Annotated in this window: 51 protein-coding genes (2 of these 51 running past the window's edge); 38 read left to right on the forward strand and 13 right to left on the reverse strand. The window is 70.8% G+C overall.

Annotation, left to right across the window (positions count from 1 at the left end):
• Nucleotides 1–88, reverse strand: the beginning of a protein-coding gene (locus FHS39_RS19985) for an aldo/keto reductase (protein ID WP_184350739.1). The gene continues 896 nt to the left of window position 1, outside the view; 88 of the gene's 984 nt are visible here — the first part of the coding sequence; it begins with the start codon at nt 86–88; the stop codon falls past the left edge of the window.
• 147 nt (nt 89–235) lie between these two features.
• On the opposite strand from FHS39_RS19985, the gene FHS39_RS19990 reads away from it, so the two are divergent.
• Nucleotides 236–1,285 carry an LLM class F420-dependent oxidoreductase gene (locus FHS39_RS19990; RefSeq protein ID WP_184350740.1) on the forward strand — a complete coding sequence of 350 codons (1,050 nt, stop codon included), beginning with the start codon at nt 236–238 and terminating at the stop codon, nt 1,283–1,285.
• Nucleotides 1,286–1,513: 228 nt separating this feature from the next.
• Here FHS39_RS19990 and corA read toward each other — a convergent pair whose 3' ends face one another.
• Nucleotides 1,514–2,497: a magnesium/cobalt transporter CorA gene (gene corA, locus FHS39_RS19995; RefSeq protein ID WP_343069656.1), complete on the reverse strand. Its 984-nt coding sequence runs from the start codon at nt 2,495–2,497 to the stop codon at nt 1,514–1,516.
• A gap of 72 nt (nt 2,498–2,569) precedes the next feature.
• Between corA and FHS39_RS20000 the strand changes: the two genes are divergently transcribed.
• The 5 genes from FHS39_RS20000 (at nt 2,570) to FHS39_RS20020 (ending at nt 8,504) form a co-directional block, all read left to right on the forward strand.
• The gene (locus FHS39_RS20000; protein WP_184350742.1) at nt 2,570–3,265 is read left to right on the forward strand and encodes a histidine phosphatase family protein; all 696 of its coding nucleotides are present in this window, start codon (nt 2,570–2,572) and stop codon (nt 3,263–3,265) included.
• Between the two features lie 107 nt (nt 3,266–3,372).
• On the forward strand, nt 3,373–3,963 hold the full coding sequence (locus FHS39_RS20005) for a DUF3090 domain-containing protein (protein WP_045932280.1): 591 nt from the start codon (nt 3,373–3,375) through the stop codon (nt 3,961–3,963).
• Nucleotides 3,927–4,757 carry an SCO1664 family protein gene (locus tag FHS39_RS20010; RefSeq protein ID WP_184350743.1) on the forward strand — a complete coding sequence of 277 codons (831 nt, stop codon included), beginning with the start codon at nt 3,927–3,929 and terminating at the stop codon, nt 4,755–4,757. Before FHS39_RS20005 ends, FHS39_RS20010 begins: the two co-directional genes overlap by 37 nt.
• A 106-nt stretch (nt 4,758–4,863) precedes the next feature.
• Nucleotides 4,864–6,093, forward strand: a complete 1,230-nt coding sequence (gene mshC / locus FHS39_RS20015) for a cysteine--1-D-myo-inosityl 2-amino-2-deoxy-alpha-D-glucopyranoside ligase (protein ID WP_184350744.1) — start codon at nt 4,864–4,866, stop codon at nt 6,091–6,093.
• Between the two features lie 155 nt (nt 6,094–6,248).
• Nucleotides 6,249–8,504, forward strand: a complete 2,256-nt coding sequence (locus FHS39_RS20020) for a glycoside hydrolase family 31 protein (protein ID WP_184350745.1) — start codon at nt 6,249–6,251, stop codon at nt 8,502–8,504.
• 253 nt (nt 8,505–8,757) lie between these two features.
• Here FHS39_RS20020 and FHS39_RS20025 read toward each other — a convergent pair whose 3' ends face one another.
• The 3 genes from FHS39_RS20025 to metH form a co-directional block, all read right to left on the reverse strand.
• On the reverse strand, nt 8,758–9,234 hold the full coding sequence (locus FHS39_RS20025) for a hypothetical protein (protein ID WP_184350746.1): 477 nt from the start codon (nt 9,232–9,234) through the stop codon (nt 8,758–8,760).
• Nucleotides 9,235–9,335: 101 nt separating this feature from the next.
• A complete protein-coding gene (locus FHS39_RS20030) occupies nt 9,336–10,586 on the reverse strand; it encodes a helix-turn-helix domain-containing protein (protein WP_184350747.1) in 1,251 nt (416 codons plus the stop codon).
• Between the two features lie 140 nt (nt 10,587–10,726).
• Complete coding sequence (gene metH, locus FHS39_RS20035) at nt 10,727–14,245, reverse strand: methionine synthase (RefSeq protein WP_184350748.1); 3,519 nt, start codon at nt 14,243–14,245, stop codon at nt 10,727–10,729.
• 287 nt (nt 14,246–14,532) lie between these two features.
• Between metH and FHS39_RS20040 the strand changes: the two genes are divergently transcribed.
• The 9 genes from FHS39_RS20040 to FHS39_RS20080 all read left to right on the forward strand — a co-directional run bounded on the left by FHS39_RS20040 (nt 14,533) and on the right by FHS39_RS20080 (nt 26,552).
• Complete coding sequence (locus tag FHS39_RS20040; RefSeq protein WP_184350749.1) at nt 14,533–15,297, forward strand: IclR family transcriptional regulator; 765 nt, start codon at nt 14,533–14,535, stop codon at nt 15,295–15,297.
• 306 nt (nt 15,298–15,603) lie between these two features.
• Nucleotides 15,604–16,386 (forward strand): aquaporin, encoded by a 783-nt coding sequence (locus FHS39_RS20045; protein WP_184350750.1) that lies wholly within the window; start codon nt 15,604–15,606, stop codon nt 16,384–16,386.
• 40 nt (nt 16,387–16,426) lie between these two features.
• Nucleotides 16,427–17,959 (forward strand): glycerol kinase GlpK, encoded by a 1,533-nt coding sequence (gene glpK, locus FHS39_RS20050; RefSeq protein ID WP_184350751.1) that lies wholly within the window; start codon nt 16,427–16,429, stop codon nt 17,957–17,959.
• 2 nt (nt 17,960–17,961) lie between these two features.
• On the forward strand, nt 17,962–19,569 hold the full coding sequence (locus tag FHS39_RS20055; RefSeq protein WP_045932013.1) for a glycerol-3-phosphate dehydrogenase/oxidase: 1,608 nt from the start codon (nt 17,962–17,964) through the stop codon (nt 19,567–19,569).
• A gap of 137 nt (nt 19,570–19,706) precedes the next feature.
• Complete coding sequence (locus FHS39_RS20060) at nt 19,707–20,762, forward strand: glycosyl hydrolase family 18 protein (RefSeq protein WP_184350752.1); 1,056 nt, start codon at nt 19,707–19,709, stop codon at nt 20,760–20,762.
• Between the two features lie 144 nt (nt 20,763–20,906).
• On the forward strand, nt 20,907–21,926 hold the full coding sequence (locus tag FHS39_RS20065; RefSeq protein ID WP_045932015.1) for a PAC2 family protein: 1,020 nt from the start codon (nt 20,907–20,909) through the stop codon (nt 21,924–21,926).
• A gap of 136 nt (nt 21,927–22,062) precedes the next feature.
• Complete coding sequence (locus FHS39_RS20070) at nt 22,063–22,755, forward strand: HAD family hydrolase (protein ID WP_045932016.1); 693 nt, start codon at nt 22,063–22,065, stop codon at nt 22,753–22,755.
• Between the two features lie 474 nt (nt 22,756–23,229).
• The gene (locus FHS39_RS20075) at nt 23,230–24,828 is read left to right on the forward strand and encodes an ABC transporter substrate-binding protein (RefSeq protein ID WP_184350753.1); all 1,599 of its coding nucleotides are present in this window, start codon (nt 23,230–23,232) and stop codon (nt 24,826–24,828) included.
• 131 nt (nt 24,829–24,959) lie between these two features.
• Nucleotides 24,960–26,552 (forward strand): ABC transporter substrate-binding protein, encoded by a 1,593-nt coding sequence (locus tag FHS39_RS20080; RefSeq protein ID WP_184350754.1) that lies wholly within the window; start codon nt 24,960–24,962, stop codon nt 26,550–26,552.
• 46 nt (nt 26,553–26,598) lie between these two features.
• On the opposite strand, the gene FHS39_RS20085 is transcribed toward FHS39_RS20080, so the two are convergent.
• Nucleotides 26,599–27,270 carry a response regulator gene (locus FHS39_RS20085; protein ID WP_184350755.1) on the reverse strand — a complete coding sequence of 224 codons (672 nt, stop codon included), beginning with the start codon at nt 27,268–27,270 and terminating at the stop codon, nt 26,599–26,601.
• 15 nt (nt 27,271–27,285) lie between these two features.
• Entirely contained in the window at nt 27,286–28,260 is a 975-nt protein-coding gene (locus FHS39_RS20090; protein WP_078847634.1) for a RecB family exonuclease, read from the reverse strand.
• Nucleotides 28,261–28,388: 128 nt separating this feature from the next.
• Between FHS39_RS20090 and FHS39_RS20095 the strand changes: the two genes are divergently transcribed.
• The 3 genes from FHS39_RS20095 (at nt 28,389) to FHS39_RS20105 (ending at nt 31,350) form a co-directional block, all read left to right on the forward strand.
• A complete protein-coding gene (locus FHS39_RS20095; RefSeq protein WP_343069657.1) occupies nt 28,389–29,621 on the forward strand; it encodes a site-2 protease family protein in 1,233 nt (410 codons plus the stop codon).
• A 79-nt stretch (nt 29,622–29,700) separates the two neighbouring features.
• Nucleotides 29,701–30,588, forward strand: a complete 888-nt coding sequence (locus FHS39_RS20100) for a tRNA (adenine-N1)-methyltransferase (RefSeq protein WP_045932022.1) — start codon at nt 29,701–29,703, stop codon at nt 30,586–30,588.
• A 198-nt stretch (nt 30,589–30,786) separates the two neighbouring features.
• Nucleotides 30,787–31,350, forward strand: a complete 564-nt coding sequence (locus tag FHS39_RS20105) for a hypothetical protein (protein ID WP_184350756.1) — start codon at nt 30,787–30,789, stop codon at nt 31,348–31,350.
• A 28-nt stretch (nt 31,351–31,378) separates the two neighbouring features.
• Here the strand turns inward: FHS39_RS20105 and FHS39_RS20110 are convergent, their stop codons facing one another.
• Nucleotides 31,379–31,675 (reverse strand): ferredoxin, encoded by a 297-nt coding sequence (locus tag FHS39_RS20110; protein WP_045932024.1) that lies wholly within the window; start codon nt 31,673–31,675, stop codon nt 31,379–31,381.
• 242 nt (nt 31,676–31,917) lie between these two features.
• On the opposite strand from FHS39_RS20110, the gene arc reads away from it, so the two are divergent.
• The 5 genes from arc (at nt 31,918) to prcA (ending at nt 37,608) form a co-directional block, all read left to right on the forward strand.
• Nucleotides 31,918–33,684, forward strand: a complete 1,767-nt coding sequence (arc, locus tag FHS39_RS20115) for a proteasome ATPase (RefSeq protein WP_184350757.1) — start codon at nt 31,918–31,920, stop codon at nt 33,682–33,684.
• Nucleotides 33,685–33,986: 302 nt separating this feature from the next.
• Nucleotides 33,987–35,498, forward strand: a complete 1,512-nt coding sequence (gene dop, locus FHS39_RS20120; RefSeq protein WP_343069658.1) for a depupylase/deamidase Dop — start codon at nt 33,987–33,989, stop codon at nt 35,496–35,498.
• Nucleotides 35,499–35,642: 144 nt separating this feature from the next.
• Entirely contained in the window at nt 35,643–35,861 is a 219-nt protein-coding gene (locus tag FHS39_RS20125; protein ID WP_184350758.1) for a ubiquitin-like protein Pup, read from the forward strand.
• Between the two features lie 108 nt (nt 35,862–35,969).
• On the forward strand, nt 35,970–36,812 hold the full coding sequence (gene prcB / locus FHS39_RS20130) for a proteasome subunit beta (RefSeq protein WP_184350759.1): 843 nt from the start codon (nt 35,970–35,972) through the stop codon (nt 36,810–36,812).
• 34 nt (nt 36,813–36,846) lie between these two features.
• Entirely contained in the window at nt 36,847–37,608 is a 762-nt protein-coding gene (gene prcA, locus FHS39_RS20135) for a proteasome subunit alpha (RefSeq protein WP_184350760.1), read from the forward strand.
• A 45-nt stretch (nt 37,609–37,653) separates the two neighbouring features.
• Here prcA and FHS39_RS20140 read toward each other — a convergent pair whose 3' ends face one another.
• Nucleotides 37,654–38,655: a LacI family DNA-binding transcriptional regulator gene (locus FHS39_RS20140; protein ID WP_184351094.1), complete on the reverse strand. Its 1,002-nt coding sequence runs from the start codon at nt 38,653–38,655 to the stop codon at nt 37,654–37,656.
• Nucleotides 38,656–38,907: 252 nt separating this feature from the next.
• Here FHS39_RS20140 and FHS39_RS20145 point away from each other — a divergent pair, with 252 nt between their 5' ends.
• The 12 genes from FHS39_RS20145 (at nt 38,908) to FHS39_RS20200 (ending at nt 51,290) form a co-directional block, all read left to right on the forward strand.
• Nucleotides 38,908–40,179, forward strand: a complete 1,272-nt coding sequence (locus tag FHS39_RS20145) for an MFS transporter (RefSeq protein WP_246470368.1) — start codon at nt 38,908–38,910, stop codon at nt 40,177–40,179.
• Nucleotides 40,180–40,188: 9 nt separating this feature from the next.
• Nucleotides 40,189–41,550, forward strand: coding sequence for a Pup--protein ligase (pafA, locus tag FHS39_RS20150; protein ID WP_045932030.1), 1,362 nt, complete (start codon nt 40,189–40,191; stop codon nt 41,548–41,550).
• Nucleotides 41,551–41,705: 155 nt separating this feature from the next.
• Nucleotides 41,706–42,686 (forward strand): FKBP-type peptidyl-prolyl cis-trans isomerase, encoded by a 981-nt coding sequence (locus tag FHS39_RS20155; RefSeq protein WP_184350761.1) that lies wholly within the window; start codon nt 41,706–41,708, stop codon nt 42,684–42,686.
• A 73-nt stretch (nt 42,687–42,759) separates the two neighbouring features.
• Entirely contained in the window at nt 42,760–43,131 is a 372-nt protein-coding gene (locus FHS39_RS20160; RefSeq protein ID WP_184350762.1) for an FKBP-type peptidyl-prolyl cis-trans isomerase, read from the forward strand.
• A 117-nt stretch (nt 43,132–43,248) separates the two neighbouring features.
• Nucleotides 43,249–44,310 carry a helix-turn-helix transcriptional regulator gene (locus FHS39_RS20165; RefSeq protein ID WP_045932033.1) on the forward strand — a complete coding sequence of 354 codons (1,062 nt, stop codon included), beginning with the start codon at nt 43,249–43,251 and terminating at the stop codon, nt 44,308–44,310.
• 21 nt (nt 44,311–44,331) lie between these two features.
• A complete protein-coding gene (locus FHS39_RS20170; protein WP_184350763.1) occupies nt 44,332–45,294 on the forward strand; it encodes a helix-turn-helix transcriptional regulator in 963 nt (320 codons plus the stop codon).
• 66 nt (nt 45,295–45,360) lie between these two features.
• On the forward strand, nt 45,361–45,600 hold the full coding sequence (locus FHS39_RS20175) for a hypothetical protein (protein ID WP_045932035.1): 240 nt from the start codon (nt 45,361–45,363) through the stop codon (nt 45,598–45,600).
• A 50-nt stretch (nt 45,601–45,650) separates the two neighbouring features.
• The gene (locus tag FHS39_RS20180) at nt 45,651–45,857 is read left to right on the forward strand and encodes a hypothetical protein (RefSeq protein WP_045932036.1); all 207 of its coding nucleotides are present in this window, start codon (nt 45,651–45,653) and stop codon (nt 45,855–45,857) included.
• A 218-nt stretch (nt 45,858–46,075) separates the two neighbouring features.
• The gene (gene tatA / locus FHS39_RS20185; RefSeq protein WP_184350764.1) at nt 46,076–46,357 is read left to right on the forward strand and encodes a Sec-independent protein translocase subunit TatA; all 282 of its coding nucleotides are present in this window, start codon (nt 46,076–46,078) and stop codon (nt 46,355–46,357) included.
• A gap of 61 nt (nt 46,358–46,418) precedes the next feature.
• Nucleotides 46,419–47,372, forward strand: a complete 954-nt coding sequence (gene tatC / locus FHS39_RS20190; protein ID WP_184350765.1) for a twin-arginine translocase subunit TatC — start codon at nt 46,419–46,421, stop codon at nt 47,370–47,372.
• Nucleotides 47,373–47,480: 108 nt separating this feature from the next.
• Nucleotides 47,481–48,377 (forward strand): diacylglycerol kinase, encoded by an 897-nt coding sequence (locus tag FHS39_RS20195; protein WP_184350766.1) that lies wholly within the window; start codon nt 47,481–47,483, stop codon nt 48,375–48,377.
• 84 nt (nt 48,378–48,461) lie between these two features.
• The gene (locus tag FHS39_RS20200) at nt 48,462–51,290 is read left to right on the forward strand and encodes a DEAD/DEAH box helicase (protein WP_184350767.1); all 2,829 of its coding nucleotides are present in this window, start codon (nt 48,462–48,464) and stop codon (nt 51,288–51,290) included.
• Between the two features lie 44 nt (nt 51,291–51,334).
• On the opposite strand, the gene FHS39_RS20205 is transcribed toward FHS39_RS20200, so the two are convergent.
• Genes FHS39_RS20205 through FHS39_RS20215 form a run of 3 tightly spaced genes read right to left on the reverse strand, consistent with a single transcriptional unit; the run spans nt 51,335 to nt 53,566 of the window.
• Entirely contained in the window at nt 51,335–51,739 is a 405-nt protein-coding gene (locus FHS39_RS20205) for a hypothetical protein (RefSeq protein ID WP_184350768.1), read from the reverse strand.
• A gap of 5 nt (nt 51,740–51,744) precedes the next feature.
• The gene (locus FHS39_RS20210; RefSeq protein ID WP_184350769.1) at nt 51,745–52,596 is read right to left on the reverse strand and encodes a siderophore-interacting protein; all 852 of its coding nucleotides are present in this window, start codon (nt 52,594–52,596) and stop codon (nt 51,745–51,747) included.
• Nucleotides 52,597–52,645: 49 nt separating this feature from the next.
• Nucleotides 52,646–53,566 (reverse strand): 5'-3' exonuclease, encoded by a 921-nt coding sequence (locus tag FHS39_RS20215; protein WP_343069659.1) that lies wholly within the window; start codon nt 53,564–53,566, stop codon nt 52,646–52,648.
• A gap of 133 nt (nt 53,567–53,699) precedes the next feature.
• Here FHS39_RS20215 and FHS39_RS20220 point away from each other — a divergent pair, with 133 nt between their 5' ends.
• The 3 genes from FHS39_RS20220 to FHS39_RS20230 are packed head-to-tail and all read left to right on the forward strand — an operon-like array spanning nt 53,700 to nt 57,362.
• Nucleotides 53,700–54,770, forward strand: a complete 1,071-nt coding sequence (locus FHS39_RS20220; RefSeq protein WP_184350770.1) for a betaine/proline/choline family ABC transporter ATP-binding protein — start codon at nt 53,700–53,702, stop codon at nt 54,768–54,770.
• Nucleotides 54,763–56,574, forward strand: a complete 1,812-nt coding sequence (locus FHS39_RS20225; RefSeq protein WP_184350771.1) for a glycine betaine ABC transporter substrate-binding protein — start codon at nt 54,763–54,765, stop codon at nt 56,572–56,574. Before FHS39_RS20220 ends, FHS39_RS20225 begins: the two co-directional genes overlap by 8 nt.
• Before the next feature lie 35 nt (nt 56,575–56,609).
• Nucleotides 56,610–57,362 (forward strand): helical backbone metal receptor, encoded by a 753-nt coding sequence (locus FHS39_RS20230; RefSeq protein ID WP_184350772.1) that lies wholly within the window; start codon nt 56,610–56,612, stop codon nt 57,360–57,362.
• Here FHS39_RS20230 and FHS39_RS20235 read toward each other — a convergent pair.
• Nucleotides 57,289–57,671, reverse strand: the 3' portion of a protein-coding gene (locus FHS39_RS20235) for a TDT family transporter (protein ID WP_184350773.1). Its footprint extends 733 nt past the window's final position; only the last 383 of its 1,116 coding nucleotides appear in the window; its start codon lies off the right edge, out of view — the gene reads right to left on this strand; it ends in the stop codon at nt 57,289–57,291. The two genes, FHS39_RS20230 and FHS39_RS20235, sit on opposite strands and share 74 nt — an antisense overlap.

Below are 57,671 nucleotides of genomic sequence, written 5' to 3' on the forward strand. Positions count from 1 at the left end.
CCTCCGGCGTGTCCCGGCCCCAGGTGAGGGTGCCGAGCCCGATCCGGGATACCCGCAGGCCCGTGCGGCCGAGATGTCTTGGCTCCATGAGCGCCGAGATTACTGGCCGCGCCCGGATCCGTCGCCGCCCCGCCGCGGCCTGTGGACAACTCGCCGGTGACGTACTCCAGGTCCGCGCGCTAGAGTCCCGGCAACAAGGACGTTACTGATCGGTAAGGGGTGCCAGATGGGCCGGATGAGGCTCGGAATCAACCTCGGCTACTGGGGAGCCGGGATGGACGCGGACAACCTGGCCGTCGCCCGCGAGGCCGACCGGCTCGGGTACGCCGTCTGCTGGGCCGCCGAGGCCTACGGCTCCGACGCGCCCACCGTGCTGTCCTGGGTCGCGGCACAGACCGAGCGGATCGACGTCGGCTCCGCCATCTTCCAGATCCCCGCCCGCACGCCCACGATGACGGCCATGACCGCCGCCACCCTCGACTCGCTCTCCGGCGGCCGCTTCCGCCTCGGCCTCGGCGTCTCCGGCCCGCAGGTCTCCGAGGGCTGGTACGGGGTGAAGTTCGACAAGCCGCTCGCCCGCACCCGCGAGTACGTCGAGATCATCCGCAAGGCCATGTCCCGCGAGCGCGTCGCCCACGACGGCGAGCACTGGACGCTGCCGCTGCCCGGCGGCCCCGGCAAGCCCATCAAGCTCACCGTCCACCCGGTGCGCGAGCACATCCCGCTCTACATCGCCGCCATCGGCCCCAAGAACCTGGAGCAGACCGGCGAGATCGCCGACGGTGCCCTCCTCGTCTTCTTCGCCCCCGAGCACGCCGAGGAGACCACCCTCGGCGCACTGCGGGCCGGCCGCGCCAAGGCGGGCAAGGACCTCGACGGCTTCGACATCGTGCCGACCGTCCCCATGGCCGTCGGCGACGACGTGGACGCCCTCGCCGACCTCTTCCGCCCCTACACCGCCCTCTACGTCGGCGGCATGGGCAGCGCCAAGCAGAACTTCTACAACAAGCTCGCGCAGCGCATGGGCTATGAGAAGGAAGCCGCCGAGATCCAGGAGAAGTACCTCTCCGGCGACAAGCAGGGCGCGGCGGCGGCCGTCCCCCGGCAGCTGATCGACTCCACCGCGCTGCTCGGCTCCGTGGACCGCATCGCCGAGCGCATGCAGGCCTACGCCCAGGCCGGTGTCACCACGCTGTCGCTGGCCCCCGCCGGTTTCACGCTGGACGAGCGCATCGCCGCGCTGCGCACGGGCGTCGAGGCGCTGGAGCGGGCCGGGCTCGCCTGAACCGGCCGCGGGACGGCGGTCCCGCAGTGGAAATCCGCGGCCGTGGTGGGGGCTCGGGGGTAGTCTTCCCCGCCACGGCCGACACCAGCACAACGCCCCGTCGGCGCCCGGGTTACGGCCTCGGGGTCCGTCATTCGGCGGAGCGCACGGCGGCCCCGTCCGGCGCGCCCCGTGTGTGGCGCTTGACTTCCCCGCGCAGGCGCTCACCGCAGTCGGCGGCGGCCGCCCTCACAGCCAGCCGCGCCGCTTGAACATCCGGTGCAGCCAGATGACCAGCCCGGCCATCAGTGTCAGCACCACCGGATAACCCCACGGCTCCCGCAGCTCGGGCATGTGCTGGAAGTTCATCCCGTAGATCCCGGCGATCATCGTCGGCACCGCGGCCATCGCCGCCCAGGCCGAGATCTTGCGCATGTCGTCGTTCTGCTGGACCCCCATCTGTGCCAGATGGGCCGAGAGGATGTCCGAAAGCAATCGGTCCAGGCCCTCCACCGACTCGTTCGCCCGGGTCAGGTGGTCGCTCACATCGCGGAAGAACGGCCGCGACTTGTCGTTGACGAACGGCAGCCCCGCGGACGTCAGCCGGTTCAGCGGCTCGGTCAGCGGCCAGGTGGCCCGCCGGAACTCCACCACCTGGCGCTTGAAGTTGTAGATCCGCGCAGCGGTGGACCTGGTGTCCTCGCCCAACGGCGCGAAGACCTCCGCCTCCAGTTCGTCCAGGTCGATCTGGAGCTCGGCGGCCACCTCGGTGTAGTGGTCCACCACCGCGTCGCTCACCGCGTACAGCACCGCCGTCGGACCGTGGCGCAGCACCTCGGGATCCTGCTCCAGCCGCTGTCTGACCTCCTTCAGCGGGCTGCCCTCGCCGTGCCGCACGGTCACCACGAAGGAGTCGCCGAGGAACAGCATCAGCTCGCCGGTGGTGACGACGTCCCTGTCGTGGTCGTAGAGCACGGGCTTGAGGACCATGAACACCGAGTCGTCGTACACCTCCAGCTTCGGCCGCTGGTGCGCGTTGAGCGCGTCCTCCACGGCCAGCGGGTGCAGCCCGAACTCGCTCGTCACCAGGCCGAACTCCTCCTCCGTGGGCTCGTACAGCCCGATCCAGACGAAGGAGTCACCCTCGGCGCGCACCTCCTCGAGCGCGTCCGAGAAGTCGGCCGGGCCGTCGGTACGGCGTCCGTGCCGGTAGATGCCGCAGTCCACGATCATGCGTGGCATTCTCCCTCTCATCCGTCCGTCGCACACTCGGTGGCCCCACGGCCACGTCGTAGGCTGGCGGCCATGCCCACCCTGATCCTGGTCCGGCACGGCCGGTCCACCGCCAACACCGGGGGAGTGCTCGCCGGCTGGACCCCCGGCGTGGCCCTGGACGAGCGCGGCCGGGCGCAGGCGGCCGCCCTCCCCGCCCGGCTCGCCGAGCTCCCCCTCGCGGCCGCCGTCACCAGCCCCCTCCAGCGCTGCCGCGAGACCCTCGCCCCGCTGCTCGCCGCCCGGCCCGAGCTGCCCCTGCACACCGACGAGCGCATCGGCGAGTGCCGCTACGGCGACTGGTCGGGCCGCAAGCTCGCCGAGCTCGCCGACGAGCCGCTGTGGGAGCTCGTCCAGCGCCACCCCTCCTCCGCCGTCTTCCCCGGCGGCGAGTCCGTACGCGCCATGCAGGCCCGCGCGGTGGACGCCGTGCGGGAGTGGAACGAGCGGATCGCCCACCTCCACGGCGAGGACGCCCTCTACCTGATGTGCACCCACGGCGACCTGATCAAGTCGATCGTCGCCGACGCCCTGGGCCTGCACCTCGACCAGTTCCAGCGCATCACCGCCGACCCCTGCTCCGTCACCGCCGTCCGCTACACCCGGCTGCGCCCGTACCTGCTGCGCCTCGGCGACACCGGCGACCTGGCCGGGCTCGCCCCCCGCGGGGACGCACCGGCCGACGGCGCGCAGGACGCGGCCGTGGGGGGCGGTGCGGGGGCACCGTGATCGCCGTGCGCAGTAGGGTGGGCTCGCGGGACCGCTCGCGCCGCTGCCGGTGATCCCGCATCCGGAAACCGGACTTCCGCCGACCACCGACCCAATGGAGCAGGACGTTGACCCGTCAGGTGTTCCTCTATGACCCGCCGGACCGCTTCATCGCCGGTACGGTCGGGCTGCCTGGCCGCCGCACTTTCTTCCTCCAGGCCACAGCGGCAGGCCGGACCACCAGCGTCGCGCTGGAAAAGGCCCAGGTAGAAGCGCTCGCCGAGCGCATCGACGAACTGCTGGACGAGGTGGTCCGGCGCACCGGAGGCAGCGCCCCGGTGCCCGCCGTCGCCCCCGTCGAATTCGCCGACACCGACCCCTTGGAATCGCCCGTCGACGAGGAGTTCCGGGTCGGCACCATGGCCCTGGCCTGGGACGGCGAGGGCGAGCGCATGGTCGTCGAGGCCCAGGCCCTGGTCGAGCTGGAGGCCGATACCGACGAGGACCTCGCCGAGGCCGAGGAACGGCTCATCCAGGACGAGCTGAACGGCCCGCCGATGCTGCGCGTGCGGCTCACCGGCACCATGGCCCGCGCCTTCGCCAAGCGCGCCCTGGAAGTCGTCAACGCCGGCCGCCCCCCGTGCCCGCTGTGCAGCCTGCCGCTCGACCCGGAAGGACACGTATGTCCGCGTCAGAACGGATACCGCCGCGGAGCGTGACCCCGCACGAGCTGCTCGCCAAGGGCGAGCTGACGGTGCGTGGACGCGTCCGCGAGGCATCCAACGCGGTGCTCTACTGCACGGTCGAGTACGAGGGCGTCAGCGCGGCCTGCGTCTACAAGCCGGTCGCCGGGGAGCGGCCGCTGTGGGACTTCCCCGACGGGACGCTCGCCCAGCGCGAGGTGGCCGCCTACGAGCTGTCCGAGGCCATGGGCTGGGGCCTGATCCCGCCCACCGTGCTGCGCGACGGCCCCTACGGCCGAGGCATGTGCCAGCTGTGGATCGAGGCGACCGCCGACGACTCGCCCGGGACGGCGCTGCTCGCGCTCGTCGAGGGCGAGGAGCCCGGCCCCGGCTGGAAGGCCGTCGGCTTCGCGGACGTCGGCGAGGAGCGCACCGCGCTGCTCGTCCACGCCGACGACGAACGGCTGCGCCGCCTGGCCGTGCTCGACGCGGTGATCAACAACGGCGACCGCAAGGGCGGCCACCTGCTGCCCGCCGAGGACGGGCGGCTCTACGCCATCGACCACGGTGTGACCTTCAACGCCGATGACAAGCTGCGCACCCTGCTGTGGGGCTGGGCGGGCGAGCCGCTGACCGCGGAAGCCCTGACGGCCCTACGGCGACTTTCGGCCGATCTGGCCGACGGGCGCCCGCTCGCCGTCCGGCTGGCCGAGCTCATCACCCCCGCCGAGATAGCGGCGCTGCGGGCCCGGGTGGCCGGACTGCTGCGGACCGGGCGGCACCGCGAGCCCAGCGGGCAGTGGCCCGCGATCCCCTGGCCGCCGGTCTGAGACGGCAGCCGACAGCACACGAGGGCGGGGGTGCGCAAGAGAGCATCTTCGGCCAACACCCGAGTCCGGTTCGTATCCGGAACATGCGTCCGGTTACGCTCAGGGCATGCATGCCTGGCCCGCTTCAGAGGTACCCGCCCTGCCCGGCAGTGGCCGCGACCTCCGGATCCACGACACCGCGACCGGCGAGCGAGTGACCCTCGCCCCCGGTCCCGTCGCCCGTCTCTACGTCTGCGGCATCACGCCGTACGACGCCACCCACATGGGGCACGCGGCGACCTACAACGCGTTCGACCTCGTGCAGCGCGTGTGGCTCGACACCAAGCGGCAGGTCCACTATGTCCAGAACGTCACCGACGTGGACGACCCGCTGCTGGAGCGGGCCGTCGCCAACGGCGACGACTGGACCGCTCTCGCCGAGCGGGAGACCGCCCTCTTCCGCGAGGACATGACCGCACTGCGCATGCTCCCGCCGCAGCACTACGTGGGCGCCGTGGAGTCGATACCCAAGATCGTTCCGCTGGTGGAGCGGCTGCGCGAGGCGGGCGCCGCCTACGAGCTCGAGGGCGACATCTACTTCTCCGTCGCCTCCGACCCGTCCTTCGGCGGCGTCTCCGGCCTCGACGCCGAGGCGATGCGCCTGCTGTCCGCCGAGCGCGGCGGCGACCCCGAGCGCCCCGGCAAGAAGAACCCCCTCGACCCCATGCTGTGGATGGCCGCCCGCCCGGGCGAGCCCAGCTGGGACGGCGCTTCCCTGGGCCCCGGCCGCCCCGGCTGGCACATCGAGTGCGTCGCCATCGCCCTCGAACACCTCGGCATGGGCTTCGACGTCCAGGGCGGCGGCTCCGACCTGATCTTCCCGCACCACGAGATGGGTGCCTCGCACGCCCAGGCGCTCACCGGCGAGCACCCGTTCGCCAAGACCTACGTCCACGCGGGCATGGTCGCCCTCCACGGCGAGAAGATGTCCAAGTCCAAGGGCAACCTCGTCTTCGTCTCCGCTCTGCGCCGCCAGGGCGTCGACCCGGCCGCCATCCGCCTCTCGCTCCTCGCGCACCACTACCGCGCCGACTGGGAGTGGACGGACGCCGTGCTCGCGGAGGCCCTTGAGCGCCTCGACCGCTGGCGCGCCGCCGTCTCCCGCCCGGACGGCCCGTCCGCCGACGCACTGATCGAGGAGATCCGCGAGGCCCTCACCGACGACCTCGACGCCCCGGCCGCCCTGGCGGCCGTCGACCGCTGGGCCGCCGCCCAGGCGGCCGAGGGCGGTACGGAGGAGGGCGCACCGGGCCTTGTCTCGCGCGCCGTGGACGCACTGCTGGGCGTGGCGCTCTAGCCATCTCCCTTTCACGCCTTCGGGGCGTTCCCCTTCCCGGCCTCCGGAAAGGGGAACGCCCCGCTTCTGCGTGTGTGGGCAGCCGCGGATAAGTCCACGCGTGCGGCGCGCGAGTCCATGGTCGTGCCTGCCCGCCCCGCACTAAGCACGCGGGCATGACAACACGCACACGACTGAGAGCGGCGGTCGCAAGTGCCCTCCTCGGGCTCGCGGCCGCCATGGCCGGGCCGGTGGGCGCCGCGCACGCCGGACCGCCGGTCTCCGGCGAGCAGACCGTCGGCGACGTGACCGGCTTCTCGACGGCGGGACCCGTCTTCCGCCTCCGGGCGGGCAAGGCCGAGGCGCGGGTCAGCTTCGTCTCGGCGGACACCTTCCGGCTGGAACTGGCACCCGACGGGGAGTTCACCGACCCGGTCGGCAAGGACGTCGCCCTGCCCCAGGGACCGCCCCCGCGCACCCGCTGGCGGGAGAAGGCCGACCGCTACGAGCTGAGCACCCCCGCCGTCACCCTGCGCGCGTACAAGAGCCCGCTGCGCTTCGCCCTCTACCGCGCCGACGGCCACCTGCTCTGGGCGGAGAGCAAGGGCCTGACCTGGAACGCCGAGCAGACCACCCAGTCCCTCGCCCGCGGCGCCCGCGAGCAGTTCTACGGCGCCGGAATGCAGAACGGCCGGGGCAACACCTCGCACCGCGATAAGACCGTCGAGGTCGGCGTCGACTACCACTGGGACGACGGCGGGCACCCCAATTCGGTGCCGTTCTACCTGTCGTCCGCGGGCTACGGCGTCTACCGCAACACCTATGCGCCGGGCACCTACGCCTTCACCGACCCGGTGACGACGACCGAGAAGGAACGGCGCTTCGACGCCTACTACTTCGCGGGGCGGACGGCCAAGGACGCCATCGGCGGATACACCCGGCTCACTGGCAAACCGTTCATGCCGCCGCTGTACGGGCTGGAAATCGGCGACTCCGACTGCTATTTGCACAACAAGAACCGCGGCGAGCGCCATACGCTCGACGCCCTCAAGGTCGCCGACGGATACACGGCGAACGACATGCCGCTCGGCTGGATGCTCGTCAACGACGGCTACGGCTGCGGCTACGAGAACCTGGCCGACGCCGGCAAGGGTCTCGCGGACCGCAAGATGAAGATGGGCCTGTGGACCGAGGACGGCCTGGCGAAACTGGCCGACCAGGTGAAGTCCGGCCAGCGGGTCGCCAAACTGGACGTCGCCTGGGTCGGCGACGGTTACAAATTCGCCCTGGACGGCTGCAAGGACGCCTACAAGGGCATCGAGGACAACAGCGACGCCCGCGGCTTCACCTGGGCGCCGGAGAGCTGGTCGGGTGCCCAGCGCTGCGGAGTGCAGTGGTCGGGCGACCAGAAGGGCTCCTGGGAGTACATCCGCTGGCAGATTCCCACCTACGCGGGCGCGACCATGTCCGGGCTGGCCTACACCACGGGCGACGTGGACGGAATTTTCGGCGGCAGCCCCAAAACGTACGTCCGCGATCTGCAGTGGAAGGCGTTCCTGCCGGCCGTGATGACGATGGACGGCTGGGCGCCGAGCGACAAACAGCCCTACCGGTACGGGGATCCGTACACGTCCATCAACCGCAAATACCTCAAGCTCAAGGAATCGCTGCTCCCGTACATGTACTCGTACGCGGCGGAAGCCACGCGCACGGGCATCGGCCCGGTGCGGCCGCTGGCGCTGGAATACCCGGACGATCCCAAGGCGGCGTCGGACGCGGCGAAGTACGAATTCCTCTCGGGCGAATACTTTCTGGTGGCCCCGGTGTACGAGGACAAGGAGGTCCGCAACGGCATCTACCTGCCCAAGGGGACGTGGACCGACTACTGGACGGGCCGCACCTACCAGGGCCCGACGACGGTCGACGGCTACCGCGCCCCGCTGGACACGCTGCCGCTGTTCGTGAAGGCGGGCGCGAACGTCCCGATGTGGCCCGGGATCCGCTCGTACCAGGACCGCACGGCGGACTCGCCGCTGGCCTGGGACGTCTACCCGCGGACGCAGGGTTCGTCCGCCTTCACGCTCTACGAGGACGACGGCGTCACCCGCGCCCACCGGACGGGCGCCTACGCCCAGCAGAAGCTGACGACCCGTACCCGGCCGAACGGCGTGACCCTGCGACTGGGCGCCTCCGAGGGCGACTTCAAGGGCAAGCAGACGGCACGCCCGTACCGCTTCACGGTCCACACGGGCGCGGGTCCGCGCACGGCGACACTGGAGGACACGGAGCTGCCGCGCCTGACCTCGCGGGCTGCGTTCGAGAAGGCGGACCGGGGCTGGTGGTACGACGCGTCGGACCGGGGCGGGGTGGTGCAGGTGAAGACGGGGTCGCGGGCGACGGACCGGGCGTTCACGCTTCGGCTGGTCGGCTGAGGGCTCGCGCCTTGCGGTGGCCGGGGTTGGCGGCCCCTCACCACAACCACTGATGAGGGGCCGCCCGGGGAGCCCGCCGCCTAACCCCTGGCGGTGGGCTTCCGCGGATGGCCGCAGTCGCAGTCGCAGCGGAGGCGTTCCACCGGGGCCTCGTAGGCCGGTGCTCCTGCCCGGCGGATGTCCGTGTTGCCGTGGCAGTACGCGTGTCGGCCGAGCCTGCATTCGGCGGTGGTGTACGGGGTGGTGGGTCGGTTTACGGGCATGGGGCCGCCGCCTTTCCGGCGAGCTTTCCGGCGAGCCGGTGGTGGGCGGCGTCGAGGGCGGCGCGCAGGTCGTCCGGGGCGGTGAGGCCGGGGCGGCGGCCCGGCGCGAGTGGTTCGGGGAGGACCCAGACGCGGTCGCCCAGGTATTTGGCGGGCGGCGGCGCGAGGAGCGGCCAGTCGGTGGGGCAGACGTTGACGCCCGCGATCCCGGCGAGCCGGTAGCCCGTACCGAGCGGGAGCAGCCACCACATGGTGTGCTGCGCGCCGCTCATGAGGTAGGGGCCGATGTGGTGGCCGTGCGCTTTGAGGTGGGTGACCACGGCAGTGGCCAATGTGAAGTCGAGCTGCACCAGGTCCCATCGGTGACCGTTCAGGAGCGGTGCGGTTCTGCCCGATTCCCAGCGGGTGGTGGTGGCTTGGGGGTTGGCGGAGGCTTGGGCCAGCCAGTGGGTGGTGAGGGTGTGCACAGTGCTCCTTCAGATCGGCGTGGGCGGGATCCGAAGGTGACCGTAGGTCGGTCGCCGGTGCGGAGGGGGCACGCTTTGTGCCCCCTGCTCCGGGCCTTGCGCTAGGCGGCCAGCAGCCCGACCTTCACGGCGAGTTGCGCGGCTCGTCGGCGGCGTTCCGGGCTCTTCGACTCGGACTCTTCGAGAATGATCGTCCGGGCGTACCCGTTGTAGCGGATCGTCTCCGGGGCGGCCTCGAAGGCTTTGTCCAGCGTGGCGAGTGCAGCGTCGCGCTGACCGTCGAGCCGGTATCCGCGGGCTTCCTCGATACGGTGACGGGCGCGTCGAGGGCGCGAGGGGATGGCCAGCGCGTCCGCTGCCGCCACCTGCCGCACGGACTCGCCGCCCGCGTGCAGCTCGACGGCGACCGTGACGGCGTGCGCGCCCATGACGGCACGGGAGAAGGACGTGACGGGATGGTAGTAGTCGGCGGGGAGCCTGTCGGCCATCGCGCGGGCCGTGTCCCAGTGGTGCCAGGCCGTGCCGCTGTCGCCTCGGCGGGCAGCGGTGTAGCCCGCCTCGAAGCGGAGGGCTCCGGTGATGGCGAGGACGTCATCCGCCCCGTCGGGCAGCAGCGGTTCCAGGAACCGGAGGGTGTCCAGGGTGACGGCGTCGGCGGCATCGAAGTGGGCCGGTCCGCAGTCGCGGTGTGCTTGCGCCGCCAGCCATGCCGCGACGCCGATGGCATGCGGGTCCTCGGACTCCTGGGCGGCGATCATCGCTCGTTCCGCGACTCGCCACAGGAGGGCGGCATCCGGCTGGTAGGCCAGGAAGAACTGGCTGAGGCTGTACACCTGAGAGAGGGCCGACTGCGCCGCCCGGCGGTCGGCCGTGCGGTCGGCTTGCCGGACGGCGAGTTGGGCGTCACGGATCAGGTCGGGCAGCATGGTGCCGACGACGTCGCGGTGGTTGGGCGCGCAGTGGCGAGCCTGCCAGGCACGGGCGAGGCGTGCCCGTAGCTCCGCTGTTGCAGGAGCCTGACCCGTCGTGGTGCACGGGAACGCATTGACGGCGTCCCGCACGGCGGGCAGCCGCGCGTGACCGGGGCCGATGAAGAGGTCCACACGTGCGCTCTGATCACCGGTGAGTTCGGACAGCTCGCGTACGCGCAGCACCTCGGCAATGCGCAGGATGACATCGAGTTTCGGAGTCTTGAGCCGCCCGCATTCGAGGGCTTTCACCCACGAGGGCGACTTGCCGAGCAGACCGGCGAAGACGATGCGGGTCATTCCGCGGCGCGTACGCAGCAGTTGCAGGCGCTGGCCGAAGGCCAGCGGGTCGGTGTACGGCTCGTTGATGGCATCAGATGGCACGATCTCGCCCCTCTCCGAACAGCTCGTCACCGCCAGGGTAGGGGGAACGGAGCGAGGCTGAGGGGGACGGCCGTGCCAGGCCCGTCAGGGATCGGGAAGGGCGGCGCCGAAAAGTTGGCGCCGCCCCCTACCCCCGCGCGCTACCGCGCGTTGAAGTACTTCGCCTCCGGGTGGTGGATCACGATCGCGTCCGTCGACTGTTCGGGGTGGAGCTGGAATTCCTCGGAGAGGTGGACGCCGATGCGTTCGGGTTGGAGGAGGTCGGCGATTTTGGCGCGGTCTTCGAGGTTGGGGCAGGCGCCGTAGCCGAGGGAGAAGCGGGCGCCGCGGTATTTGAGGGCGAACATGTCTTCCACGGCGGTGGGGTCTTCGGCGGCGAAGCCGAGTTCGGCGCGGACGCGTGCGTGCCAGTATTCGGCGAGGGCTTCGGCGAGTTGTACGGACAGGCCGTGGAGTTCGAGGTAGTCGCGGTAGGAGTCGGCGGCGAAGAGTTCGGCGGTGGCTTCGCCGATGCGGGAGCCGACGGTGACGACCTGGAGGCCGACGACGTCGTGTTCGCCGGATTCTTCGGGGCGGAAGTAGTCGGCGAGGCACAGGCGGCGGCCGCGGCGTTGGCGGGGGAAGGTGAAGCGGGTGCGTTCGGTGCCGTCCTCGTGGAGGAGGATGAGGTCGTCGCCTTTGCTGACGCAGGGGAAGTAGCCGTGGACGACGGCGGCTTCCAGCAGGTTTTCGGTGTGGAGTTTGTCCAGCCAGCCGCGCAGGCGGGGCCGGCCTTCGCTCTCGACGAGTTCCTCGTAGGTGGGGCCGCCGCTGCGGGCCTGCTTGAGGCCCCACTGGCCCTTGAAGAGCGCGTCCTCGTCCAGCCAGGACGCGTAGTCCTTGAGCGGAATGCCCTTGACGACCCGGGTGCCCCAGAACGGCGGCTCGGGCACCCGATTGTCCACCGCCACATCCGAGCGCACGGATCCCTCGGGCTCGTCGATCTCCAGCACGGCGACGTCACGCTTGGGCACCCGCCGCTGCTTGAGCTCCGGCAGCGCCGCGCCCGGCACCCCGCGCTTGACGGCGATCAGGGCATCCATGAGACGGAGGCCTTCGAAGGCGTCGCGGGCGTAGCGGACTTCGCCTCCGTAGATCTCGTGGAGGTCCTGCTCGACGTAGGCGCGGGTGAGGGCCGCACCGCCGAGGATGACGGGGTAGGTGGCGGCGAGTTTGCGCTGGTTGAGCTCTTCCAGGTTCTCCTTCATGATCACGGTGGACTTCACCAGCAGCCCGGACATGCCGATGACATCGGCCCTGTGCTCCTCAGCGGCTTCGAGGATTGCGGAGACGGGCTGTTTGATGCCGAGGTTGACGACGTTGTAGCCGTTGTTGGAGAGGATGATGTCGACGAGGTTCTTGCCGATGTCGTGGACATCGCCGCGCACGGTGGCCAGCACGATGGTGCCCTTGCCCGCCCCTCCTTCGCCGTCGGCGGTTTTCTCCATGTGCGGTTCGAGATAGGCGACGGCCGTCTTCATCACCTCGGCCGACTGCAGCACGAACGGCAGCTGCATCTGCCCCGAACCGAACAGCTCACCGACGACCTTCATGCCCTCCAGCAGCGTGTCGTTGACGATGTCCAGGGCGGGGCGGTCGCGCAGCGCCTCGTCCAGATCGGCCTCCAGGCCGTTCTTCTCGCCGTCGATGATCCGGCGCTGCAGCCGCTCGTCCAGCGGGAGCGCGAGGAGCTCCTCGGCCTTGCCCGCCTTCATCGACTTCATGTTGACGCCCTCGAAGAGCTCCATGAGCTTCTGCAGGGGGTCGTAGCCTTCGGCGCGCCGGTCGTATATGAGGTCCAGGGCGGTCTTGACCTGCTCCTCTTCGAGGCGCGCGATGGGCAGGATCTTGCTCGCGTGGACGATGGCGGAGTCCAGGCCGGCCTTGACGCACTCGTCCAGGAAGACGGAGTTCAGGACAACGCGGGCGGCGGGGTTCAGGCCGAAGGAGATGTTCGACAGGCCCAGCGTCGTCTGCACGTCCGGGTGGCGGCGCTTGAGCTCGCGGATCGCCTCGATGGTGGCGATGCCGTCCTTGCGGGATTCCTCCTGGCCGGTGCAGATGGTGAAGGTGAGGCAGTCGATGAGGATGTCCGACTCGTGGATGCCCCAGTTGCCGGTCAGGTCCGCGATCAGCCGCTCGGCGATGGCCACCTTGTGTTCCGGTGTGCGGGCCTGGCCCTCCTCGTCGATGGTCAGCGCAATGAGGGCCGCACCGTGCTCGACCGCCAGCCGGGTGATCTTCGCGAAGCGGGAGTCGGGGCCGTCGCCGTCCTCGTAGTTCACCGAGTTGATCACGGCCCGGCCGCCGAGCTTCTCCAGACCGGCCCGGATGACGTCCACCTCGGTGGAGTCGAGGACGACCGGCAGGGTGGAGGCGGTGGCGAACCGGCCCGCGATCTCCTCCATGTCCGCCACGCCATCCCGGCCGACGTAGTCGACGCACAGGTCGAGGAGGTGGGCGCCTTCGCGGATCTGGTCGCGGGCCATCTCCACACAGTCGTCCCAGCGGCCCTCCAGCATCGCCTCGCGGAACTTCTTCGACCCGTTGGCGTTCGTCCGCTCGCCGATGGCCAGGTAAGAGGTGTCCTGACGGAACGGGACGGTCTGGTAGAGCGAAGCCGCACCCGGCTCCGGCCGCGGATCACGTGCGGTCGGGGTCAGGCCCTTCACCCGCTCGACGACCTGCCGCAGATGCTCCGGCGTCGTGCCACAGCAGCCACCCACCAGCGACAGCCCGTACTCGCGCACGAACGTCTCATGCGCGTCCGCCAGCTCCGCCGGGGAGAGGGGGTAATGCGCGCCGTTCTTCCCCAGGACCGGCAGGCCGGCGTTCGGCATCGCCGATACCCGGGTGCGTGCGTGCCGGGAGAGGTAGCGCAGGTGCTCGCTCATCTCGGCCGGGCCGGTGGCGCAGTTCAGGCCGATCATGTCGATGCCCAGGGGCTCCAGCGCGGTGAGCGCCGCGCCGATCTCGGAGCCCAGGAGCATGGTGCCGGTCGTCTCGACCGTCACCTGGACCAGCAGCGGCAGATCCACACCCGCCGCCTCCATCGCGCGCCGGGCGCCGATCACGGATGCCTTGGTCTGGAGCAGGTCCTGCGTCGTCTCCACCAAAATCGCGTCCGCACCACCCGCGACCAGGCCCTCCACGTTCCGCTGGTAGGCGTCCCGCAGGGTCACGAAGGGGGCATGGCCCAGCGTCGGCAGCTTCGTGCCCGGCCCCACCGACCCCAGCACCCAGCGCACCCGGCCATCACCGGCAGCGAACTCCTCCGCCACCTCCCGCGCAATCCGCGCCCCCGCCTCGGACAGCTCGAAGATGCGGTCGGCGATCTCGTACTCGCCCAGCGCCGAATGATTCGCACCGAACGTATTGGTCTCCACGCAGTCCACACCGACCGCGAAATACGCCTCGTGCACCGAACGCACAATGTCCGGACGCGTCACATTCAGGACCTCATTGCAGCCCTCAAGCTGCTCGAAGTCCTCCAGACTCGGATCCTGCGCCTGGAGCATCGTGCCCATCGCCCCATCCGCCACCACCACTCGGGTGGCAAGGGCCTCACGCAACTGCGCGGCTCGGGCGGTTTCGGCGGTCAATGGCGTATGCGAAGCCATGGGTGTGCTCCCGGGTGTGCGACGGCTGTCGGCTTTACGCCCTCCTGGAGAGGGCGTACGCCGCAAGCGTAGCCGCAGGCTGCGCGGGAAGCAGGGGGCATTCCACGGTGCGGACGCCTTCGTCGGATGATGTGACCGTCGTTCCCTTGCCCGGAACCGGTGCCCCCGTTTGGGTGACCGGAGGTGACTCGGCGATCATGGTCATGCCGCCGTCAGCTACCCCGTGGTCGGCATCGGCCGATAGTGTTCAGCAATGCCGAACGGCATGTGGAGGAGGTTGCTCTCGAATGGCACGGACCATCCAGTCGCTCGAACGGGCCGCGGCGATGCTGCGGCTGCTCGCGGGTGGCGAGCGGCGGCTCGGCCTGTCCGACGTGGCCTCCGCGCTGGGGCTCGCGAAGGGCACGGCGCACGGCATCCTGCGGACGCTGCAGCAGGAAGGCTTCGTCGAGCAGGACCCTGCCTCCGGGCGCTACCAGCTCGGCGCCGAACTGCTCCGCCTGGGCAACAGCTACCTCGACGTGCACGAGCTGCGCGCCCGCGCCCTGGTCTGGGCCGACGACCTGGCCCGCTCCAGCGGGGAGAGCGTCTATCTCGGCGTCCTCCACCAGCAGGGCGTGCTGATCATCCACCACGTCTTCCGGCCGGACGACAGCCGTCAGGTGCTGGAGGTCGGCGCGATGCAGCCGCTGCACAGCACCGCCCTGGGCAAGGTGCTGTGCGCCTACGACCCCGTCGCCCACAGCGAGATGACCGACGGCGCCCGTGAGGCGTTCACTCCCCGGACCGTGACGGCCCTGCCCGACCTCGAAGGCGTCCTCGACCTGACCCGCGCCCGCGGCTGGGCGGCGGACGTGGAGGAGACGTGGGCGGGCGTGGCGTCCGTGGCCGCGCCCATCCACGACCGGCGGCGGATGCCGGTGGGCGCAGTCGGCATCACCGGCGCGGTGGAGCGCGTGTGCGAGGACGGCGAGCTCAGGGCGCGGCTGGTGGCCGCGGTGCGCGACTGCGCGCGCGCCGTCTCTCGTGATCTTGGTGCCGGACGGTTCTAGGAAAATCTGGGCATTCCGGACGTTCACCGGCCGCCCGACCCCCGCTCGATGCCGGTCCGTTACCCGCCGGTATCCATACGGAGATTTCCAGCCAGTTGGCCAAGAGTTTCCGGTCACACAACCCTTGACGCACCCTTAACCGTGCAGAAAACTGCCGTGCATCGGTCGGCATTGTCGAACGCCAAACGACAATATTCGCTATGGTGTGCAGTGCCACGGGACCGATCACCGCCCTCACGGAGGGCGCGGACCGCCGGAGGGACCCGGGGTTCGCCTTCCCCTGGACGAAGGACAAAGGAGTCGCGGGTGTCCAGCTCCGACATCTTCACCGGTGAGACCATCGGTACCGCAGTATTGATCCTGCTCGGCGGCGGCGTGTGCGCCGCCGTCACACTGAAGCGTTCGAAGGCGCAGGGTGCGGGCTGGCTCGCCATTACGTTCGGCTGGGGTTTCGCCGTACTGGCCGGCGCGTACATCGGCACCAAGTCCGGCGCGCACCTCAACCCCGCCGTCACCCTCGGCCTCGCCATCGACGGCGCGGTGAAGTGGAGCGACGTTCCGCTCTACATCGGCTCCCAGCTGCTCGGCGCGATGATCGGCGCGACGCTGGTGTGGCTCGCCTACTACGGTCAGTTCAAGGCGCACCTGACCGACCCGGAGATCGTCGGCAGCCTGAACCCGCACGAGGGCATGGTCGACCAGACCGCCGAGCCGCAGGCCGGCCCGGTGCTGGGCATCTTCTCCACGGGCCCCGAGGTCCGCAACGCGGTGCAGAACCTCGTCACCGAGATCATCGCCACCGCCGCGCTGGTGCTCTTCATCCTCACCATGGGCCTGACCAAGGGCCTGGCCACCAGCGGCACCGGCACCCTGATGGTCGCCTTCGTCGTCGTCGGCATCGGCCTCTCGCTGGGCGGCCCCACCGGCTACGCCATCAACCCCGCCCGCGACCTCGGCCCGCGCATCGTGCACGCGCTGCTCCCGCTCCCGAACAAGGGCGGCTCCGACTGGAGCTACGCCTGGGTCCCCGTGGTCGGCCCGCTCATCGGCGCCGCCCTCGCAGCGGGCATCCACAAGCTCGCGTTCTAGAGCAGCAACCGCCGACCTTCAGACTTCAGGAGCAGACACCATGACCAACACCGGCAGCCACGGCACGGGCCCGTTCATCGCGGCGATCGACCAGGGCACCACCTCCTCCCGCTGCATCGTCTTCGACCGCGACGGCCGCATCGTCTCCGTCGACCAGAAGGAACACGAGCAGATCTTCCCCAAGCCGGGCTGGGTCGAGCACGACGCCAAGGAGATCTGGACCAACGTCCAGGAAGTCGTCGCGGGCGCCGTCGAGAAGGCGGGCATCACCGCCGCCGACGTCAAGGCGATCGGCATCACCAACCAGCGTGAGACCACGCTGATGTGGGACAAGAACACCGGCGAGCCGGTCTACAACGCCATCGTCTGGCAGGACACCCGTACCGACGCCCTGTGCAAGGAGCTCGGCCGCAACGTCGGCCAGGACCGCTTCCGCCGCGAGACGGGCCTGCCGCTGGCCTCCTACTTCTCCGGCCCCAAGGTCCGCTGGCTGCTGGACAACGTCGAGGGCCTGCGCGAGCGCGCCGAGGCCGGCGACATCCTCTTCGGCACCATGGACTCCTGGGTCATCTGGAACCTGACCGGCGGCGTCAACGGCGGCGTGCACGTCACCGACGTCACCAACGCCTCCCGCACCCTGCTGATGAACCTGCGCTCCCTGGAGTGGGACGAGCGCATCCTCTCCTCCATGGAGATCCCGGCCGCCGTGCTGCCGGAGATCCGCTCCTCCGCCGAGGTCTACGGCACCGCCCAGGGCGGCGCCCTGGCCGGCGTGCCCGTCGCCTCCGCGCTCGGCGACCAGCAGGCGGCCCTCTTCGGCCAGACCTGCTACGACAAGGGCGAGGCCAAGTCCACCTACGGCACCGGCACGTTCATGCTGATGAACACCGGCGACGAGCCCGTCCAGTCCTACAACGGCCTGCTGACGACCGTCGGTTACCGCATCGGCGACGAGAAGCCCGTCTACGCCCTCGAGGGCTCCATCGCCGTCACCGGCTCCCTCGTGCAGTGGATGCGCGACCAGATGGGCCTGATCAAGAGCGCGGCCGAGATCGAGACGCTGGCCAGCTCCGTCGAGGACAACGGCGGCGCCTACTTCGTGCCGGCCTTCTCCGGCCTGTTCGCCCCCTACTGGCGCTCCGACGCGCGCGGTGTCATCGCGGGCCTGACCCGCTACGTCACCAAGGCGCACATCGCCCGCGCCGTGCTCGAGGCCACCGCCTGGCAGACCCGCGAGATCACCGACGCCATGACCAAGGACTCCGGCGTCGAGCTCACCGCGCTCAAGGTCGACGGCGGCATGACCTCCAACAACTTGCTGATGCAGACCCTCTCGGACTTCCTGGACGCCCCCGTGGTGCGCCCGATGGTCGCCGAGACCACCTGCCTCGGCGCCGCCTACGCCGCCGGCCTGGCCGTCGGCTTCTGGCCGGACACCGACGCGCTGCGCGCCAACTGGCGCCGGGCCGCCGAGTGGACCCCCCGCATGGACGCGGACACGCGTGACCGCGAGTACAAGAGCTGGCTCAAGGCCGTCGAGCGGACCATGGGCTGGATCGAGGACGAGGAGTAATCATGACAACCCCGCAGAGCGTTCCGACCCTGGGAACGCACCCGGCCGCCGGTGCCAACCCGGGCCGAGCCGAGACCCGGGAGCGACTGTCCAACGCGACGTACGACCTCCTGGTCATCGGCGGCGGCATCCTGGGCACCTCGGTCGCCTGGCACGCCGCGCAGTCGGGACTGCGGGTCGCGATGGTGGACGCCGGCGACTTCGCCGGCGCCACCTCCTCCGCCTCCTCCAAGCTCGTCCACGGCGGTCTGCGCTACCTGCAGACCGGCGCGGTCAAGCTGGTGGCGGAGAACCACCACGAGCGCAGGGTGCTGGCCAAGGACGTGGCCCCGCACCTGGTCAACCCGCTCACCTTCTACCTGCCCGTCTACAAGGGCGGGCCGGTGGGCGCGGCCAAGCTCGGCGCCGGTGTCTTCGCCTACTCGGCGCTGTCCGCCTTCGGCGACGGCGTCGGCAAGGTGATCACCCCGGCCAAGGCCAAGGCCGACAACCCCGGTCTGCGCACCGACAATCTCAAGGCCGTGGCGGTCTACTACGACCACCAGATGAACGACTCCCGCGTGGCCGTCATGACGGTCCGCGCGGCCGTCGAGTCGGGTGCCGTGGTCCTCAACCACGCCGAGGTGACCGGCCTGCGCTTCACGCACGGCAAGGTGACCGGCGCGGAGCTCAAGGACCGCACGGACGGCACCGAGTTCGGCATCGACGCGCGCGTCGTCCTCAACGCCACCGGCCCGTGGGTGGACCACCTGCGGAAGCTGGAAGACAAGGGCGCCGCGCCGTCGATCCGCCTCTCCAAGGGCGCGCACATCGTGATGAAGCGCAAGTCGCCGTGGAAGGCCGCCATGGCCACCCCGATCGACAAGTACCGCATCACCTTCGCCCTGCCCTGGGAGGACCAGCTGCTCCTGGGCACCACCGACACCCAGTACGAGGGCGACCCGGCGGACGTGCGCGCCACCGAGGAGGACATCCAGCAGATCCTCGACGAGGCGGCGTTCTCCATCCAGGACGCGGACCTCGACCGCGACCTGATGACGTACGCCTTCGCCGGCCTGCGGGTACTGCCCGGCGGCCCGGGCGACGTCGCCCAGGCCAAGCGCGAGACGGTCGTCTCCGAGGGCAAGGGCGGCATGCTCTCCGTCGCCGGCGGAAAGTGGACGACCTACCGCCACATCGGCCGTACGGTCATGAAGAAGCTCGCCCAGGTGCCCGGCAGCCCGCTGACCGAGGACATGGAGCCCATCTCCAGCCTGGTCCGCCGCACCCCGCTGCCCGGTGTCGCCAACCCCAACGCGGTGGCCCACCGCCTGCTCGTCGACCGCGAGCCCGGCAGCCGCATGGACCCGCTGACCGCCCGTCATCTGGCCACGCACTACGGCTCGCTGTCCTTCGACATCGCCCGCCTGGTCAACGAGAACCCCGAGCTCGGCGAGCGGATCCACGAGGACGGTCCGGAGATCTGGGCCCAGGTCGTCTACGCCCGCGACCACGAGTGGGCGGAGACGGTGGACGATGTGCTGCGCCGCCGCACCACGCTGACGATCCGCGGTCTGGACAACGAGGACGTCCGCACCCGCGTCAAGGACATGCTCAACGACAAGAGCTGATCCGGCGACAGCCCGGAGGAGGGGAGAGGCGCGCGGCGCCTCTCCCCTCCTCCGCATGTATCCGGCGCATATGTCCGGCCGGGCAACCGGCGCCGCCTTTGTGACGTCCCTGTGAGGGAAACGAGGGGGACGACCGTATGGACGGGCAGAAGACGCGCCGATGGCTGCCGCGCAAGCCGCGCCTGCCGCGCAAGCGGGTGGTGCTCCGCATCGCGCTGGGGCTGGCCCTGGCCCTCCTGCTGCCCGTCGCGGCGGCGGGCAGCGCGCTGCGGGCCTCGTACGCCGGATCGCCCGCCGCGGACGCCGTCACCCGCGGCCGGGACGCCGTCTGGCTGGGCCACGCCTGGCTGGACGGACGACACGGCGCGGCGGACTGGGCGCAGCTCAAGCGGCGGGTCGCGGGCACCGGGATCCACGATCTGTACGTGCACGCCGGGCCGTTGGAGCACGACGGCACCCTGCCCGCGTCGGCGTACTCGGGCGCGCGGCAGTTCATCGACACCGCGCACCGGGAGCTGCCGGGCCTGCGGGTGCAGGCCTGGCTGGGCGACAAGGTGGTCCGCAGCGGCCACCAGGGGCTGCGGCTGGACTCGGCGGCGGCGCGGGACGCAGTGGTGGCCAGTGCGGGGCAGGTGCTGCGGGCCGGGTTCGCGGGCGTGCACCTGGACGTCGAGCCGGTGCGCGACCGCGACCGGAACTTCCTCACCCTGCTGGACTCGCTCCGTCCGGCCGTGCGTTCGGGCGGCGGGGTGCTGTCGGTGGCCGCACAGCAGATCGACCCGCTGCCGTCCATGCACACCGCCTCCGGCCTGCTGGGCAGCCCCAAGTGGTGGTCGCAGGCCTACTTCGGGCAGGTCGCCCGGCGCGTGGACCAGATCGCGGTCATGTCGTACGACACCGCGCTGCCGTGGGAGAACCTCTACGGCGGCTACGTGGCCCAGCAGACCACGCTGGCCCTGCAGGTGACGCCTGCGGAAACGGATCTGCTGATGGGGCTGCCGTTTTTCCACACCGACAACCTGGGCCACAACGGCAAGGCCGAGACCGCGGCGGCCGCGGTGCGCGGCACCCGGCTCGGCCTGACCCGCGAGGACCGGCACCGGCAGCACTTCGGGGTCGCGCTGTACGTCGACTTCGCGGCCACGGAGGCCGACTGGCACGCCTACCGCAGCGGATGGGGTGTGCGTGGCTGAAAGTACGTCCCCCTCAGGGGCTGCGAAGGGGGGTCGCCGAAGTCGTAGGCTTGGGGCACGCAAGACAATGGCAACTGCACGGAACGGTTACCGGTGGTGGTACGGACGAAAGCCGTGCGCGCCCCGGTCGGAAGGAGGCGCTGGGTGATCGAGCTTGAGGGGGTTCCCGAGCTGATCGACCCGGTCATGATCTGTGCCTTCGAGGGCTGGAACGACGCCGGTGACGCCGCCTCCAGCGCGGTTGCGCATCTGGACCGGGAGTGGAAGGGGGAGGTCTTCGCCGCCCTCGACGCCGAGGACTACTACGACTTCCAGGTCAACCGGCCCACCGTCTGGCTGGACGGTGGCGTCCGCAAGATCACCTGGCCGACCACCCGGCTCTCCGTGGTGCGCACGGGCGGTGCCAAGCCGCGCGACCTCGTGCTGGTGCGGGGCATCGAGCCGAGCATGCGCTGGCGCTCGTTCTGCAACGAGATCCTGGGCTTCGCCCACGAGTTGGGCGTGGAGATGGTGGTGATCCTGGGCTCGCTGCTCGGCGACACCCCGCACACCCGCCCGGTTCCGGTCAGCGGCGTCACCTCGGACCCGGACCTGGCCCGCACGCTGGATCTGGAGGAGTCCCGCTACGAGGGGCCGACCGGCATCGTCGGCATCCTGCAGGAGGCGTGCACGCACGCGGGCGTCCCGGCCGTGAGCCTGTGGGCGGCCGTGCCGCACTACGTCTCCCAGCCGCCGAACCCCAAGGCCACGCTGGCCCTGCTCAACCGCCTGGAGGACCTGATCGACCTGCGCGTCCCGCAGGGCGAGCTGCCCGAGGACGCCCGCGCCTGGCAGCTGGGCGTGGACCAGCTGGCGGCCGAGGACAGCGAGGTCGCCGAGTACGTCCAGTCGCTGGAGGAGGCGCGGGACACCGCAGACCTCCCGGAGGCCTCCGGCGAGGCCATCGCCCGCGAGTTCGAGCGCTATCTGCGCCGCCGCGACGGGCAGCCCGGACCGGGCCAGCCGGGCGGCCTGGCGGCCGAACCGGGGGTGGCGGAGGGCGGCCGGGACGCTTCGTACCTGCGGGACACCGCCAGCGGCCGTACGCGCCCGACCAGGCCGCAGCCCAAGGACGAGCCGTCCTCGGGCGAGGAGGAGACGGAGGGCCCGGACGGGGAGGGCTGAGAGCCGCCCGTCCGCGCAATATCGACGCGACGCAACGTGATGGTCGGTCGTACAATTGTCGGCCCGGTGAAGGCCGGTCCGCCACCCGCCGCAGGGTGGCTGGGCCGGCCTTCTCTTCCCCTCTGGAGGTGTGCGGATGACCAGCACCATCCCCGCTGTCGACACCCGTTCGGCGGCCCCGGCCCTGCAGGCCGTCCTGCTCGACATGGACGGCACCCTGGTCGACACGGAGGGCTTCTGGTGGGAGGTGGAGGTCGCTGTCTTCGCCGAGCTGGGACACCAGCTGCTGGAGGAGTACCGCGAGATCGTCGTCGGCGGGCCGATGCACCGCAGCGCCTCCTTCCTGATCAAGGCCACGGGGGCGAAGATCGCCCTGGCCGAGCTGACGGCGCTGCTCAACATGCGCTTCTCCGAGATGATCGGCCGTGGCGTGCCGCTGATGCCGGGCGCGCGGAGACTGCTGGCGGAGCTCGCCGCCCACTCCGTGCCGACGGCGCTGGTGTCCGCCTCGCACCGGGAGATCATCGACCGGGTGCTGCACACCCTGGGGCCGGAGAACTTCACGCTGACGGTCGCGGGCGACGAGATGGCGCGGACCAAGCCGCACCCGGACCCGTATCTGATGGCCGCGGCCCGGCTGGGCGTGGATCCGGCCCGGTGCGCCGTGGTGGAGGACACCATGACGGGGGTGACAGCAGCGGAGGCGGCCGGGTGCCGGGTGGTGGCCGTGCCGTCCGTGGCGCCCATCCCGCCCGCGCTGGGGCGGACCGTCGTCCGCTCGCTCGAAGAAGTCGATCTTTCTTTTCTCCGAGGCCTGATCCGGCTCTGACCGCCGGTGACTAATCGGGCGCCGCTCACGGGAATGCACGTGGCCGGACACTGAGCGTGGACGGTGAATGACCAAGGAACTCTGGGCGCCTGCCCGATTGTTTTCCGTGACGAATGCGGCGGCTGAATTTCCATGGTCGGCAAGGGGCGCCGACGCATCTCGCGAGTGACGTTCGTCACCGACCAACGGGCCCGTGTGTCGCCTTGCGCACCCGAAGAAGGGCTCTCCACGGGGCAGAAGCGCACCCTTGTGTCCCGTTTGATCATCTAGTGCGTGGATCGTTCCGGCGTCCGAATATCGGTCATCCGGCGGCCGTTATCACGGCGTGATATCGCCTCAACTTCGACATGTTCCGGCGGCAGCGGCCACGCGCACTAATCTTTTCGCGAGAACTTCACGGCTGCCCGTATGACCAGCACATCCGGTATCGGTAGGGTCCGGGCACCGATCGCACCACAGGGAGAACCCCAGACAATGAACCGCAAGACGCTGGTGCTGCCGACCGTGGCAGGCCTGTTGGCTCCCCTGCTCGCCGCGTGTGGCGGGAGCGGGGCGACGGCCGGCAAGGGCAATGCCATCGTCATCGGCACCACCGACCGGTTCGAGGAGACCACCGACGCGCCGGCCCCGTTCGACCCGGCCGTGGCGTACGACATCGGCGCCTGGAACGTTCTCCACAGCACCTTCCAGACGCTGCTGCGGCTGCCCCGCTCCGGTACGGCGCCCGTCGCGGACGCCGCCGAGAAGTGCACCTTCGGCGACCGCAGGAACGAGCAGTTCCGCTGCACGCTGCGCAAGGGGCTCAAGTTCTCCAACGGCCACGCGCTGACCGCCGAGGACGTCAAGTTCTCCATCGACCGCGCCCTGGCCATCAACTTCGAGAACGGCCCGGTCTCGCTGCTGAGCAACATCGACAAGGTCGAGACGCCCAGCGAGCTCGAGGTCGTCTTCCACCTCAAGTCGCCCGACGCGACCTTCCCGCAGAAGCTGACCACCCCGGCCGCCGCCATCCTCGACAGCGAGTCCTACGACAAGAACAAGCTGGGCAACGGCTTCAAGGTCGTCGGATCCGGCCCGTACACGCTGAAGACCGAGGAGAAGGACGGCCGGGTAACGAAGGCCACCTTCACCAAGAACTCGGACTACCAGGGCTCGGTGAAGCTGCAGAACGACAAGGTCGAGATGCGCTTCTTCGACGACTCCGCGTCGATGGAGAAGGCGCTCAAGAACGGCGACATCGACATCATGAACCGGGCGCTGCTGCCCGAGCAGATCGCCCGGCTGCGCTCCACCATGGACCAGAGCGTGCGGCTGCTGGAGTCGCCCGGCCAGGAGATCAGCTACCTCGCCTTCAACACCGACGACTCCACGGTGAAGAGCAAGGCGGTCCGGCAGGCCGTCGCCCAGCTGGTCGACCGCCAGGCGCTGACCCGCGACGACTACAACCGCACGAGCGAGCCGCTGTACTCGCTGGTGCCCAGCGGCATCACCGGCCACCAGAACTCCTTCTCCAACAAGTACGGCGACCCCAGCACCGACAAGGCGCGGGCGATTCTGCGGGGCGCGAGCATCACCGCCCCGGTGCCGCTCACCCTCACGTACACCACGGACCACTACGGCGAGACCACCGGCAAGGCGTTCCAGACGCTGCAGAAGCAGCTGAACGCCAGCGGGCTCTTCGACGCCAAGGTCCAGGGCGTCAAGTGGTCGGACTTCCGCCCCGAGGCGGCGAAGGGCAAGTACGCGGTCTACGGCATGGGCTGGTTCCCCGACTTCCCGGACCCGGACAACTTCGTCGCGCCGTTCATCGGCAAGGACAACTTCCTCCGCTCGCCCTACCGGAACGCCAAGATCAGCAACGAGCTGATCCCGGACTCCCGCGAGTCCTCGCAGCGCGACTCGGCCGCCAAGTACTTTCAGCAGGCCGAGGACATCATCGCGGACGAGGTGCCCGTGCTGCCGCTGTGGCAGGGCAAGCAGTACGTGGCGGTCCGCGACAAGGTCACGGGAGCGGAGTGGGCACTCAACTCCGCCTCCGAGCTGCAGCCGTGGGAGCTCGGCCGCGGCGTGTAACACCGTTCAACCCAGCACCACCGGCTCCACCCAACGCACCACCTGCTACACCGGTTTCATCAGCTCGACCGAAGAATCTCTACAGCTACAGACGGTCTCTTCAGCGATCAAGAACTGTGAGGAACGTGCACGTGAGGAAACGTGACCAGTGGCTCGCCGCCCCGCTTGGCGCGGGGCTTGCCGCCGCCCTGCTCAGCGGGTGCGGATCGGAAGACGGCAAGGCGGCCGGCACCGGTGAGTCGGTGGTCATGGGGATGTCGGACGAGGTGCTCTCCACCGACCCGGCATCCGGCTACGACCCGGGCTCCTGGCTGCTGTTCAACAACGTCTTCCAGTCGCTGCTGAGCTTCCCCAAGGGAAGCACCACCCCGCAGCCGGACGCCGCGGACAACTGCAAGTTCAAGGACTCCGGCAGCACCATTTTCCAGTGCAAGCTGCGGTCGGGCCTGAAGTTCAGCAACGGCCACGACCTCACCTCCGAGGACGTCGCCTACTCCTTCCGCCGGACGTTGAAGATCAACGACAAGGACGGTCCCGCGGCCACCCTGCTGTCCTCCATCAAGGACATCCAGACGCCGGACAAGTCCAACGTCGTCTTCAACCTCAAGCAGGCCGACGCGACCTTCCCGCAGAAGATCGCCTCGGGTGCGGGTTCCATCGTGGACCACCAGGAGTACCCGATGGACAAGCTCCGGACCGACGGCAAGGCCGTCGGCTCCGGGGTCTACAAGCTGGACTCCTTCGACAAGGACAAGGCCGTCTTCAAGGTCAACGGCTCCTACAAGGGCCAAGCCGTCGTGCAGAACAGCGGCATGGCCATCAAGTTCTTCCACGGCAACCAGGACGAACTGAAGTCCGCCGTGCAGAAGGGCGACATCGACCTGGCCTACCGAGGCCTGGCCATGAAGGACATCGCCGACCTGGACGCCGGCGATACCGGCGACAAGAACGGCCTCCAGGTCGTCGAGGGCACCAGCGCCGAGGTCCAGCACCTGGTCTTCAACACCAAGGACCCGGTGGCCGGCAAGGTCGGCGTCCGCAAGGCCATCGCCTACCTCGTCGACCGCAGCACGCTCGTCCGCGACGTCTACAAGCGCACGGCCGAACCGCTGTACTCGGTCGTCCCCACCGGCATCACCGGCCACCGGACCCCGTTCTTCGACACCTACGGCGACCGCCCGCAGCCCGACAAGGCCGCGGCCGCCCTGAGCTCGGCCGGCTTCCACGGCAAGGTCAAGCTGACCCTGTGGGCCACGCCGGTCCGCTACGGACCGGGCACCGTGCCCGAGTTCAAGGAGATCGCCAAGCAGCTCAACGACAGCGGCCTCTTCGACGCCGATGTGCAGACCGCGCCGCTGGACGAGTACACGAAGGGCATAGCCGCCGGCAAGTACGCCGTCTACGTCAAGGGCTGGGTGCCCGACTACCCGGACCCGGACAACTTCACCGCGCCGTTCTTCGGCGACGACAGCGTGCTCGGCAACAGCTACGAGTCCAAGGAGATATCCGGGCACCTCCTGCCGACCACCGCCGCCGAGAGCAGCCGCCCCGCGACGGTGAACGACTTCGCCAAGCTGCAGAACACCATCGCGCAGGACGTGCCGGTGCTGCCGCTGTGGCAGGGCAAGCAGTACGCCGTGGCCAGCTCCAAGATCACCGGCCTGCAGTGGACCCTGGACGCCTCGACCGTCTTCCGATTCTGGGAGATCAAGAAGTCCAAGTAACCGGGACGGCCCCTCGGGCCACCCCGGTCACCGACGCCCCGGTGCGCTACTGCGCGCCGGGGCGTACCAGTCCGCTCTCGTAGGCGTAGACGGCGGCCTGCACCCGGTCGCGCAGGCCCAGCTTCGTCAGCACGTGGCCCACGTGCGTCTTGACCGTCGTCTCGCTGACGAACAGATCCGCCGCGATCTCCGCGTTCGACAAACCGCGGGCCACCAGCTTGAGGACCTCGACCTCGCGGTCGGTCAGCGTGTGCAGCGTGCCCGGCAGCGGCTCCTCGCCCGACGGCAGGTGCCCGGCGTACTTGTCCAGCAGCCGCCGGGTGATGCTCGGCGCCAGCATGGCCTCGCCGCCCGCCACCACCCGGATCGCCTGCACCAGCTCATGGGCGGGCGCGTCCTTGAGCAGGAACCCGCTGGCCCCCGCCCGCAGCGCCTCCACCACGTACTCGTCGAGGTCGAAGGTGGTCAGCACCAGCACCTTCGCCGGACCGTTGCGCTCGGGGCCGGTGATCTGCCGGGTCGCCTCGACGCCGTCCATCCGGGGCATCCGGATGTCCATCAGCACCACGTCCGGCTGGAGCGCGCGGACCTGGTCGAGCGCTTGCAGGCCGTCCCCGGCCTCCCCGACGACCGCGAGGTCCTGTTCGGCCTCCAGGATCATCCGGAAGCCGGTGCGCAGCAGCGGCTGGTCGTCGACCAGTAGGACGCGGATCGCCACAGGGGAACTCCTTTGCTAGACCGCGTCCATTCTGCCCTGCACCTCGGTGGCGGGGGCAGCCGGTCCGTCGGCCTCCGCGGCGCGCGGGGCGGGCAGGGGCAGCGGGTAGGGCGGGGGAGTGCCGCCGAACTCCGGGCAGACGGCCTGGTGATCGCACCAGCCGCACAGCTTCGTCGGCCGCGGCCGCCAGTCGCCCGTCTCGGTGGCCAGCGCGATGGCCTCCCACAGCGCGCGCAGCTTGCGCTCGACGGCCAGCAGCTCCGCCTCGGCCGGGTCGTACGTCACCACGTCGCCGCTGCCCAGGTAGACCAACTGCAGCCGGCGCGGCACCCGGCCGCGCAGCCGCCAGACGACCAGGGCGTAGAACTTCATCTGGAACAGGGCGTCCGCCCGGAACTGCGGGGCGGGGGCCTTGCCCGTCTTGTAGTCGACGATCCGCACGTCGCCCGTGGGCGCCACATCCACCCGGTCCACGATGCCGCGCAGCGTCAGGCCGGACTCCCCGGCGCCCTCGATCACCGTCTCCACATAGAGCTCGCGCTCGGCGGGCTCCAGCCGCATGGGGTCCTCCAGCGTGAACCACCGCTCGACCAGGCGCGCCGCCTCCTCCAGCCAGCGCGCCAGCGACTCGGCGTCGTGCGAGCCGTCCTCGCGGAGGAAGAGCTCCGCCAGCTCCGGCCGGGCCGCCAGCAGCTTCTCCCACTCGCCGGGCAGCAGGCCGGTGGCCGCCGCGGGCGTGCGCTCGGCCGCCGGGGCGTCGAAGAGGCGCTCCAGCACCGCGTGCACCACCGTGCCCCGGGTGGCGGCGGCGCTCGGCTTCTCCGGCAGCCGGTCGATCACCCGGAAGCGGTACAGCAGCGGACACCGCATGAAATCGGCCGCCCGCGACGGCGACAACGCGGCGGGCCGGCCGGCCGCCACGGGCGCGGGCGCCGGGCCCCCTTCGCCGTCCATGTCCTGCCCGGCGGAATTCTGGGTAGCGGTATCCATGACAGAGAACCCTACGGCCCGTCACTGACAAAGGGGCGCATACCATCGACGGTAGACCCCCTCGCACTGCATGATCGAGACAGCGCGCGCCGAGCCGGTGCGGGGGCCGGATCCGACGAGGGGACACCGTGGACAACACCGGGCAAGGTCATTCCGGCACCGGGGACGCCGGGCCGGGCGGGCCCGGGGACCGCAGGCCCCGCCCCCGCGAGGCGGGCGGCGGCATCCTCATGGGGCGGCCCTTCGGCGTGCCCGTCTACGTCGCCCCCAGCTGGTTCCTCGTCGCCGCCCTCATCACCTGGGTCTTCGGCGGCCAGCTCGACCGCGTCCTGCCCGACCTCGGCGGCGTCCGCTACCTGGTCTCGCTCTTCTTCGCCATCGCCTTCTACGCCTCCGTCCTCGTCCACGAGCTGGCCCACACCGTCGCCGCCCTGCGCTTCAAGCTGCCGGTGCGCCGCATCCAGCTGCAGTTCTTCGGCGGCGTCTCCGAGATCGAGAAGGAGAGCGAGACCCCGGGCCGGGAATTCGTCCTCGCCTTCGTCGGCCCCCTGCTCTCCCTCGTCCTGGCCGGCCTGTTCTACCTCGGCGTCCTCGCCGTCGAACCCGGCACCGTCCCCGGCGTCCTGCTCGCCGGACTCACCGTCTCCAACCTGCTCGTCGCCGCCTTCAACCTGCTGCCCGGCCTGCCCCTGGACGGCGGCCGGATGCTGCGCGCGGTGGTCTGGAAGCTCAGCGGCAAACCCATGACCGGCACCGTGGCCGCCGCCTGGGTCGGCCGCGCCCTGGCCGTCACCGTGCTGATAGGCCTGCCGCTGCTCACCCACTCCGACGGCTTCGGCGACGGCTCCCGGGACTTCGGCGGCGTCGACTCCCTCACCGACGCCCTGCTCGCCGCCATCCTCGCCGCCATCATCTGGACCGGTGCCGGGAACAGCCTGCGCATGGCCCGGCTGCGCGAACACCTGCCCGGCCTGCGCGCCCGCGCCCTGACCCGGCGCGCCGTGCCGGTCCAGGCCGCCACCCCGCTCTCCGAAGCGCTGCGCCGCGCCAACGAGGCAGGTGCCCGGGCGCTGGTGGTCGTCGACGGGCAGGGCGCCCCCACCGCGCTCGTCCGCGAGGCCGCCATCGGCGGCGTCCCCGAGCACCGCCGCCCCTGGGTCGCCGTCGGCTCCCTCGCCCAGGACCTCAGGGACGGCATGCGCATCCCCGCCGACCTCGCCGGCGAGGACCTCCTCGACACCCTGCGCGCCACCCCCGCCACCGAATACCTGGTCGTCGAGGAGACGGGCGAGGTCTTCGGCGTGCTCTCCACCTCCGACGTCGAGCGGGCTTTCGTGGCTGCCATGGCCCGCCCCTCCTGATCAACGCCCCTCTTGATCAACGCCCCTCTTGATCAACCACGTGGTGCCGGGGCCTCCGTGCGCCCGGTAGGCTGGTCACATGTCCGAACCGACCGGTGCCGCCCGCCGTCGCGGCCCCTTCCAGGTCGGGGACCAGGTCCAGCTCACCGACCCCAAGGGACGCCACTACACCTTCACGCTCGAAGCCGGGAAGCAGTTCCACACCCACAAGGGTGCCTTCCCGCACGACGAGCTGATCGGTGCTCCCGAGGGCAGTGTTGTCCGTACCACGGGAAACGTCGCCTACCTCGCGCTGCGCCCCCTGCTCCCCGACTACGTCCTGTCCATGCCGCGCGGAGCCGCCGTGGTCTACCCCAAGGACGCGGGGCAGATCCTGGCATTCGCCGACATCTTCCCCGGCGCCCGCGTCGTCGAGGCCGGTGTGGGCTCCGGCTCGCTCAGCAGCTTCCTGCTGCGCGCCATCGGCGATCAGGGCATGCTGCACTCCTACGAGCGCCGTGCCGACTTCGCGGAGATCGCCCAGGCCAACGTCGAGCGCTACTTCGGCGGTCCGCACCCCGCCTGGCAGCTGACCGTCGGCGACCTGCAGGACAACCTCTCCGACACCGACGTCGACCGCGTCATCCTCGACATGCTCGCCCCCTGGGAGTGCCTGGAGGCCGTCTCCAAGGCGCTCGTCCCCGGCGGCATCCTCTGCTGCTACGTGGCGACCACCACCCAGCTCGCGCGGACCGTGGAGTCCATCCGCGAGATCGGCTGCTTCGCCGAGCCGCAGCCGTGGGAGTCGATGATCCGCAACTGGCACGTGGAGGGCCTCGCCGTCCGCCCGGACCACCGGATGATCGGCCACACCGGCTTCCTGGTCACCGCCCGCCGCCTCGCGGACGGCGTCGAGCCGCCGATGCGCCGCCGCCGCCCCGCCAAGGGCGCCTACGGCGACGACTACGAGGGTCCGAACAAGGGCTGAGCCACCGCTGAGCCCCGCACATCGCACCGGCGCCGTCGCCGAGTCCCCGCCTTCCGCGGAACTCGGCGGCGGCGCCGCCGCGTTGGGGCCCGTACGCAGGGTGCGGCTCACCCCTGAGCCCGCTGTTCCACGGCGAAGATCCGTGTGGCACGATGCGAGCACCCCCCGCAGCCACAGCTCTCACAGGAGTCAGCGCGCGTGCAGCCACCGGCCGGTCACGAGTCCCTCCCGCACACCCGTCCCCGCCCGGTCCACTGGCTCGCCACCGCGGCCGCGCTGGCCGCACTGATCACGGGAGCGGCCCTCCTGGGCCCGGGCGACACCACCGCCACCGCCACCACGGCCGAGTCGGCCGAGGCCCCGGACGCCCGCACCGCGCGCTATCCCGTCGACTGCGGCGGCACCAGCACCGAGATCGTCAAGCAGGCCCCGGCCGACCTCGACGGCGACGGGCGGCCCGAGACGGCGGCCGTCGTGCGCTGCGCCTCCGGGGCGGGCACCCGGCCCAGCGGGCTCTACGTCCTCGCGCCGCCGACCGCCGGGGGAGGCACACCCCGCGTGCTGGCGACCCTCGTCGACCCGCGGGAGAAGATGAGCATCACCAGCTTCAAGGTCGTCGGCGACACGGTTTCGGCCACTCTGCTCGGCTACTCGGCCGCGAGCGTGCCGCGCTGCTGCCCGGATCTGCGCCGGGCGGTCGAATGGCGCTGGAAGGACGGCAAGTTCGCGCTCACCGCACTGCCCGTCGCGGGGAGTGTCTGACCCGTCACCGAGCGCCGCTTCGTCGCCGTCAGTCGGCGTCCGGCCCGTAGACCTCTACCCGGTCGGAGACGCGGCGCACGTGAATGCAGTCGCCGGGGCAGTCCTTGGCCGAGTCCCGGACGTCGTTGAGCAGCGTCAGTGGCACCGGCGTGGTGGCACCCTTGTCCTGTAGCAGTTCGTCGTCCGCGCTCTTCACGTAGGCCAGCCCGTCGATGTCCAGCTCGAAGACGTCGGGCGCGTACTGCACGCAGATGCCGTCGCCGGTGCACAGGTCCTGGTCGATCCAGACTTCCAGGTCGTCGAGTCCTTCGTCCTGCACGGTCATCTCGCCTGCCGTTTCCTGCGTACGTGAACCAATTGGAGCCAGCCCTGACGGGTGTTGACCGAGTCGACGATACAACCGCCCGCTTTCCGATGTTGATGGGTGGGTATTCCCCTCACGTGAGGACGTGCGCAAGGGTGAAGATCGGACACACTCCGACCGGGTTTGTGATCTAGGGGTTTCAACCTGCACCGGCCCAGGTAGGGTCAGGAAGCGTCCAGCTCCCCTTGGAGGAGGTGAGGACCGTGGCAGCCCACGACGACGACATGAACCGCGGCATCCGGCCGGGACGAGGGTCTGACGACCCCGCTGGCCAGGTTGCTTATCTCGAGCAGGAGATCGCCGTCCTGCGACGCAAGCTCGCCGACTCTCCGCGTCACACGAGGATTCTCGAAGAGCGGATCGTCGAGCTCCAGACGAACCTGGCCGGCGTGTCCGCACAGAACGAGCGGCTCGCCAACACCCTCCGCGAGGCGCGCGACCAGATCGTCGCGCTCAAGGAGGAAGTCGACCGGCTCGCACAGCCCCCGGCCGGCTTCGGGGTCTTCCTGCAGCCCAATGAGGACGGCACGGCCGACATCTTCACCGGCGGCCGCAAGCTCCGGGTGAACGTCAGCCCGAGCGTGGAGCTCGAAGACCTCCGCCCCGGCCAGGAGGTCATGCTCAACGAGGCGCTCAACGTGGTCGACGCCATGGCGTTCGAGCGCGCCGGGGACATCGTCACCCTCAAGGAGATCCTCGAGGACGGCGAACGGGCCCTGGTCATCGGGCACACCGACGAGGAGCGGGTGGTGAGGCTCGCCGAGCCGCTGCTGGACACCACCATCCGCCCCGGCGACGCCCTGCTTCTCGAGACCCGCTCCGGCTACGTCTACGAGGTCATCCCCAAGAGCGAGGTCGAGGAGCTCGTCCTCGAAGAGGTCCCGGACATCGACTACACGAAGATCGGCGGCCTGGGAAACCAGATCGAGCTGATCCGCGACGCCGTCGAGCTCCCCTATCTCTACCCCGACCTCTTCAAGGAGCACGAACTGCGGCCGCCCAAGGGCGTGCTGCTCTACGGCCCCCCCGGCTGCGGCAAGACCCTGATCGCCAAGGCCGTGGCCAACTCCCTTGCCAAGAAGGTCGCCGAGGTCACCGGCAAGCCCGCGGGGAAGAGCTTCTTCCTCAACATCAAGGGCCCCGAGCTGCTCAACAAGTACGTCGGCGAGACCGAGCGGCACATCCGGCTGATCTTCCAGCGCGCCCGCGAGAAGGCCAGCGAGGGCACGCCCGTGATCGTCTTCTTCGACGAGATGGACTCCCTCTTCCGCACCCGCGGCTCCGGCGTCAGCTCGGACGTGGAGAACACCATCGTCCCCCAGCTGCTCTCCGAGATCGACGGCGTGGAGGGCCTGGAGAACGTCATCGTCATCGGCGCCTCGAACCGCGAGGACATGATCGACCCCGCGATCCTGCGCCCCGGCCGCCTCGATGTGAAGATCAAGATCGAGCGTCCGGACGCCGAGGCCGCCAAGGACATCTTCTCGAAGTACCTCACCGAGACCCTGCCGCTGCACACGGACGACCTCACCGAGCACGGCGGATCGTCCAAGGCCACCGTCGACGGCATGATCCAGTCGGTCGTCGAGCAGATGTACGCGGAGTCCGAGGAGAACCGCTTCCTGGAGGTCACCTATGCCAACGGTGACAAGGAAGTCCTCTACTTCAAGGACTTCAACTCCGGCGCGATGATCCAGAACATCGTGGACCGGGCCAAGAAGATGGCCATCAAGGCCTTCCTCGATCACAACCAGAAGGGCCTGCGCGTCTCCCACCTGCTCGCCGCCTGCGTGGACGAGTTCAAGGAGAACGAGGACCTGCCCAACACCACCAACCCGGACGACTGGGCCCGGATCTCCGGCAAGAAGGGCGAGCGGATCGTCTTCATCCGCACCCTGGTCACCGGAAAGCAGGGCGCGGACACCGGCCGCTCCATCGACACCGTGGCCAATACCGGCCAGTACCTGTAACACCGCCGTCCGGCTGCGGATGACCCTGGTGGTCGCCTCCTCCCGCCTCACGGCGGGGGAGGTGCAGGGCGTCCGCAGCCGGACGCGTTTTGCGCCACTCGTACGACTCGGGCCACGCCGCTGAAGCGGGCACGGCACGAACCGGAGCAATGACTGTAATGATCTCCCCAGCGCCGCAAAGCCGTTCTAGGCTCATCGGTACCGCCGCGAAGCGCAGTGGGGGGACGCACACGGACTGGATGCGCAGCGGTACTTGAGCGCGCTGACCCCACCAGGGGGCGCCGCCGGGCAAGGAGGGCCGCATGACCGTACGGCGAGTAATGGGCATCGAGACGGAGTACGGGATCTCCGTCCCCGGTCACCCGAACGCCAATGCCATGCTCACCTCGTCCCAGATCGTCAACGCCTACGCGGCCGCGATGCACCGGGCACGCCGTGCCCGCTGGGACTTCGAGGAGGAGAATCCGCTGCGGGACGCCCGCGGCTTCGACCTCGCCCGTGAGGCCGCGGACTCCAGCCAGCTCACGGACGAGGACATCGGCCTGGCCAACGTCATCCTCACCAATGGCGCCCGGCTGTACGTGGACCACGCCCACCCCGAATACAGCTCTCCGGAGATCACCAACCCGCGCGACGCCGTCCTCTGGGACAAGGCGGGGGAGCGCATCATGGCGGAGGCCGCCGAGCGCGCGGCCCAGCTGCCCGGTGCCCAGCCCATCCACCTCTACAAGAACAACACCGACAACAAGGGCGCCTCCTACGGCACGCACGAGAACTACCTGATGAAGCGGGAGACCCCCTTCTCGGAGATCGTGCGCCACCTGACGCCCTTCTTCGTCTCCCGCCAGGTGGTCACCGGCGCGGGCCGGGTGGGCATTGGCCAGGACGGGCACGAGCACGGCTTCCAGATCAGCCAGCGGGCGGACTACTTCGAGGTCGAGGTCGGCCTGGAGACCACGCTCAAGCGGCCCATCATCAACACCCGCGACGAGCCGCACGCCGACGCCGAGAAGTACCGCCGGCTGCACGTGATCATCGGGGACGCCAACCTCTCGGAGATCTCCACCTACCTCAAGCTGGGCACCACCGCCCTGGTCCTGTCCATGATCGAGGACGGCTTCATCGCCTCGGACCTCGCCGTCGAGCAGCCCGTGCGCACCCTCCACCAGGTCAGCCACGACCCCACGCTGCGACGCCTGGTGACGCTGCGCAGCGGCCGTACGCTCACGGCCGTACAACTGCAGATGGAGTACTACGAGCTGGCTCGCAAGTACGTCGAGGACCGCTTCGGGGCGGATGCCGACGAGCAGACCAAGGACGTCCTGGCCCGCTGGGAGGACGTGCTGGGGCGGCTGGAGCACGACCCGATGAGCCTGGCCGGCGAGCTGGACTGGGTGGCCAAGCGGGAGCTGCTGGAGGGCTACCGCCGCCGCGACGGCCTGGGCTGGGACGCCGCCCGGCTGCACCTGGTCGATCTGCAGTACGCGGACGTGCGTCCGGAAAAGGGCCTGTACAACCGGCTGGCCGCCCGAGGCCGGTTCAAGAGGCTGCTGGACGAGAGCGAGGTCGAGCGGGCCCGTACGGCCCCTCCGGAGGACACCCGGGCCTACTTCCGCGGCCGCTGCCTGGAGCAGTACGCGGACGACGTGGCCGCGGCCTCCTGGGACTCGGTGATCTTCGACCTGCCGGGCCGTGACTCCCTGCAGCGGGTCCCCACCCTGGAGCCGCTGCGCGGCACCCGCAATCACGTCAAGGAGCTCCTGGACCGCTGCCGCACGGCGGAGGACCTGGTGCGGGTGCTGTCCGGGGGCTGAGGAGGGTCTGAGAAGCGGGGGATGCGGGAATCATCACGGTGGTTCCGGGACGTTGTAGCAAGTGCGGGGCCGATCTCGGACCCTGCTTGTAGGGTCTGAAGGTGTACGTCTGATCTTGAACGTCAAGCGAGCGGGGTGAGGGGTATGGCGACCAAGGACACCGGCGGCGGGCAGCAGAAAACCACGCGTACCACGGAAGAGGTCGAGGAGCAGGCGCAGGACGCGCAGGTCTCCGATGACCTCAAGGAGCGGCAGGAGAAGCTGTCGGACGACGTGGACTCCGTGCTGGACGAAATCGATGATGTGCTCGAAGAGAACGCCGAGGACTTCGTGCGCTCGTTCGTCCAGAAGGGTGGCCAGTAGCGCGTGTCCTCCGGCCCGCGCCCCAAGGAGGGGTGCGGGACCGGCGTCCGCGCCATCGGCGGTATCGTCCGTTCAGCATTTCAAGATCGAACTCGTGGAAGGAAACGCGTGGAAGCCAACCCTCGTAGCATCGGGCGTCTACCGGCTGCCTTCCTGACGCCTGGCTCGTCGTCCTTCATGGACTTCCTCGCCGAGCACCAGCCGGCGATGCTGCCGCGCAACCGGCAGCTGCCGGCACAGGGCGTCATCGAGGCCCCGCACGGTACGACGATCGTCGCGGCGTCGTTCCCCGGCGGAGTGGTGCTCGCCGGTGACCGGCGGGCCACCATGGGCAACATCATCGCCCAGCGCGACATCGAGAAGGTCTTCCCGGCCGACGAGTACTCGGCGGTGGGCATCGCCGGCACGGCCGGGCTGGCCGTGGAGATGGTCAAGCTCTTCCAGCTGGAGCTGGAGCACTTCGAGAAGGTCGAGGGCGTCCAGCTCTCCCTGGAGGGCAAGGCCAACCGGCTCTCCACGATGATCCGCAGCAACCTCGGCATGGCCATGCAGGGCCTGGCCGTGGTCCCGCTCTTCGCGGGCTGGGACGTCGACCGGCAGAAGGGCCGCATCTTCTCCTACGACGTGACCGGCGGGCGCTCCGAGGAGCACGGCTTCGCGGCCACGGGATCCGGTTCGCTGTTCGCCCGCGGTGCGCTCAAGAAGCTCTTCCGTGACGACCTGACGGAGAGCCAGGCCACCACCCTCGTCATCCAGGCGCTCTACGACGCCGCCGACGACGACTCGGCGACCGGCGGCCCGGACCTCGCGCGCCGCATCTATCCCATCGTCACCGTCATCACCGACGAGGGCTTCCGCAAGCTCACCGAGGCCCAGCTCTCCGAGGTCGTCCGGGCGATCCACGAGCGGCGGCTCGAGGAGCCGGACGGCCCGCGGGCCGCGCTCCTGTGATGTCCTCGTCACCCACAGAAAGGGACGGATAGCGGTGTCGACGCCGTTTTATGTCTCACCTCAGCAGGCCATGGCCGACCGCGCCGAGTACGCCCGCAAGGGCATCGCGCGCGGCCGCAGCGTCGTGGTCCTCCAGTACAACGATGGCGTTGTCTTCGTCGCCGAGAACCCGTCCCGCGCCCTGCACAAGGTCAGCGAGATCTACGACCGGATCGCCTTCGCGGCGGTGGGCAAGTACAACGAGTTCGAGAACCTGCGCATCGGCGGCGTGCGCTACGCCGACCTGCGCGGCTACACCTACGACCGCGAGGACGTCACCGCCCGCGGCCTTGCCAATGTCTATGCGCAGACCCTCGGCACCATCTTCTCCAGCGCGGGGGAGAAGCCGTACGAAGTTGAGCTGATCGTCGCCGAGGTCGGAGCCGGCCCCGAGGACGACCAGATCTACCGGCTGCCGCACGACGGCTCGATCGTCGACGAGCACGGCTCGGTGGCGGTGGGCGGCAACGCCGACCAGATCAGCAGCTATCTCGACCAGCGGCACCGGGACGGGATGACGCTGTCCGAGGCGCTCAAGCTCGCGGTCGAGTCCCTGACCCGCGACACCAACGGCGGCGAGCGCACGCTCACTGCCGAGCAGCTGGAGGTCGCGGTCCTGGACCGCACACGTCCGCAGCAGCGCAAGTTCAAGCGGATCCTGGGGCGGCAGCTCTCCCGCCTGCTGGAGGGCGACGGGGGCAGCGGCGCCGCGAAGGGGGCCCCGGAGGAAGCCGGAAACCCGGCCGACGACGACTAGGCCGTCTCCCCTTCTTTATTTGTTTTCCGCTGTCGCGTGTCTTGCTCAGACGCCGGGCGGGCCGGACACGGCCCGTCCGGCGTCTGCCGTCGAGGCGCGTACCACCAGCTCCACCGGCAGGGCCCGGGTGGCGACGGGCCCGCCGTCCAGGACGGCGATCAGGGCGCGCATGCCCGCCTCGCCCACGGCCTCCGCCGGCAGCCGGACCGTGGTCAGCTCCGGCTCCAGCGCGGTGGCCAGCGGCAGATCGTCGAAGCCGGTCACGGAGACGTCGTCCGGCACCCGCAGCCCCAGCCGCCGCGCGGCCTTGCAGGCGCCCGCCGCCAGCACGTCGCTGTCGCAGATCAGCGCCGTCGGGCGGGGGCCGGGCCCGGTGAGGGCCCGCTCGGCCGCCTGCCGCCCGGCATCCACATCGAGCCCGGCGGGCTCGGTGCGCAGCGTCGCGCCGGCGGCCCCGCGCAGGGCGTCGGCCAGGGCCCGGGCCCGCACCCGGAAGGTCCACGAGTCGATGTCGGCCGCGATGTGCGCCAGGTGCCGGTGGCCCAGCGCGAGCAGATGGTCCGTCACCTGCCGTATGCCGTCGGCGATGTCGAGGTTGACGGTCGCGGCAGCCTCCGGCCGCTCGGGGTCGCTGTCGAGCATCACCAGCGGCAGCCCGCCCTCGCGGATGTCCGCCAGCGCCTCGGCCGCCATGGAGGAGGCGATGACCCCGTCGAGCGTCGCCCGCGCGGAGGCGAAGGGGTCGCGGGCGGGCCCGGTGCCCTCGGGGGAGGGATAGAGCACCACGCCCACGCCGTGCTCGGCGGCGGCCCGGGCCGCGCCCGTGTAGACGCGGGCGAAGAATTCGTTGGTCAGCGCGGGCACCACCAGCAGCGCCGTGCGGGTGCGGCCCAGGCGCAGGTTCCGGGCGGCGAGGTTGGGCCGGTAGCCCAGGTCCCGGGCGGCCGAGCGGACGGCCTCGGCGGTGCGCTCGGAGACCCGGCCGCGCCACTTCCCGCCCATCACCAGGGAGACGGTCGCCTGCGAGACCCCGGCCGCGTGCGCCACGTCCCGGCTGGTCACACGGGCCGCGGCGGCGCCCCGCTCCCGCACGGCGGTCCGCCGTGCGCCCGGTCCGTCGCCGCGCCCGCCCCCACGCCCGACTTCCGCCACGCTGCGACGCCCCTCTCACTGCTGCCCCACGGCTGGACCCGCAGGCTGCGGCCATGGTACGTATAACTGGATTAGTTATACGTAAAACCGGGACTCCTTGGCCAGATGGCCGAAAGATCGAAGGTCCCGGGCTCAGGAAGGCGGACAATGGCAGGGGCGGCAGCGGGCGGCTACGGCAAGATGCTCAGAACGCAGCACGCGGCGCGACTGCTCATGGGCACGCTGGTGGGCCGGCTGCCGAATGCGACCGCCGCCCTGGCGATCGTGCTCTTCGTCCGCGCCGAAGGCGGCAGCTACACCCTCGCCGGAGCGCTCTCGGCCGTCTACGGCGTGGCCAACGCCGTCGGCCAGCCCCTGCTCGGCCGGGCCGTCGACCTCCACGGCCAGCCCAAGGTGATGCTGCCCTCGGCCGTGCTGGCCGCGCTCGGCATGACGCTGTTCACCGTCGTCGGCCTGCACCCGCTGCCGCTCTCCTACCTCGCGATGATCGTCGCCGGTGTCTTCACGCCGCCGCTGGAGGGCGGGCTGCGGGCCCTGTGGCCGTCCGTCCTCAAGAGCGAGGACGACCTCCACGCCGCCTACTCCCTCGACGCGATCGCCCAGGAGCTGATCTACGTCGTCGGTCCGCTGATCGTCACGCGGCTGGTCGCCTACTGGTCGGAGGCGGGCGCGCTGTTCGTCCTCAACGTCCTGGGCGTGCTCGGCGCCCTGGCGGTCGTCACCTCGCCGCCCTCGCGCCAGTGGCGCAGCGCCGCCCGCGAGGCCCACTGGCTGGGGGCGCTGCGCTCGCGCGGGCTGCTGGTGCTGCTCGGCGCGTTCTTCTTCATCGGCTCGGCCCTCGGCTCGATAGCCGTGGCGGCGGTCGCCTACGGCGACGGGCACGGCGGCGGCAACGTCGCCAGCTACCTGCTCTCGGCGCTGGGCGTCGGCGCCCTCATCGGCGGTTCCGTCTACGGCGCCCGGCAGTGGTCCGGCACGCCGGAGCAGCGGCTGCGGCTGCTGGTCGCCGGGCTGGCCCTGGGCTACGTGCCGCTGGTGCTCGTACCGGGCCCGGTGGCGATGACGATCCTGGCCACCGTTGCCGGTGTGTTCCTGGCCCCGTCGCTGGCCTGTGCGTTCGTCGTGGTCGACCGGCACGCGCCGCGCGGCACCGTCACCGAGGCGTTCTCGTGGCTGGTGACGTCCTTCGGCGTGGGCGCGGCCATCGGCACGGCCTTCGTCGGGCCCGCCGTCCAATACGGCGGTGCCAGGGCCGGGTTCTGGGTCGCGGTGGGCGGTGGGGCGGCCGCCCTGCTGGTGCTCGTGGGGGCGCGGCGCCACATGGCGCATCCCGAGGCGCACTCCGAGGTCGTGGCCCGGTCGGAAAATGATCGGAACGGTGCTGTCGAACCCGGTTTCACGGCAGGGCATCAGGCGTAGTGTTCAGGCATGGACCGCCGCATTTTCGGGCTGGAGAACGAGTACGGCGTCACGTGCACGTTCAGGGGACAGCGCCGACTGTCGCCTGACGAAGTGGCGCGCTACCTCTTCCGCCGTGTCGTTTCCTGGGGCCGCAGCAGCAATGTCTTCCTGCGCAACGGCGCCCGCCTCTACCTCGATGTCGGCTCGCACCCGGAATACGCAACTCCGGAGTGCGACAGCGTGACCGAGCTGGTCACCCACGACAAGGCGGGCGAGCGCATTCTCGAAGGCCTGCTCGTCGATGCCGAACGCCGCCTGCACGAGGAGGGGATCGCGGGCGACGTCTACCTCTTCAAGAACAACACCGATTCGGCGGGCAACTCCTACGGCTGCCACGAGAACTACCTCGTGGCGCGGCACGGGGAGTTCTCCCGGCTCGCGGACATCCTCATCCCGTTCCTGGTCACCCGGCAGCTGCTCTGCGGGGCCGGCAAGGTGCTGCAGACGCCGCGCGGCGCGGTCTACTGCGTCAGCCAGCGCGCCGAGCACATCTGGGAGGGCGTCAGCTCCGCCACCACCCGCTCGCGCCCGATCATCAACACCCGTGACGAGCCGCACGCCGACGCCGAGCGCTACCGCAGGCTGCATGTGATCGTCGGCGACTCCAACATGTCCGAGACGACCATGCTGCTCAAGGTCGGCGCCACCGACCTCGTCCTGCGTATGATCGAGGCGGGCACCGTGATGCGCGACCTGACCCTGGAGAATCCGATCCGGGCCATCCGCGAGGTCAGCCACGACATCACCGGCAGACGCAAGGTGCGCCTGGCCAGCGGCCGCGAGGCCTCGGCCCTCGAGGTCCAGCAGGAGTACTACGAGAAGGCCGTGGACTTCTGCGAGCGCCGCGGCATTCGTACGGGCACGGTCGAGCGGGTCCTGGAGCTGTGGGGCCGCTCCCTGGAGGCCATCCGCGACGAGAATCTGGACCTGATCTCCACCGAGATCGACTGGGTGATGAAGTACCAGCTCATCGAGCGGTACCGGGCCAAGAACAACATCACCATGTCGCATCCGCGAGTGGCCCAGATAGACCTCGCCTATCACGACATCCACCGCCGCCGGGGCCTTTACTACCTGCTGGAGAAGCGGGGGCAGGCGGCCCGGGTGTGCAACGACCTCAAAATCTTCGAGGGAAAATCGGTTCCCCCGCAGACCACCCGGGCCCGGCTGCGCGGCGATTTCATCCGCCGTGCCCAGGAACAGCGCCGGGATTTCACCGTCGACTGGGTGCACCTCAAGCTCAACGACCAGGCGCAGCGGACGGTGTTGTGCAAAGACCCCTTCCGGTCCGTCGACGACCGGGTGGAGAAGCTCATCGCCGGAATGTGAGCGCCAGAAGGCCGGCCGGAGGCCGCCCACGGCGGGTTGTGCCCCGGGTTCCGCGGACCCGGGGCACAACCGTGTCGGACGGGGTTGATCGGCGGGAAACAGCCCGTAGAGTGACGCACACTGCCCAGCGACCCCTATAGCCCGAGTTGGACTCCATGAACCACACGAAGAACGCGCGTCGCCTTGCCGCGGCGTTGGCCGTGCCCGTCCTGCTGCTGACCGCCGCGGCGTGCGGTTCCGACAAGGGCGGCGGCTCGTCCGACGCCAAGGTCAAGGTGACGGGGTCCTTCGGTCAGAAGCCCGAGATCTCGGCCCCGAAGGACGCCAAGCCCGCGGACAAGCTCGTCGTCAAGACCCTGACCGAGGGCAAGGGCGAGAAGGCGGAGAAGGGCTCCTTCGTCCGGCTGGACTTCGCCGGACAGACGATGAAGGACAACAAGCCGCTGGGCGGCACCTGGGAGACCCAGGACCAGCCGGCCAAGGGCCCCCGCCGCCAGATGGTGCAGCAGCTCGGCCAGCCCAGCCAGGAGATGCCGGCCAAGGTGCTGGACGCGGTCGTCGGCCAGAAGGCGGGCAGCCGGATCGAGGTCGAGGGCACCGCCAAGGCGCTGATCGGCGACCAGCTCAACCCGCAGGCGGGCGTGAAGCCGGAGGACGGCCTGATCTGGGTGATCGACGTGGTGGGCGCCCAGAAGGTCGACTCCAAGGCCGAGGTCAAGGGCGACATGGCCAAGCCGGAGTCGGGGATGCCCGAGGTGAAGATCAATTCCCAGAAGGCCGCCGACATCACCATCCCCAAGGACGAGAAGGCGCCGTCCGACCTCAAGGAGCAGGTGCTCATCAAGGGCAGCGGCGCCGAGGTCAAGGCCGGTGACGGCCTGATCGCGCAGTACACCGGCGTCAAGTGGGAGGACGGCCAGAAGTTCGACTCCTCCTGGGACCACTCCGGGGCGACCGCCTTCCAGATCGGCACCGGCTCGGTCGTCAAGGGCTGGGACCAGGGTCTGGTCGGCAAGCACGTGGGCGACCGGGTGCTGCTGGTGATCCCGCCCAAGCTGGGCTACGAGGGCCAGGCGCAGAGCGGCCTGGACAAGAACACCCTGGTCTTCGTCGTCGACATCGTCGGCAAGGCCTGATCCCCCGGGCGTCCGCCGAGGCGGGTCTGCCAGAATTGCACGGTTGTCTGTATTCGTTCCTAGGAGCAGTTTCGTGAGCATCGACAAGCCCGAGATCGACTTCCCGGGCGGCAACCCGCCGGCCGACCTCGAGATCACCGACATCTGGGAGGGCGACGGCGCGGTTGCCGAGGCGGGCGCCTTCGTCAAGGTCCACTACGTCGGCGTGGCCTTCTCCACCGGCGAGGAGTTCGACGCGAGCTGGAACCGCGGCGGCCCGCTGGAGTTCAAGCTCGGCGCCGGCCAGGTCATCGCGGGCTGGGACCAGGGCATCCAGGGCATGAAGGTCGGTGGCCGCCGCAAGCTGGTCATCCCCGCCCACCTCGCCTACGGCGACCGTGGCGCCGGCGGCGCGATCAAGCCGGGCGAGACGCTGATCTTCGTCTGCGACCTGATGGGCGTCTGAGTCCTCTCGCAGGACCCCCGAGGGCCCGCGCCGGTTACGGCGCGGGCCCTCGGCTTTTGCCGTACGACCGGTGGGCGGTACGGTCAACGGTTGAGAGCACAAGTAGAGAGGGCGTCGATGGCGATTGCCAAGGCCGAGCGGCTGATGAACCTGGCGCTGTGCCTGCTGGGCACCCGTCGTCCGCTCAGCAAGCGGGAGCTGCGCTCCTCCATCGAGGCTTACCTCGAAGCCTTCGGGCCGGGACACCACGCGGCCTTCGGACCGGGCGGCACTGCAACGTCCGGCCCCCGGGCAAGTGCGGCCTCCGGCCAGGGCAGCGGCGCCTCCGTCACCGCGGCGGGCAGCGAAGACGCCTTCAACCGGATGTTCGAGCGCGACAAGGACGATCTGCGCGAGCTGGGCCTGATCATCGAGACCGTCGAGGGCATCGACGGCGAGACCGGCTACCTCGCCCGCCGCGACAGCAACCGCCTGCCGCCGATCACCCTCGACGTCGAGGAGGCCGCGGCGCTCGGCCTCGCCGCCAAGGTCTGGCAGCAGGCCCGGCTCGCCGGTGCCGCCAGCGGCGCGCTGCAGAAGCTGCGGGCCGCGGGCATGCCCCTGGCCGAGGACCTCTACGGCAGCCACAGCGCCCTCGAGACGCGCATCCCCGTCCACGAGGCCGCCTTCGAGCCGCTGATGCTGGCCGCGCGCGACCGCCGCGTCGTCGTCTTCGATTACCGCAAGGCCAACGCCGTCCGCCCCGAGCAGCGCAAGGTCGAGCCCTGGGCGCTGGAGTGCTGGCGCGGCCACTGGTACCTGGCGGGCTGGGACCGCGACCGGCAGGCCGAGCGGGTCTTCCGGCTCTCCCGGATCACCGGCAAGGTCCGCTCCCGCGCCCTGGCCTTCACCGCCCCCGTGCCCGACCACGTCACCGTCCGCGAGACGGTCTCGACCTGGGCGGGCGAGACGGCCACCGGTACGGCGAAGATCAAGGTCCGGGCGGGCCACGGCTATCCGCTGCGCTCCCGGGCGCTGAACATCCGCGACCTGGACGACGGCTGGGACGAGCTGGAGATCCCCTACGGGCACGGGCTGGACGCCTGGCTCGTGGAGTTCGGCCCCGACGTGGTCGTGCTCGAACCCGCCGAACTGCGGGCCGAAGTGATCGACCGCCTGCGCGCCGTGGCCAAGGGCTGAGAGGAACGGGACCGACTTCTTATGGCCACCAACGCCATCGACCAGACGCGGCGCATGCTGTCCTTGGTCACCTACCTGAGGGAACGCCCCGGTGCCCGGGTCAGCGACGTGGCGCGCGCCTTCGGCATCACCGAGGACGAGCTCATCGGCGACCTCGACGTGCTGCCCATGTGCGGCACCAGCTTCCGCGGCGGCGACCTGCTGGACATCGACACCGACGGCGACCGCATCTGGTGGCACAACCCCGACGCGTCGGGCACCAGCACCGGCCAGCCCCTGCGGCTCGCCGCCGACGAGGCCACCGCACTGCTGGTGGCCGCCCGCGCGGTGGCCACCCTGCCCGGACTGCGGGAGAGCGACCGGCAGGCGCTGCTGCGCGCCACCGCCAAGATCGAGGCCGCCGCCGGGGAGGCCGCGGGCGCCAGCTCCCGGCTGTCGGTGACCTTCGAATCCGAGGGCGGCGTCTTCGCCGACGTCGACCGGGCCATCGCCGAGCGCCGACGCGTCTGGCTGCGCTACTACTCGCCCGCGCGCGACGAGCTGACCGAGCGCGAGGTCGACCCCATCCGGCTGTTCGTGGTCGGCCACACCTACATGGAGGCCTGGTGCAGGCTCTCCGAGGCGCGGCGCACCTTCCGCCTCGACCGGGTGGCCGAAATCCGACTGCTCGACGAGGCCTCCGACCCGCCGCCCGTCGAGCTGCGCGACCTCTCAGAGGGGCTGGTGCAGCCCGCCGCCGAGGACCCCGAGGTCGTCATCGAGGTCGGGCCCGGCGGGCGCTGGGTCGCCGAGTACTACCCGCACGACAGCGCCGAGGAACTGCCCGAAGGCGGCCTGCGGATCACCCTGCGCACCCCCGACCCGGCCTCGCTGCGCCGCCTGGCGCTGCGGCTCGGCCGGGACGGGCGGATCGTCTCCCCGCCCGCCCCCGCCGAGGCCGCCCGGGACGCGGCCCGCGAGGCGCTCGCGGCGTACGGCGAGTAAGGCGTACGGGGAGTCAAGGCGCAGTCGGGAGCGAGAGGAAGGACAGGGAGAGTGGATGGGGACGTGATGGACGTGCGAACGACGGCGGCCGCGGTCTTCAAGGCCGCCTGCCCCGACTGCCGGGGCAGCTTCGAGCTGGCGGCGGGCGCACTGCGGCTGGCGATCGGCGCCAGCGACCGCACCACCTTCTACTCCTTCACCTGCCCCGACTGCGGCTCCGCCGTCCGCAAGCCGGCCGGGGAGCGCATCGTCGAGCTGCTGACCGGCGGCGGCGTACGCACCCTGCGGCTGCACATCACGGCCTGACCGGACAGCGCGATCCGGCCGATTCCCCTTCCCCTCGATAGGCTCCCTCCATGCTCTGGCCCATGCTCGCCATCGCCCTCGGATTCTGCGGTCTCGCCGTGCTGGGGGTGCTCGCCGTGCGCGTCTTCGCCGAGGTGCGGCGGCTGTCCCGGGCGGTGGCCGAGGGCTCGCAGCGCATCACCCGGGCCGCGGAGGACCTGGAGCGGGCCGCGACCCCGCTGGCCGCGCAGACCGCCCAGGCACTGCGGCAGGAGTGACAGGGTCGGCTCCGCCGCCCTCTTGCTGTGTGGGGGCGGACGGTACGCTGGTCGAGGTGGCCCTGTTGACGAGGCGGAGGGTCGCGACTGGGAGTATGCCCAGGGGTTGCCCAGCGTTCACCCCTGAGCGTTACGATCGCTGACGTACGACTGATGGACATATGTCCGATCGGTCGGTCAGCCCCACACCCATGCCGCTTCGGTGAGAAGGTACCCACATGTTCGGACGGCTCGGAGCCCCCGAGATCATCCTCATTCTTGTCGTCATCGTCCTGCTGTTCGGTGCGAAGAAGCTTCCGGACATGGCGCGCTCCCTCGGCAAGTCCGCCCGCATCCTCAAGAGCGAGGCGAAGGCCATGCGCTCGGAGGGCCAGGACAATGCCGCCGCTCCGGCCGACCCGCCCGCCGAGAACCAGGCCCCGCGTACGATCAAGGCCGCGCCCGGCGATGTGAACTCCCGCCCGGTGACCGAGCCGAGCGACCGTACGACGCAGCGCTGACCCAGGACGACTGAGGCGGACGCCCCCGGGGCCCGCCTGCCGCACGAGATAGGGACGTGGGTTGCCCAAGCCTGCCCGCAAGAAGGAGAAGGACCCCGAGGGGCGGATGCCCCTCGCGGAGCACCTGCGTGAACTGCGCAACCGGCTGGCCAAGTCGGTCTTCGCGATCGTGGTGGTGGCCGTGGTCGCGGCCTTCTACTACAAGGACATCATCGATGTCTTCAAGCACCCGATCCAGGACGCGATCGGCTGCAAGGTCTCCTTCGCGGAGCTCGCGAACAAGGGAGACCGCAAGACCTGCGGCAACATCACGATGTCGGGTCTCGTCGGACCGTTCACCCTGATGGTGAAGGTCTCCCTGGTCTCCGGCGTCGTGCTCTCCAGCCCGGTGTGGCTGTATCAGCTGTGGGCCTTCCTCGCCCCCGGCCTGCACAAGAACGAGAAGAAGTACGCGCTCAGCTTCGTCGCGGCCGGCGTCCCGCTGTTCGCCGCGGGCGGCTTCTTCGCGTACAAGATCCTGCCCGCCGCCGCGACGGTGCTCATCGACTTCACGCCGTCCGGCGTGGACAACCTGCTGCCGCTCGACGAGCTCATCGACCTCGTCACCCGGCTGGTGGTGGTCTTCGGGCTCTCCTTCGAGCTGCCGCTGCTGCTGATGATGCTCAACTTCGGCGGCGTGCTCTCCGGCCGCCGGATGCTCGGCTGGTGGCGCGGCATGATCATGGGCGTCACGATCTTCGCGGCCGTGGCCACGCCCACCGTCGACCCGTTCTCGATGTTCGCCCTGGCCGGGCCGATCATCCTGCTGTACTTCATCGCCGTCGGCATCGCGCTGCTCAACGACAAGCGCAAGCGGGAGTCCAACCCCGACCACATGCTCGCCGACGACGAGGCGGCACCGCTGGACCTCACCCCGCAGTCCATCGGCGACTCCGAGCCGATGCCCGCACTGCCCGAGCAGTCCACCAGCGGCAGCCCCTCCGGCCACCGCAGCGGCTACGACGACGTGACCTGACCGGGTCCGTCACATCGGAGAGCCGGCCACGCCCCGGGGCGGTCGCGAGCATCGCGGCCGCCCCGCGGCGCTGGGCCGGGCGCCCCATGGGCCGGTAGGGTCGCGCGCGTGAGCAGCGACATCACGTTATTCGTCAACCCCACGGCAGGCCGCGGCCGCGGCGCCCGCGCCGCCCAGCCCGCGGCCCAGGTGCTGCGCGAGGCCGGATTCGCCGTCCGCACGGTGGTGGGCGAGAACGCCCCCGACGCGCTGCGCCGGGCCCGTCGGGCCGTGGCGGAGGGCACCGGAGCACTGGTGGCCGTCGGCGGCGACGGCGTGACCTCGCTGGCGCTGCGCGCCGTCGCCGGCACCCTGACCCCGCTCGGCGTGGTGGCCGTCGGCACCGGCAACGACTTCGCCCGCGCCCACGGCCTGCCCGTGCGCAGCCCCGCCGCGGCGGCCCAGCTGATCGCCCGGGAGCTCAAGGGCGACGGCGGCCGCGCCGTCGACCTCGGCAGGGTGGGGGAGGGCTACTTCGGCACCGTCCTCGCCTCCGGCTTCGACTCGCGCGTCAACGACCGCGGCAACCGGATGCGCTTCCCCTCCGGACGGCTGCGCTACGACGTGGCGCTGCTCGCCGAACTCGCCGCGCTGCGGCCCGTCCCCTACCGCATCCGGTTCGACGACGGGCCCGAGCAGCACGTCGAGGCCACCCTGGTCGCCGTCGGCAACGCCTCGTCCTACGGCGGCGGCATGCGCATCTGCGCCGACGCCCGGACCGACGACGGGCTCTTCGACATCACCGTCGTCGGCCCCTGCAGCCGCGCCACGCTCCTCGCGGTCTTCCCCAAGGTCTACCGCGGCACCCACCTCGGCCATCCGCTGGTCACCACCCACCGCGCCGCCAAGGTGACGCTCGCCGCGGAGGGGATCACCGGCTACGCGGACGGCGAACCGCTCGGACCGCTGCCGCTCACCGCCGAGACCGTCCCCGGGGCGGTGCGGCTGCTGGGGGCCCGGTGCTGAGCGGGCCCGCCGGCGGGGGTCGCCGGGAGAACGCCGATAAAGATCGGGTGGCTGTCGGAGGCGCCCGGTAGGCTCGTAGACAAGATGACCGACGACATGTCCCCTGCTGAGCGCTACGCCCTGGCACGGCAGCGCGCTGCGGAGCAGGCCACCGCACTCGCTCCCTTCCGCGAGATGTACGACTTCGAGCTCGACCCCTTCCAGATAGAGGCGTGCCGCGCCCTGGAAGCGGGCAAGGGAGTGCTGGTCGCCGCGCCGACCGGCTCCGGCAAGACCATCGTGGGCGAGTTTGCCGTCCACCTGGCCCTCACCCAGGGCCGCAAATGCTTCTACACCACGCCCATCAAGGCGCTGTCGAACCAGAAGTACAACGACCTGGTGAGGCGCTACGGCGCCGCCAAGGTCGGCCTGCTCACCGGCGACAACAGCGTCAACGCCGATGCCCCGGTGCTGGTGATGACCACCGAGGTCCTGCGCAACATGCTCTACGCGGGCTCGCAGGCGCTCAACGGCCTCGGCCACGTGGTGATGGACGAGGTGCACTACCTCTCCGACCGATTCCGCGGCGCCGTCTGGGAGGAGGTCATCATCCACCTCCCGGAGTCGGTGACCCTGGTCTCCCTGTCCGCCACCGTCTCCAACGCCGAGGAGTTCGGCGACTGGCTGGACACCGTGCGCGGCGACACCGAAGTGATCGTCTCCGAGCACCGGCCCGTGCCGCTGTGGCAGCACGTCCTCGCCGGGCGGCGGATGTACGACCTGTTCGAGGAGAAGGACACCCCCGACGGCCGCCCCGGCTCCGCCCGCCGCGAGGTCAACCCCGACCTGGTGCGGCTGGCCCGGATGGAGAACAGCCGCCCCATGGGCGGCCGGGACCGCCGGCGCGGCCGCAATCTGCGCGAGGCCGACCGGGAGCGCGAGCGCCGCCAGCGCAGCCGCATCTGGACGCCCAGCCGGGTCGAGGTCATCGAGCGGCTCGACGCCGAGGGCCTGCTGCCGGCCATCACCTTCATCTTCAGCCGCGCCGGCTGCGAGGCCGCCGTCCAGCAGTGCCTCTACGCGGGCCTGCGGCTCAACGACGACGAGGCCCGCGCCCGCGTCCGCTCGATCGTCGAGGAGCGCTGCGCCGCCATCCCCGACGAAGACCTGCACGTCCTGGGCTACTTCGAGTGGCTGGAGGGCCTGGAGCGGGGCATCGCCGCCCACCACGCGGGCATGCTGCCGACCTTCAAGGAGGTCGTCGAGGAGCTGTTCGTCAAGGGCCTGGTCAAGGCCGTCTTCGCCACCGAGACCCTGGCGCTGGGCATCAACATGCCCGCCCGCTCGGTCGTGCTGGAGAAGCTGGTGAAGTGGAACGGCGAACAGCATGCCGACATCACCCCCGGCGAGTACACCCAGCTCACCGGGCGCGCCGGGCGGCGCGGCATCGACGTCGAGGGCCATGCGGTGGTGCTGTGGCAGCGCGCCATGGATCCGGGAGCGCTCGCGGGCCTCGCCGGCACCCGCACGTATCCGCTGCGCTCCAGCTTCAAGCCCTCGTACAACATGGCCGTCAACCTGGTCTCGCAGTTCGGCCGGCACCGCTCGCGGGAGCTGCTGGAGACCTCCTTCGCCCAGTTCCAGGCCGACAAGTCCGTCGTCGGCATCTCCCGCCAGGTGCAGAAGAACGAGGAGGGGCTGGCCGGTTACCGCGAGGCGATCACCTGCCACCTCGGCGACTTCGACGAGTACGCACGGCTGCGCCGCGAGCTCAAGGACCGGGAGACCGAGCTCGCCAAGCAGGGCGCGGTGCAGCGCCGGGCCGCCGCGGCGACGGCGCTCGAGCGGCTCAAGCCGGGCGATGTGATCCACGTGCCGACGGGCAAGTACGCCGGGCTGGCGCTGGTGCTGGACCCGGGGCTGCCCGCCGGGCGCACCGACCGCCACCGCGGCTTCGAGCACCACGACGGGCCGCGCCCGCTGGTGCTGACCGCCGAGCGGCAGGTCAAGCGGCTGGCCGCGATCGACTTCCCGGTGCCCGTCGAGCCGCTGGAGCGGATGCGCATCCCCAAGTCGTTCAACCCGCGCAGCCCCCAGTCCCGCCGCGACCTCGCCTCCGCGCTGCGCACCAAGGCCGGGCACCTCGTGCCGGAGCGGCACCGCAAGTCCCGTGCGGCCGCCGCGGACGACACCGATATCGCCCGGCTGCGGACCGCGATCCGTGCGCATCCCTGCCATGGCTGCGACGAGCGCGAGGACCACGCCCGCTGGGCCGAGCGCTACCACCGTCTGCAGCGCGACACCCGCCAGCTGGAGCGGCGCATCGAGGGGCGTACGAACACCATCGCGCGCACCTTCGACCGCATCTGCGCGCTCCTGTCCGACCTGGACTACCTGCACGGCGACCAGGTGACGGAGGACGGCCGCCGGCTGGCCCGGCTCTACGGCGAGCTGGACCTGCTGGCCTCCGAGTGCCTGCGCGAGGGCGTCTGGGACGACCTCAAGCCCGCGGAGCTTGCGGCCTGTGCCTCGGCGCTGGTCTACGAGTCGCGGGCGGCCGACGACGCGGTGGCCCCGAAGCTGCCGACGGGCCCGGCCAAGGAGGCGCTGGCCGAGATGGTCCGCATCTGGGGCCGGCTGGACGCCCTGGAGGAGCAGCACAAGATCAACCAGGCGGAGGGCGTGGGGCAGCGGGAGCCGGACCTCGGCTTCGCCTGGCCCGCCTTCCGCTGGGCCTCCGGGCACGGCTTGGACGAGGTGCTGCGGGAAATCGAGATGCCCGCGGGCGACTTCGTCCGCTGGTCCAAGCAGCTGATCGACGTCCTGGGGCAGATCGCGGCGGCGGCGCCGACGGGCAGCCCGGTCGCGCGCAACGCCCGCAAGGCGGTCGAGGGCCTGCTGCGCGGGGTCGTGGCGTACTCGTCGGTCGGGTAACGGCCTGCTGTGCCCCGGGCCTCGGGCCCGGGGCACAGCCGTGCTCAGCCTTGGTCGCGGCGGCGCCTGGTCAGCAGATACGTGGCCACCGAGGCCAGGGTCGCGGCCAGCGCGGCCGTGCCTGCGATCACGATGGCCAGCTCGGTGGGAGAGATCCCCGAGCCGTCGCCCCCACCGTCGTCCCCGCTGTCGTCCTCGTTGTCGCTCGGGACGCCGTCCGCGTCGTCGTCCGGCGCCGGATCGTCGGGGGTGTCGGTGTCTTCCTCGTCGAACGCCGGTGCTGCCACCGTGAGTCGGCCGTCGTGCCCCCCGGGCGCGGCCTGACCGTTCGTCATCACTGGGCGGTGCGGGCTCGGGAAGGCGGCGCCGGCTTCGGCGGCGGCCGTCAGCGCGAGGGCCGCCGCGGCCAGGCATGCCAGGGCGGTCTTGCCGGTTCGGTTGTACGTCATGGTGTTCAGGCCGCCGCTTCCGTCTCCTGCTCCGCCTCGACCTGTTGGTTCCACTCGCTTTTGGACGCCTGCCAGCCGTCCTCGTCATGGCCGCGCCGCCAGTAGCCGGACACCGACAGCCGCTCGCGGGGCACCTCGCGCTCCAGGCGCAGATGGCGGCGCAGCTCCTTCACGAAGCCCGCCTCACCGTGCACGAACACCTGCACGTCATCGGAGGGGAAGTCGAGCGAACGCACGGCGTCGACCAGCGCCCGGCCGACCGGCGCCCCGTCACGGTGCAGCCAGACGATCTCCACGCCCGCGGGCAGCTCCAGCTTCTGCTCCTCCCGGGCGTCGGCGACCTCGACGAAGGCCCGGACCACCGCCCCCTCGGGCATCCGCTCCAGCGAGGCCGCGATGGCGGGCAGCGCGCTCTCGTCGCCTGCCAGCAGGTGCCAGCCGGCCGCCGGATCGGGGGCGTAGGCGCCGCCGGGCCCCCGGAAGAGGATCTCCTCGCCCGGCCGGACCCGCAGCGCCCACGGGCCCGCGAGGCCCTCGTCGCCGTGCACGACGAAGTCGATCGTGAGCTCCCCGGCCGCGCGGTCGAAGGAGCGCACCGTGTACGTCCGCGTCCGCGGCCACTGCTCGCGCGGCAGGTCGCGGCGGACGGCCTCGATGTCGAAGGGCTCGGGGTAGGTCACGCCCTCGACAGGGAAGAAGAGCTTGACGTAGTGGTCGGTGTACGTGCCGGCGCCGAACTCCGCGAGCCCCTCGCCGCCCAGCACCACCCGCATCATGTGCGGCGTCAGCCGCTCGGTGCGCACCACGTGCGCCCGGGTGACGTTCTGTTTCTTTCTCTGAACCGGACGGTCCGCCATGGCGTTTCTCCCCTGATCACCTGAAGTTAGGTCTACCTAAGTTAACAGTTCACCGCTCCAGCGCGGTGAGCAGTCGCTGGAGCGAACCGCCCAGGCCCCAGCGCTCCGCGAGGGCCCCGAGCGCCTCGGCGTCGCGCGGGGCGCACGGCAGCGCCGCGTCGAACGGCGCCAGCGGCACGTCCGAGGCGACCCGCACCACCTTCGGCGCGACCGCCAGATAGGGCCGGGCCTCCTCCAGCCGCTTGCGCTGCGCCGGGCTCAGCTTGGCGGCCGGGTCGTCCACCGCGGCCAGGATCCCGGCCAGGTCGCCGAAGGAGGCCAGCAGCTTCGCCGCGGTCTTCTCGCCGATGCCCGGCACCCCCGGCAGCCCGTCGCTGGGGTCGCCGCGCAGCAGGGCCAGGTCCGCGTAGCCCGGCCCGTCCACGCCGTACTTCTCGCGCAGCACCGCCTCGTCCACCGCCTGCAGGGTGCCCACGCCCTTGACCGGGTAGAGCACCCGCACCCCGCGCCGGTCGTCGACGAGCTGGTAGAGGTCGCGGTCGCCGGTGACGATGTCCACCGGCCCGCGGGCCTGCCCGGCGAGCGTGCCGATCACGTCGTCGGCCTCGTACCCCATGGCGCCGACGCGGGCGATGCCCACCGCGTCCAGCACGGCCTCGATCACCGGGACCTGGGGGGAGAGTGTGTCGGGGGTCTCCTCCTCGTCGGGCGCGCCCTCGATCTCCTCCGCGACCCGGTGCGCCTTGTAGGACGGGATCAGCTCGACCCGCCACTGCGGGCGCCAGTCGAAGTCCATGCAGGCGACCAGGTCGTCGGGGTGGTGGTCCTGGACCAGGCGGGCGATGAAGTCGAGCAGGCCGCGGACCGCGTTCACGGGCGTGCCGTCGGGGGCCTTCACCGATTCCGGCACCCCGAAATAGGCGCGGAAGTACAGGGAAGCGGTGTCGAGGAGCATCAGGCGTCGGGTCACGCACCGATCATGCCGTACCCCACCGACATGTGAACCGGGTCACTGTTCCGTTTGCCCTGAATGACCTGGGGCAGGCGCGAGCCGGAAGTGGGCCCGGCGGGGGACGGGCCGAAGTGCGACCCGAGAGGTTTATGTGTCCAGGCTGAAGGCCGAGCACCTGTACAAGGTGTTCGGCAGACGACCCGAAGCCGCCGTCCAGCGGCTCGAAGGCGGCGCGAGCCGCGACGAGCTGCGCGCCGACGGCACCACGGCGGCGGTCATCGACGCCTCTTTCGAGGTCGAGGCCGGCCAGATCTTCGTGGTGATGGGTCTGTCCGGATCCGGCAAGTCCACGCTGCTGCGCATGCTGAACGGACTGCTGGAGCCGACCGCCGGACGCGTCCTGTACGACGGCCGGGACCTGACCGCCCTCTCCGCGCGCGAGCTGCGCGAGGTGCGCTCGCGCAACATCAGCATGGTCTTCCAGCACTTCGCCCTCTTCCCGCACCGCAGTGTGCTGGACAACGCCGCCTACGGCCTCGAGGTGCGCGGAGTGCCGCGCGAGGAGCGCCGCGAGCGGGCCGCCGAGGCCCTGGAGCTCGCCGGCCTCGGCGGCTGGGAGTCCTCCTGGCCCGACGAGCTGTCCGGCGGCATGCAGCAGCGCGTCGGCCTCGCCCGCGCGCTCGCCACCGACGCGGACCTGCTGCTGATGGACGAGTCCTTCTCCGCCCTGGACCCGCTGATCCGGCGCGATATGCAGGACCAGCTGCTGGACCTGCAGAAGCGGCTGAAGAAGACCATCGTCTTCATCACCCACGACCTCAACGAGGCCATGCGCCTGGGCGACCGCATCGCCGTGATGCGCGACGGCCGGATCGTCCAGAACGGCACCGCCGAGGACATCCTGGTCCGCCCGGCCAACGACTACGTGGCCTCCTTCATCCAGGACGTGGACCGCTCCCGCGTGCTCACCGCCGGCTCGATCATGGACCGGCCCGCCGGGGTGCCGGACGGCGCCACGACGGTCGGCACCGAGACGCCCGTCTCCGAGCTGTTCGCCCCCTTCTCGCACAGCGGCACCCCCGTCGCCGTCACCGACGAGCGGGGCGAGCTCGCCGGGGTCGTCACCCGGGACCGGCTGCTCGCCGCGCTCGCGGAGCCCGGTGCGGATCCCGGTGCGGATCCCTCCCCGGCGACCGGAGCGGAGGTGACCGCCCGTGCCTAGGATCTCTCTCGGCGGCTGGGCCGAGGACGCGGTCGGCTGGCTGCAGTCCCACCTCTCCTGGCTCTTCGACGCCATCAACACCGTCCTGACCGGCATGTACGACGGCGTGAACGCCGCGCTCGGCGCGCCCGGCGCCCTGTTCACGGCCGGCATCCTCGCCGTCGTCGCCTGGTGGCTGCGCGGCCTGCTCGCCGGTGTCCTGGCCTTCGCGGGCCTGGCGCTGATCGACTCCCTCGGGCTGTGGCACCAGGCGATGGCGACGCTCTCGCTCGTCCTGGTCGCCAGCGTCATCACGCTCGTCCTGGCCGTGCCGCTGGGCATCTGGGCCGCCCGCGACCGGCGGGTCAGCGGTGCGCTGCGGCCCGTCCTGGACGTCATGCAGACGATGCCCGCCTTCGTCTACCTGATCCCGGGCGTGATGTTCTTCTCGATCGGTCCCATGCCGGGCCTGATCGCCACCATCGTCTTCTCCATGCCGCCCGGCGTGCGGATGACCGAGCTGGGCATCCGGCAGGTCGACGGCGAGCTCGTCGAGGCCGCCAAGGCCTTCGGCACCACCCCGCGCGACACCCTCTTGCGGGTGCAGCTGCCGCTCGCCCTGCCGACCATCATGGCGGGCGTCAACCAGGTCATCATGCTGGCCCTGTCCATGGTCGTCATCGCCGGCATGGCGGGCGCGGGCGGCCTCGGCGAGGCCGTGTACGCGGCCGTCACCCAGGTGAACATCGGCGGGGGCGTCGAGAGCGGCCTCGCGGTCGTCGTCCTCGCCATGTACCTGGACCGGATGACCGGCGCCCTCGGCAAGCGGGTCTCCCCGCTCGGCCGCCGCGCCTCGGCCAAGGCGGCCGCCACGGCGGCCCGCCGCAGCCCGGCCTTCCTGAGCCACCGGCCCGGCACGGCCGTCGCCGCCGTCGGCGTCGTGGTCCTCGCGCTCGTCGCGGGCGGGATGCACCTGGTGAGCGACGACGGCGGACGGCAGAGCGTGGCCGCGGGCAAGAACGTGGGCCGGGGCCAGAGCATCAAGCTCGGCTACTTCCCCTGGGACGAGGCCGTCGCCGCCACCTACCTGTGGCAGAACGTCCTGGAGGAGCGCGGCTACAAGCCCGACGTCAAGCAGCTCGACCCGGGCCCGCTGTACACCGCCCTGGCGCAGGGGAAGATGGACGTCCAGTTCGACTCCTGGCTGCCCACGACGCACAAGCAGTACATGGACCGCTACGGCGACAAGCTCAGCGACCTCGGCTCCTGGTACGGCCCCACCTCGCTGGAGCTGACGGTGCCCTCCTACGTCAAGGGCGTCGACTCCCTCGCCGACCTCAAGGGCAAGAGCGCCCAGTTCGGCGGGAAGATCGTCGGCATCGAGTCCAGCGCCGGGATGATGGGCAAGCTCAACGACACGGTCCTCAAGGCGTACGGGCTGGACGGGGAGTACAAGGTCGTCTCCTCCTCCACCTCCACGATGCTCGCCGAGCTGGACCGGGCCATCAAGAAGAAGGAGCCCGTCGTCACCACCCTGTGGTCGCCGCACTGGGCGTACGACAAGTACGACCTGAAGAAGCTCAAGGACCCCAAGGGCGCCTGGGGCCAGGGCGAGCAGATCCACTCGGTCGGCAAGAAGGACTTCGCCAAGGACTTCCCGCGCGTCGCGCAGTGGGTGAAGGACTTCAAGATGTCCGACAAGGACCTGGCCTCCCTGGAGTCGGCGATCCAGGGCGGCGGCAAGGGCAAGGAGAAGGACTCCGCCCGCCGCTGGCTCGACGCCCGCCCGGGCCTCGTCGACAAGCTGGCGCCCGTCGGGACTTAAGGGCGCAGTCTGACGAACAGGCGTACGGTGGGGTGGTGTCCGCGTCCAGGAGCAGCCGCCCGGCCGTACGCCGTGTCGTCTCCCTCGTCCCCTCGCTCACCGAGGCCGTCGCCGTCACCGAGCCCGGACTGCTGGTCGGGGCCACCGACTGGTGCGAGCACCCCGCGGAGCTGGACGTGGCGCGGGTCGGGGGCACCAAGAACCCCGACACCGCCAGGATCGTAGGCCTCGCCCCGGACCTCGTCATCGCCAACGAGGAGGAGAACCGCGCCCCCGACCTCGCGGTGCTGCGTGCCGCCGGGATCGAGGTGCTCGTCACCGAAGTCCGTACGCTGCCACAGGCGTTCACCGAGCTGGAGCGGGTGCTGCTGCGCGGCTGCGGGCTGCCGCGGCCGGCCTGGCTGGACGAGGCGCGCGAGGCGTGGCGGGAGGTGCGGGCCGACGGGCCGTCGCTGAGGGCCGTGGTGCCGGTGTGGCGCAGGCCGTGGATGGTGCTGGGGCGGGACACTTTCGCCGGTGACGTCCTGGCCCGGCTCGGCGTGGCCAACATCCATGCCGCACACGCCGAGCGCTACCCCCGCATCCCGCTCGACGAGCTGAACGTGTGCGGCGCGGAGCTGGTGGTGCTGCCCGACGAGCCGTACCGCTTCACGCGCGACGACGGCCCCGAGTCCTTCCCGGGGCTGCCGTCGGCGCTGGTCAGCGGGCGTCATCTCACGTGGTACGGGCCATCGTTGGCGCAAGCGCCACGGGTACTGGCCGCGGCGCTGCGAGCAGCCGGCCGCTGACCAGCCCGGCCGCCGTCCGCGCACCCGCCACCGCCCAGGCGGCGACCAGCAGCACGTACAGCGCCACCGCCAGCCAGGACAGCGCGTCCAGCCCGGTGTGCCGGGCCAGCGCGGCGGCGCCCGTCACACAGGTGCCGATCGGGAAGGTGAAGGCCCACCAGGTCATCGTGAAGCCCATGCCGCGGCGGTGGGCCCGCACCACCATCGCCGTCGCCAGCACCAGCCACAGCAGCGCGAATCCGGTCACGGGGACGCCGTAGAGCACCCCGAAGGCGGCCATCGCCCCCGCGTACGACCCTCCGACGGCGC

This window comes from Streptomyces olivoverticillatus (assembly GCF_014203555.1).
Taxonomy (GTDB): Bacteria; Actinomycetota; Actinomycetes; order Streptomycetales; family Streptomycetaceae; genus Streptomyces; species Streptomyces olivoverticillatus.

Excerpts from the sequence above, each read along its gene's own strand:
- glpK (WP_184350751.1), top strand. The coding sequence starts at position 16,427 with ATGACCAACACCGGCAGCCACGGCACGGGCCCGTTCATCGCGGCGATC.
- FHS39_RS20040 (WP_184350749.1), top strand. The coding sequence starts at position 14,533 with ATGGCACGGACCATCCAGTCGCTCGAACGGGCCGCGGCGATGCTGCGG.
- corA (WP_343069656.1), bottom strand. The coding sequence starts at position 2,497 with ATGATCGTGGACTGCGGCATCTACCGGCACGGACGCCGTACCGACGGC.
- tatA (WP_184350764.1), top strand. The coding sequence starts at position 46,076 with ATGTTCGGACGGCTCGGAGCCCCCGAGATCATCCTCATTCTTGTCGTC.
- metH (WP_184350748.1), bottom strand. The coding sequence starts at position 14,245 with ATGGCTTCGCATACGCCATTGACCGCCGAAACCGCCCGAGCCGCGCAG.
- FHS39_RS20100 (WP_045932022.1), top strand. The coding sequence starts at position 29,701 with ATGTCCGAACCGACCGGTGCCGCCCGCCGTCGCGGCCCCTTCCAGGTC.
- FHS39_RS20060 (WP_184350752.1), top strand. The coding sequence starts at position 19,707 with ATGGACGGGCAGAAGACGCGCCGATGGCTGCCGCGCAAGCCGCGCCTG.
- FHS39_RS20165 (WP_045932033.1), top strand. The coding sequence starts at position 43,249 with ATGGCGATTGCCAAGGCCGAGCGGCTGATGAACCTGGCGCTGTGCCTG.
- FHS39_RS20175 (WP_045932035.1), top strand. The coding sequence starts at position 45,361 with ATGGACGTGCGAACGACGGCGGCCGCGGTCTTCAAGGCCGCCTGCCCC.
- FHS39_RS20205 (WP_184350768.1), bottom strand. The coding sequence starts at position 51,739 with ATGACGTACAACCGAACCGGCAAGACCGCCCTGGCATGCCTGGCCGCG.
- FHS39_RS20200 (WP_184350767.1), top strand. The coding sequence starts at position 48,462 with ATGACCGACGACATGTCCCCTGCTGAGCGCTACGCCCTGGCACGGCAG.
- FHS39_RS20145 (WP_246470368.1), top strand. The coding sequence starts at position 38,908 with ATGGCAGGGGCGGCAGCGGGCGGCTACGGCAAGATGCTCAGAACGCAG.
- FHS39_RS20010 (WP_184350743.1), top strand. The coding sequence starts at position 3,927 with ATGTCCGCGTCAGAACGGATACCGCCGCGGAGCGTGACCCCGCACGAG.
- pafA (WP_045932030.1), top strand. The coding sequence starts at position 40,189 with ATGGACCGCCGCATTTTCGGGCTGGAGAACGAGTACGGCGTCACGTGC.
- FHS39_RS20210 (WP_184350769.1), bottom strand. The coding sequence starts at position 52,596 with ATGGCGGACCGTCCGGTTCAGAGAAAGAAACAGAACGTCACCCGGGCG.
- FHS39_RS19990 (WP_184350740.1), top strand. The coding sequence starts at position 236 with ATGAGGCTCGGAATCAACCTCGGCTACTGGGGAGCCGGGATGGACGCG.
- FHS39_RS20000 (WP_184350742.1), top strand. The coding sequence starts at position 2,570 with ATGCCCACCCTGATCCTGGTCCGGCACGGCCGGTCCACCGCCAACACC.
- FHS39_RS20020 (WP_184350745.1), top strand. The coding sequence starts at position 6,249 with ATGACAACACGCACACGACTGAGAGCGGCGGTCGCAAGTGCCCTCCTC.
- FHS39_RS20180 (WP_045932036.1), top strand. The coding sequence starts at position 45,651 with ATGCTCTGGCCCATGCTCGCCATCGCCCTCGGATTCTGCGGTCTCGCC.
- dop (WP_343069658.1), top strand. The coding sequence starts at position 33,987 with ATGACCGTACGGCGAGTAATGGGCATCGAGACGGAGTACGGGATCTCC.
- FHS39_RS20170 (WP_184350763.1), top strand. The coding sequence starts at position 44,332 with ATGGCCACCAACGCCATCGACCAGACGCGGCGCATGCTGTCCTTGGTC.
- FHS39_RS20075 (WP_184350753.1), top strand. The coding sequence starts at position 23,230 with ATGAACCGCAAGACGCTGGTGCTGCCGACCGTGGCAGGCCTGTTGGCT.
- FHS39_RS20155 (WP_184350761.1), top strand. The coding sequence starts at position 41,706 with ATGAACCACACGAAGAACGCGCGTCGCCTTGCCGCGGCGTTGGCCGTG.
- FHS39_RS20110 (WP_045932024.1), bottom strand. The coding sequence starts at position 31,675 with ATGACCGTGCAGGACGAAGGACTCGACGACCTGGAAGTCTGGATCGAC.
- mshC (WP_184350744.1), top strand. The coding sequence starts at position 4,864 with ATGCATGCCTGGCCCGCTTCAGAGGTACCCGCCCTGCCCGGCAGTGGC.
- FHS39_RS20055 (WP_045932013.1), top strand. The coding sequence starts at position 17,962 with ATGACAACCCCGCAGAGCGTTCCGACCCTGGGAACGCACCCGGCCGCC.
- FHS39_RS20070 (WP_045932016.1), top strand. The coding sequence starts at position 22,063 with ATGACCAGCACCATCCCCGCTGTCGACACCCGTTCGGCGGCCCCGGCC.
- FHS39_RS20125 (WP_184350758.1), top strand. The coding sequence starts at position 35,643 with ATGGCGACCAAGGACACCGGCGGCGGGCAGCAGAAAACCACGCGTACC.
- FHS39_RS20090 (WP_078847634.1), bottom strand. The coding sequence starts at position 28,260 with ATGGATACCGCTACCCAGAATTCCGCCGGGCAGGACATGGACGGCGAA.